Source organism: Tessaracoccus sp. MC1627 (assembly GCF_014164725.1).
In the GTDB taxonomy this organism is placed as follows: domain Bacteria; phylum Actinomycetota; class Actinomycetes; order Propionibacteriales; family Propionibacteriaceae; genus Arachnia.
This window is the reverse complement of the sequence record NZ_JACJGA010000005.1, coordinates 170,909-227,905: the sequence shown is the minus strand read 5'-3', so window position 1 is coordinate 227,905 and position 56,997 is coordinate 170,909. Positions and strand designations below refer to the sequence as shown.

Sequence of the window (56,997 nt, the reverse complement as noted above, 5' to 3'; positions counted from 1 at the left end):
CGGAGGCGCCGTCGATGGAGGCGGCCTCGTAGATGTACTTCGGGATGGTCTGCAGGCCGGCGAACACCAGCAGAGCGGTGTAGCCCATGTGCCGCCACACGTTGACGAAGGCGATGGTGGGGATGGCCCACGCCTCGTCGGCGAAGAAAGCGATCCGGGAGGCGCCCATCCACTCGATGATCTGGTTGAACAGGCCGATCTGGTAGTCCAGCAGCCAGAACCACAGCATGGCGGCGATGACGTTGGAGATCAGCCACGGCAGCAGGAGCGCACCGCGCAGCGCGATGGACTTGGTCAGCCGCTGCATCATCACGGCCAGCATGATCGCGATGACCGTCTGGAAGCCGATGTTGAGCAGCACGTAGCCGATGGTCACCCACATGGCGTTCCAGAACAGCGGATCAACCGCGATCTTCTCGAAGTTCTCGGTGCCGATCCAGGTGGGGGTGCCCAGGATGTTGTACTGCGTGAAGCTGAAGTAGACACCGCGGATGGCCGGCACGAGGTAGAAAACCACGAAGCCGACGGCGGCGGGGGCGATGAACATCAGCGCAGTGCGGAGGTCGCTCTTGCGCTTACGGTTCGTGTCGAGGCTGTGCTCGAGTGTTCGTGTACTCACCACGTTCCCCTCTTTGGGACTGCCCCGGCATCTCTGACGGGGGGTGTGCGGGTTTGCATGATGAAATCTACACGCGTCACATCGGTAGAGCAAGACCCTGTTACAGAATCGTTATCTCCCAAAATTGACGCTTGCGTTCGTCTACAGGGTGGTGCAACCATGTTATCTACATGCGTAGATGATCGACGGACAATGCAGTTCAAGCCACGCCGGTCACTCCCCACAGAACCCGCTCAGATCCAGGAGGATCCCCACCATGAGCCACCGCGTCCACGCGTTCGTCACCCTGTCCGCAGAGGGGGTCGGCGTCGTCGTCGACCTCACCGACGGCAGGCTCCCCGCGCTCCTGCACTGGGGCCCGGAGCTCGGCAGCCTCACCCTCGACGACGCGACCGCGCTGGCGCTCACCGCCGTCATGCCGGTGGCGCCCAGCATGGTCGACGACCCCACCCGCCTCTCGATCCTCCCCGAGCACTGGGCCGGCTGGATGGGTCGCCCCGGGCTCAGCGGGTCACGGGCCGACGGCGCCGCGTGGTCGCCGAGGTTCGTCACCCACACTCTCCTCATCGACGGCGTGGAGACCGATGCCGCGGCCGAACAGGCCACCCTCGTGGAGCTCGGGCACGGCAGCATGACCGTTCTCGCCGCCGACGACGTGGCCGGCCTCGAGCTGGCCCTCACCCTCGAGCTCACCCCCGGCGGCGTGCTGCGCAGCCAGGCTCGGCTCACCAACACCGGCGACGACGACTACCGCGTCGACGACCTGATCCTCGCCTACCCCGTCCCCACCGTCGCCTCGGAGCTGCAGGACCAGGCCGGCCGCTGGGCCAAGGAGCGGGTGCCGCAGCGCCGCGCCTTCACCGTCGGCGCACACGTCCGCGAGGGCCGCAAGGGCCGCACCGGAGCCGACGCCGCGACCGTCCTCCACGCCGGCGTCCCCGGTTTCGGCTTCGCCGAGGGCGAGGTATGGGGCGTGCACGTGGGCTGGTCCGGCAACCACACCCACATCGCCGAGCGCGGCTTCACCGGCGAGCAGTTCATCGGCGGCGGCGAGCTCCTGCTCCCCGGCGAGGTCACCCTCGCCCCCGGCGCTGCGTACGACTCCCCCTGGCTGTACGGCTCCTACGGCGTCGGCCTCGACGAGGTGGCGCGCCGCTTCCACCGCTACCTGCGGTCGCGGCCGCAGCACCCGTCGTCGACGCGCCCGGTCACCATCAACGTGTGGGAGGCGGTCTACTTCGACCACTCCCTCCAGCCGCTCCTCGAGCTCGCGGAGAAGGCGGCCGCCGTCGGCGTGGAGCGCTACGTGCTCGACGACGGCTGGTTCGGCGGCCGCCGCGACGACCACGCCGGCCTCGGCGACTGGGTGGTCTCCACCGACATGTGGCCCGACGGGCTTCACCCGTTGGTCAACCGCGTCAAGGAGCTCGGCATGCAGTTCGGGCTCTGGTTCGAGCCTGAGATGGTCAACGAGGACTCCGACGTGGCCCGCGCACACCCCGAGTGGATCATGGCCACAGGCTCACGGATGCCGGTGGAGACCCGCTTCCAGCAGGTGATCAACCTCGGCATCCCCGAGTGCTACGCCTACATCCGCGACCAGATGCTCGCGATCCTTGCCGAGTACGACATCAGCTACATCAAGTGGGACCACAACCGCGACCTCATCGACGCCGGGACCCACCCCCTCGGCCAGGCGGGCGTGCACGCCCAGACGCAGGCCGTCTACCGGCTGATCGACGAGCTGAAGGCCGCCCACCCCGGCCTGGAGATCGAGTCCTGCTCCTCCGGCGGCGCCCGCGTGGACCTCGGCATCCTGCAGCGCACGGACCGCGTGTGGGTCTCGGACTGCATCGACCCGCTGGAGCGCCAGCAGATGATGCGCTGGACCCAGCAGCTGTTGCCGCCAGAAATGCTGGGCTCGCACATCGCCTCAGGCACCTCGCACACCACCGGCCGTACGCACGAGCTCAACTTCCGGGCCGCCACCGCGATCTTCGGGCATCTGGGGATCGAGTGGGACCTGCGCCAGGCGTCGGAGTCCGAGCTGGAGGAGCTCACCGAATGGGTGGCCTTCCACAAGGAGCACCGCTCGCTGCTGCACGGCGGCGACCTGGTGCGGCTGGACTTCCCCGACGAGTCGCTGACCGCCACGGGAGTCGTCGCTCCTGACCGGTCCCGGGCCATCTACTCCTACGCGGCGGTCTCCACCCACGTCACCAGCCTCCGGGGGCGGCTGCGGATGCCGGGGCTGGATCCGAAGCGCCGCTACCGGGTGTCGCCGGCGCTGGTGGGCCGGGTTCCGTCGGGGCTGCGCCCGCCGTCGTGGTGGGGCGTGAAGCGCGACATGACCACGGAGACCGTGGACCTCACCCACGGCCGCCCGCCGAAGTTGGTGCCCGTGGCCGACGAGGCCGGCGTGGTGCTGCCTGGCAGCGTGCTGTCCTCGGCCGGGTTGATGGAGGCCTCCGTCCATCCGGATCACGCGCTCATCTACCTGGTGGAGGCCGTCGACTGACCCGTTTCCCGGCGGGGCCGGCGGCCAATACCCTGTGATCACACCGATCCGAAGGAGTGCGATGTCCAGCGAAGCGGCTCGCGTCACGCGTGGCGCCACCCGCGACGACGTCGCACGCCTCGCGGGGGTGAGCTCAGCGGTGGTGAGCTACGTGGTCAACAACGGTCCGCGTCCGGTGGCCCCCGCCACCCGGGCGCGGGTCCTTGACGCCATCGACAAGCTCGGATACCGCCCCAACGCGGCCGCGCGCTCGTTGATCATGGGTCGCTCAGACCTGGTGGGGCTGATCGTCCCCGACGTCCGGAACCCCTACTTCGCGGCGCTGGCGCAGGCCGTCGAGGTGGAGGCGCGAGCCAGGGGGGTCAACCTGGTGCTGGCGCAGGGGGCGACGGGGCACCTGGGAGCCCTGATCGAGTCGCTCAGCGGCCACCTCGTGGCCGGGATCATCACGGCCGCTGTTCCGGAACAGGCCGCCCTCGAGGTGATCCTGCGCAACAAGATCACCATGGTTCGGCTTTCCCTCGTGCCACCGGACATCGACGACACCTCGGTGCTTCCGGACTTCTACGCCGGCGCCCGCGATGCGGTGCGCCACCTCGTCGAGGTGCACGGTCATCGTCGGATCGCGCTGGTCGCGGGCTCGGACACGCCCACGGACCACCGCGTGGTGGACGACCGCGAGCGGGCCTGGCGCGACGTGCTGGGCGCCGCAGGGCTGCGCGCCGACGCGCTGATGCGCGTCAACTGGTCGCTCGCCGCCGGACGCGAGGCGGCGGCCCGGATGGTCGAAGAGTTCCCTGACTGCACGGCGGTGTTCACGATGTCGGACCAGCAGGCCATCGGGCTCATCTCGGGCCTCACGGCCGCGGGGCGCTCCATCCCGGGCGACGTGGCCATCGCATCGTTCGACGGATCACCGGAGGCGGAGTTCACCATCCCGCCGTTGACCACGGCCAGCGTCCCGATGGCGGACATGGCCAAGGCCGCGGTGGACGGGCTCCTGGACCCGAGGCGCAAAGGCGTAGTCCTGCAGCCAGAGTTGATTCTGCGTCAGTCCTGCGGCTGCTGACACGCAGGTCATCCGACGCCGAGCCGTGGGCGGTTCCAGCGATCCATCTCGTGAGGTCCCGCGTCCGTCTTCGGAGGTCGGTCCCCCGGGATAGGCTGACCCGACAATCGACCACCGGGGGTGCTCTGATGACACGAGGATGGATTGCCGCTCTGACGCTGTGCGCAGTGGCCACCGGGTGCAGCGCCTCCATCACGCTGGGAGCCTCGACGGCCCAGCCCCAACCGTCGCGAGCCGTTGACTCCACGCCCACCGTTGCTGCGAGTTCCGTTGCCGCGACACCTGACGAGCCAGACTGCACGCCGGACGCGGCCTTGGCCGGACACCTGAGCGCGCCGGACGGCACCCAGCTGCCGGTCGACACCACCTTCGACAAAAGCTGGCGGCTGGTCAACACCGGCTGTGGCAACTGGCCGGAGGGTACGGAACTCATCCACCTCGACGGAGACCTCAGCCCCGCCGGTCCAACTCCTACAGTTCGCCCGATCGTGCCCGGAGGGACTGCCGACATCACCGTGAGCGTGACGACGCCGGGCGAGCCCGGGGACCACCGGGGGGCGTGGCAGCTGCGAGCGCCGGACGGGAGACAGTTCGGGACGATCCTCACCTCTGAGATCGTGACCGTGGCGGACTCAACAGGGACGGGCACGGTACTTGTCCCACTCCAGCCCATACCTGTGTTCCCGAGCATCCTCGTACCGGAGGGCTTCCCGTCGGCTGGCGCAACCCCCACAGCCGACGCCTCAGGGCCTTCGCCTTCCGCCGATGCCGACGAGGTGCGGCGAGCCGTGTCGCTACGCGTGGACCTCAATGTCATCGACCGCAACATCGTCGCCTCCGACAAGACGAAGAAGCTCATCTTCATCGAGCCCGACATCGTGCTCACCTCCCTGCGTCCCACCGACACGTACACCCACGAGCTCTGCGCGGGAGGCGAGACGTCGGTGCGGGTGGTCACGGAGCTGTCCCTCGTCGATCACGTGGTCCACTCCAGGTCTGCCGCGACACTCTCCGTGGGGTCGAGCTGCGTCACCGGCACCCCACGGGACACGCGGGTGTACAACCTTGTCGCGGGCGATGGGCAGACCGTCGCGACCTCGGGGTGGGGCTCGGTGTCGGGCGGCGCCTACGACATCGCCCTCTCGTTGACCAACGAGCCGTGGCAGCGCTGATCAGTGGAGATGCCGGCCGATAGTTGCGCGGCACGACTTTTGGCCCGCCGTCATCTGTGCCCCGGCGCACCGTTCGACAGACACCGGTGGACGTACGAGCGCAACGCCCTACGCTGGATGGACGTCACCGAACCGGAGGTCTGGACATGTCCATCCGCTCGCAGTCCCGTCTGCTCGCCCTCACCGCCGCACTTGCGCTCGGCGTCACCGCCTGCGGAGGGGCCGACGATGCGCCCGCCGCCAGCGACATCGCGTCGGAGGTAGGCGCCGCGGCCTCGTCTGCGGCCGCCGATCCGGGCAGCGTATCGGTCGATGAGCTGGAGGAGAACGCCTCTGAGATGGCGGAGGACTTCTCCGACATGGCCGACAACCTCGAGGGGCAACAGACCGGCGGCTCCGCCTCCCTCACCATCGGCGATGAGACCTGGGACTTCGACGGCGTCCTGTGCGCGTTCGGCCCGGACGAAATCGGCCAGGAGGGAGCCGAGTTCGTGCTGTCCGCGATCGCCGACGGCGTCCAGTTCTACCTGTCCATCGACGAGTTCGGGCACTCCGCCAGCATCCACGACGTCGAGAACTTCGAGGATCCGACCGTCAGCTGGGACTCCGACACGAACGCGGACGAGTTCATTAACCTCAGCGGCAAGGAGGCCAGCGGAGAGGTGGGGTTCGTTGACTATGAGACCGACCTCATGGAAGCGGTCCCGGGAAGCTTTGAGGCGACCTGCCCGTGAGCCGTCTTCCATTGGCTGAGGTGCGGGGCGCCGGCCTGCCCCGTTGGCTGAGGAGCCGCGCAGCGGCCTCGAAGCCTCGAAAACGTAGGCCGACAAGGTCACCTTTCTGAGGCTTCGAGGCTCCTCGCTTCGCTCGTCGCGCCTCAGCCAGCGGGTGTGGCCTGCCCCGTTGGCTGAGGAGCCGCGCAGCGGCCTCGAAGCCTCAGAAACCTGAGCCGCCGGGCTGCGCGGTGGCGAGACAGGGTGCTCGCGGAGTGTGGCCTCAGCGTCGGTCTACCATCCCTGAATCCACACTCTGCGGAGGGGTGGCAGGTCAGAGGGCCGACAACCGCTCGTCGAGCCGGGCCCGGACGTGCGGAGGCACCCCGAACAGCACGTCGCTGAGCCGACTGCCCTCCGTCCACGAGGTCCGCGCGAAGAAGCCGTTCGCATACCCCGGCGCGAAGGAGGTCAGCTCCTCGCGGATCGCCGCGACCGCCGCCGGCCGGTCCACCAGATCCGCCAACGTCGAGCGCACCGACAGCAACCCCGCCGCCTCGCGGAACCGTGGGTACTGCGACTCGAAACGGTGCGCACCCGAGCCCACCTCGACGGGGTCGAGCCCAGGAAGCCGTACCTCCGCGGTCGCGTTCGCGGGCACCACGACGTCGACCACAAGGCTTTCCCCCGCACGCCGCCAGTGCACCGACGCGGAACCGTACGGCGTGTCGTGCTCCGCGCGGGCCCACTCGATCCCTGGCACCGGCGTCGGCTGCACCAGCAACACCGAACCGCCCGGCGCAAGCGGCGACAACCCCACCAGCGAGCGGTGCAGCCAATCCGCCACCGAGCCGAACGCGTAGTGGTTGAACGACGTCATCTCGCCGGGGTTGATGGAGCCGTCGGGCAGCATCGAGTCCCAGCGCTCCCAGATGGTGGTGGCGCCCATCGTGACCGGGTACAGCCAGGACGGGCACTGGGTCTGCAGCAGCAACCTGCCAGCGGCCTCGGCGTGGCCGGTGCCCGTGAGCGCCCCCAGGATGAGCGGCGTGCCGACGAATCCGGTCGCGATCGTGTACCCGGCGGCCCGGACCCGCTCGGCGAGCCGGTCCCCCAGCGCCTGCCTCAGCGTCGGCTCGGTCACCAGGTCGAACCCGATGGCCAGTGCGTAGGCGGTGGGGGCGTCGGACATCATCCGCCCGGCGGGCGTCACGTACGCGGCACGGAAGGCAGCGGCGACGGCGTCGGCGCGTTCGGCGTAGTGGGCGGCGTCGGCGTCCCGCCCGAGCACAGCCGCCGCGTCGGCGACCACCCGGCAGGAGCGCGCCACGTAGGCGGAGGCGACGATATCCCGCGACACCTTCGATTCCCCCGGCGCATCCGGGGGCGACGTCGGGTCCAGCCAGTCGCCGAACTGCATTGACCCCTCCCAGAGGAGGTCGTCGCCGGCCTGCTCGAGCAGCCGGTCGGCCCAGGTGCGCATCGAGTCGAACTGGTCGGCGAGTACCTGCGGGTCTCCGTAGCGCTCCCACAGCGCCCAGGGCACGAGGGTCGCCGCGTCGCCCCAGGCCGCCGTCGGCTTGACCTCGTCGGCGAGCGCGTCCGGGACGACGAACGGCACAAGGCCGCCGTGGGCTGCCTGCTCGACGGCGAGGTCGCGGAGCCAGTCGGCGAGGAATCCGCTGCAGTCGAACAGGGTGGTGGCGGTGGGCGAGAACACCTGAAGGTCGCCCGTCCAGCCCAGCCGCTCGTCACGCTGCGGGCAGTCCGTGGGCACGGAGAGGAAGTTGCCGCGCATGCCCCAGACCACGTTCTCGTGGAGGCGGTTGACCAGGGGTTCTGAGCACTGGAAGGTCGCGGTGGGGCGTAAGTCGCTGTGCAGCACGCGGGCGGTGACGGCGGACGGGTCCACCCCGCCGGGCCAGCCGGAGATCTCCGCGTAGCGGAAGCCGTGGAAGGTGAAGCGCGGCTCCAGGACGACCGGGCCCCCCGGAAGCGTGAAACTGTCGGTCTGCACTGCGTCACGCAACGGGCGGACGCCGAGTTCGCCGTCCTCAAGCACCTCCGCGTGGCGGAGTTTCAGCGTGGTGCCCGCGGGCAGGTCGACCGTCAGCCGCAGCCGGCCGACGAGGTTCTGCCCGAAGTCCAGCACGGTGGCCCCCGACGGCGTGGTGAGCACCTCGCGCACGGGCAGTTCCTCGGTGCAGCGGACCGGCGGGGCGAGTTTCGGTTCGGGGACCAGGCCGACGGCTTCGACGCGCACCGGCGCCCAACCGTCGGCACCGGAGCCGGGGAGGTTCCAGCCAGCGAGTGCGCGGCGAAGATCCACCGTCTCGCCCCGGTAGATGCCTGAGTCGACGATCTCCAGGTCTCCGCGCGCCAGCCACTCCGGTCCGGTGGCGATCACGCGCTCCGAGCCGTCAGCGAAGCGCAGGTGGAGTTGCGCCGCGAAGCTCGGCTGCTCGCCGTACACACGGCGCGGACGGCCGAAGAACCCGTAGGCCTCGGTGCGCCACGCCCCCGCCACCGCGGCCGCGACCGTGTTGGCGCCGGCGCGGAGCGAGGCCGTGACCTCGTGGGTGTCGAAGACCAGCCGCTTGTCGTAGGGGGTCCATCCTGGCGGGAGCACGTGGTCGCTGACGGGCTCGCCGTTCAGCGTGGTCTCGTGCGCGCCGAGAGCGGTGACGTAGAGGAAGGCGGCGACGGGCGCCTCGGCCAGGGTGAACTCGTGGCGGAGCCACACCGGCTGTGCGACGCGCTCCGGCTCGGCGAGCGCAACGAACTCCGCCACCCACTCGCCGTCGGCGAGGAGGCCCGCGGTGATCATCAGCTCGTCGCTCCACAGAGTCACGGACCCGTCGACCCCACCGCTGCGGACCTGAAGGGCTCGCACCTCGCGCGGGGAGAGCGGCTCGAAGGGCCACGCAACCGCGTGCGTACCAGATCCCTCGACACGCATCACAGCGCCGTCGGCCCTAAGCTCGGCCCAGGACTGCGACCATCCAGGCTCACCGCTCTCGACCGTCCAACTCAGCGCCGGGGTGGGCGTGGTGGATGTGGGGCCGGCATGCCGGGTGAGGGCGACGCGCGCGATTCTGGGCTGGGTCATGGTCTGCCTCTCACAGAGTGGACGGGCGTCTGCGCACCGTCGTCGATCACGCTACGACAAACCTTGAAATTATTCCAGTCATAAGATTTTGGAGTGGACTTCCGACAGGTTCAGAGCTCGACGGTCAGGAACCCCTGCATATGACGGCGCATGTCCTCGGCCATGTCGATGCCGGGGAGATCGTTGAGCCACAGCAGCTGCAACCCCTCGACCATCGACACACAGCTGATTGCGGCAGCGCGCGGGTCCACGCCCTCGCGCAGCTTGCCGAGCTCACGCAGGTCCTCGAAGGCCTGCATGGTCTCCTTCACGATGAGCTCGAAGCGCTCCTTGAATCGGGTGTGCGCAGGGTGGTCCGGGCTGGTCGCTTCGCCGGCAATCACGGTGTAGAACCTGATCAACTCGCGTTTGTCGTTGTTCCGGCGGGAGATTTCCACCAACCCGCGGAGGAACTCGATGTCGCGGCGGCCACCCAGGATGTCCTGTGCGGTCTGGTCGCGGCGCTCGAACACCGCCAGGAGCATGGCGAGCTTTGACTCGTAGTGATGCAGCAGCCCGGGCTGACTCATGCCCACCTCGCGCGCGATCTCGCTCACCGACGCGTTGGTGAAGCCCACCCGCGAGAACACGCGGAAGGCGGCGTCGAGCACCTCCTCGCGTCGCTGCGCGCTCTTGCGGTACTCACCCCGGACACTCGCCATGCCTGGACCCTAGCACCCGCCTCGCTAAAACCTTGACGCCTATAGATTTTCGATCTACAGTCGTCGCACGGCGCCGACGAAGGCGCCCACACCTTCACCGACGAAGACCCAACGAAGGGAAACCATCGATGTCCCGCATCATCAAGGCCCTGGCGCTGGGGGCAACCGCCTCCCTCGCGCTCACCGCCTGCTCCTCGGGTTCCAGCGATCCGAGCACCTCCACCGGCAGCACGGACGGCTCCTCATCCTCGGCCACGGCGGTGGAGCGCGGAGGCGAATTGCGCATCGGCGCCGTCGTCGACATCGGCACGTGGAAGGCGGCTGACGCCGACTGGGGCAACACCGCCACCTACTACATGGCGGTCTACGACACGCTCCTGCGCACCGCCGCCGACAACACCATCGAACCCGGCCTGGCCACTGAGTGGTCGTACAACGAGGACAACACCGAACTGACGCTCGAGCTCCGCGACGACGTCACGTTCACCGACGGAAGCGAGCTGACGGCCGAGCTCGCCGCGCAGAACCTGCTCCGGTTCCGCGACGGCGCCTCCCCCAACACCGCCAACCTGGCCTCGGTCCAGGACGCGACGGCGGCCGACGAGGACACCCTGGTCCTCACCCTGTCCAAGCAGGACCCGGCCCTGCTCACCTACCTCAGCCAGAACGCCGGCCTCGTCGCGGCCGCGTCCAGCTTCGACGCCGCCGACGCCCAGACCACCCCCGTGGGCTCGGGCCCGTACATCCTCGACGGCGCGGCCACCACCATCGGCTCCAGCTACAAGCTCACCGCGAACCCCGACTACTGGGACCCCGAGATCCAGCACTACGACTCGATCCTCATCAACTACTACTCGGACGCGTCCGCCCTGCTCAACGCGCTGCGCGACCAGCAGGTCGACATCGCCAACCTCAACACCCCCAGCCAGATCCCCGACGCCGAGGCCGCGGGCTACACGATCAACTCCATTCCGGTGAACTGGAAGGGCCTCATCATCGCCGACCGCACCGGCCAGGTGAACGAGGCGCTCGGCGACGTGCGTGTCCGTCAGGCCATCAACTACGCACTCGACCGTGAAGGCCTGCTGCAGGGCCTCGAGAGCGGGTACGGCGAGCCCACCACCCAGATCTTCGGCAAGGGGACAGAGGCCTACCTCCCCGAGCTCGAGGATGCCTACCCGTACGACCCGGAGAAGGCCAAGGCGCTGCTCGCCGAGGCGGGATACCCCGACGGTGTGACCATCGTGAGCCCGCAGACCGGCTTCGTCCCCCCGTCCGAGCCCGAACTCATCGCAGGTGTGCTCGCCGAGTCCGGCATCAACATCGAGTACGAACAGGCCGGCGAGAGCTTCATCGGCGACCTCCTGGGCGGGAAGTGGGCCATGTTCGGCTTCGGCCTGAACCAGGAACCCATCGCCTGGATGACCTACCTGCAGTCCATCGACCCGGGCTCCGCGTGGAATGTCTACCACCAGGGCGACGACACCATCGCAGCCCTCGCCGAGCGGCTCCGCGCCGGGGGCGAGGACGCCGACGCGGCGGCCAAGGAAATGAACGAGTACATCGTCGAGCAGGCCTGGTTCGCCCCGTTCTACCGTGTGCTGGGCTTCAACGTCACCGCCGAGGGCACCTCCGTGACCATGAAGGAAGGCCAGGCCGTTCCCAACCTCTGGGACATCGTCCCGGCCTGATCAACCACGATCCCTGGAGGGCACATCATGCTCAAGTTCATCGCCAAACGTCTGCTGACCGGCCTCGGGCTCGTCGCAACGCTCAGCGTGCTCACCTTCTTCCTGCTGCAGATCGGCAACTCCGACACCGCACGGCGCATCGCCGGGCAGACGGCTACCGACGAGGCCGTCGCACAGGTGGAGGCACGGCTCGGTATGGACCGGCCCGTGTGGGAGCAGTTCATGAACTGGGCGGGTGGCGCCCTCCAGGGGGACCTCGGCAGGTCCTGGTTCAACGGTCAGCCCGTGACGGAGGCGGTCCTGTCGAGGATCTCGGTTACGGTCTCGCTGGCGGTCGGGTCCGTCCTCTTGACCGCCCTGATCGGCATAGTCCTGGGCGCGCTCGCCGCCACCAGGCGCGGCTGGCTGGACCGGACTGTCCAGGTCCTGGCGGTCCTCGGTCAGGCCATCCCGGGCTTCCTCATGGCACTGTTCCTCGTCATCGTCTTCGCGATCAACCTGGGTTGGTTCCCGGCCACCGGGTACACACGTTTCGCGACGTCACCAACGCAATGGCTGCTCTCGCTCACGCTGCCGATCCTCGCTCTGACGATCGGCTCGATCGGCGGCGTGGCCCAACAGGTGCGGGGCTCGATGATCGACGTGCTGGGCCGCGACTACGTCCGCACCCTCCGCAGCCGGGGGCTTCCCGCCCGTCGGATCGTGTACCGCCACGTGCTGCGCAATGCCGCCGGACCCGCGCTCAGCATCCTCGGGCTGATGTTCGTCATCCTCCTGGGGGGAGCCGTGATCATCGAGCAACTGTTCTCGATCCCTGGTCTCGGCCCTCTCGCGCTCAGCAGCACCTCCAAGGGTGACCTGCCCATCGTTCTGGGAATCGTCATCGTGACCGGCATCATCGTCACCCTCGTGAACACCCTCGTCGACATCGCCCAGGCGTGGGTCAACCCCAAGGTTCGGCTGTCATGACAACCACCACCACTCCCCTGGACACCGGCATCGACGTTGACACCCGCGGGGTCCGTCGTCACCTGCTGCGTCGGCTGCTCGTCCACCCGCTGGGCAGCCCGGCCCTGATCTTCCTGCTGTTGATCGCGGTCATCGCGGTGCTCGGCCCGTTCATCGCGCCCAACGACCCGTCGACGACGTCGCTGCGGCACATCTTCGCCCCCGTTGGCGGCGAGTACCTGCTGGGCGGCGACAGCGCCGGCCGCGACGTGTTCTCGCGCCTGCTCGTCGCCACGACGTTCAGCATTGCGGGCGGCCTCCTGGTGGCCGCCGTCGCCTCCACCATCGGGGTCACGGCCGGCCTGATCGCCGGCTACTTCGGCGGATGGGTCGATTCGGTCGGTTCCTGGTTCACCGCCCTGACGATGTCCCTCCCCTCGATCATCGTCCTCATCGCCGCGAGAGCGGTGCTCGGCCCATCGATGTGGCTGACGATGGCCATCTTCGGCGCGTTCGTCTCCCCCGTCTATTACCGGGTGGTCTACAACTCGGTGAGGGCGGTCCGCAACGAGCTGTACGTCGACGCCGCGCGAACGTCCGGACTGTCCACTACCCGCATCATCGGGCGTCACATCCTGCTGGCCGTCCGCGCCCCCGTCATCCTGCTGACCTCGGGGATCATCGCCGCCGGCATCGGCATGCAGGCGGGATTCGACTTCCTGGGCCTCGGCGACCCCACCACCCCCACCTGGGGCCAGGTCCTCAACGAGGGCTTCTACAACATCAACAGATCCGCGCTTCTGGTGCTCTGGCCGTCGCTGGTCCTGGGATTGACCCTGGTGGCACTGACTCTCCTCGGGACCGCCATCAGGGACGAGCTGGAAGGCACCGGGGAACCGCGTCGCCGCCGAGCCGCGGCCTGGCAGGCCACGGAGCCGGCTCCCGAGCCGCTGGTCCACCGGGAGGACGCCGGCGACACGTTGTTGGAGGTCGACGGTCTCGCGATCGCCTACGAAGGTGAGCACGCCTGGACGACAGTGGTGCACGACGCACGCCTGAGCGTGGCTCGCGGCACCACCCATGGGTTGGTCGGCGAGTCCGGGTCCGGGAAGACGCAGACCGCGTTCGCGGTGCTGGGCCTGTTGCCCGCAGGCGGCCGTATCGTCGCGGGCTCCGTCACATTCGACGGTCAGGAGCTTGTGGGCATGTCGTACGACCAGCTGAACAGGCTGCGCGGCCACCGCATCGCCTACGTCCCCCAGGAGCCGATGACGAACCTGGACCCGTCGTTCACCGTCGGATCGCAACTCACCGATCCCCTGGTCATCGTCCTCGGCATGTCGCGCACAGACGCGAAGGAACGTGCACTGTCTCTCCTGGAGAAGGTGGGCATCCCCGACCCGCAGCGCACCTACGACTCCTACCCCCATCAGCTCTCGGGCGGCATGGCGCAGCGTGTGCTGATCGCCGGCGCGGTGGCGTCCCACCCGGATCTCCTCATCGCCGACGAGCCCACCACCGCGCTGGACGTCACCGTCCAGGCCGAGGTGCTGGACCTGCTGCGGGACCTGCAGGAGGAGCTCGGCATGGCGATCCTGCTGGTGACCCACAACTTCGGCGTCGTGGCCGACATCTGCGATCACGTCTCGGTCATGCGCCAGGGCGTCATCGTGGAGACCGGGCCCACAGTCGACGTGTTCCGCAACCCGCAGCACCCCTACACCCAGTCCTTGTTCGACGCCATCCCCGCCGGCGCGCCCCGGGCACCACTGCCCGGCGTCACCAGCTCCGGGGATCTCGGCACCGGGAGCACACGATGAACCAGCCCCTCCTCACCGTCGATGACCTGGTCGTCGAGTATCCCGGCCGAGGGTTCCGCTCCACGCCCTTCCGTGCCGTCCGGGGTGTGACCTTCGACATCCGTCCCGGCGAGACCGTGGGCCTGGTGGGCGAGTCCGGCTCCGGCAAGACCACCATCGGGCGGGCCATCCTGGGCCTGGCCCCCGTCTCCGGCGGAACGATCGGCTTCCGTGGCGAGGACATCAGCCACCCCACCACGGTTCGCCGCCGTGAACTCACCCGCGACATCCAGGTGGTCTACCAGGACCCCTACTCGTCGCTCAACCCGTCGCTGACCATCGGCGACTCGCTCACCGAGCCGATGATCGTGCGCAAGACGCCGAAGAAGGAGGCCGAGCGGCGTGTGCGCGAGCTGCTGGACCTCGTCCAGCTCCCGGCCGACGCCGCCCAGCGAATGCCGCGCGAGTTCTCCGGCGGCCAGCGGCAGCGGGTGGCGATCGCCCGGGCGCTGGCCCTGGATCCCACGCTCATCGTCTGTGACGAGCCCGTCTCGGCCCTCGACCTGTCGACCCAGGCCCGCGTGCTGGAACTGTTCCTGGAGATCCAGGAGCGCACAGGTGTCGCGTATCTGTTTATCTCCCACGACCTGGCTGTCGTGCGGGAGATGTCGCACCGGGTGGCCGTGCTGTTGCGCGGTGAGCTCGTCGAGTGGGGCGACGGCGCCACCGTCACCTCTGCCCCCGAGCACCCCTACACGCAGCGGCTGCTGCTGGCCTCCCCCGTCCCGGACCCGCTCCAGCAGGCCCAGCGCCGGGCTGACCGGCAGCGACTCAAGGCCATCCATGCCGAGCAGGACCTGCAGGCCGGCGCCCTCTGAGCCGTTCGGCTCCTCACTCTTCACCAGAAAGGCACCCCACCCCATGACGATGCAGCGTGCAATCACGCCGGGCGAGGAATGGCTCGACACCGAGGGCAAGCCCATCCAGGCCCACGGCGGCTCAGTCATGGCCGTCGGGGACGTCTACTACTGGTACGGGGAGAACAAGGAGCGCACCGACCCTGCGACCGGCATCTGGCACTGGGGCATGCGCTGCTACCGGTCGACCGACCTGGTCAACTGGGAGGATCTGGGACTCATCATCCCGCCGGACGTGGACGACACCGCCTCGCAGCTCCACCCCACCCAGATGGCGGACCGGCCACACATCCTCTACAACGAGGCGTCGGGGCTGTTCGTCTGCTGGATCAAGGTGATGCAGGCTGACGGCGGCCAGCTCTCCACCGTCCTCACCGCGTCCGAGATCACCGGGCCTTACACGCTGGCGCGGATGGGGTTCAAGCCGCTGGGTATGGACGCAGGGGACTTCGACCTCGTCGTCGACCCTGACAGCAAGCGGGGCTACTACATCTTCGAGAAGGTCCACACCGAGCTCATCGTCGCCGACCTCACAGACGACTACACGGATGTGACCGGACACTTCACGAGCCACTTCCACCGGGGGCATCCGCCCTTCGTGCGGGAGGCCCCGGCGCACTTCACCCGCGACGGGCGGCACTACCTCATCACCTCAGGCACCACCGGGTACGCCCCGAACCGGTCGGAGGTGGCGGTGGCCGACGACCTCCACGGGCCGTGGACCGTGCTGGGCGATCCGCACCCCGACGACGCCACTGGCCGGTCCTTCAGGACTCAGGTCAGCTCGGTGTTCAAGCATCCCCACAAGGATCTGTGGATCGCCGTGGCCGACCGATGGCTCCCTGACTTCGACGGGGATGCGGACGTTATTCACCGCCTCTTCGACGTTCTGTTCGATCCGGCATCCACCGACGAGGACAAGACGGCGGCGCTGGCCGCCGCCCCACCCCCGCCCGTGGAGAACACAGCGCAGGCGCGATATGTGTGGCTCCCGATCGAGTGGCGGGGCGAGGTGCCGACCATCAGCTGGCACGACTCCTGGAACCCGGGCACACACCTCTCACACTCTTCCCAAGAAAGGCACTCTCAACCATGAGCCAGATCAGCATGCCCACAACCTTCCTGTGGGGCGCGGCCACCGCCGGCCACCAGGTCGACGGCGGCGACGTCGACTCCGACACCACCTTCCTGGAGAACGTCACGCCGACGGTGTTCGTCGCCCCGGCCGGCGTTGCCTGCGGCGCCTGGGGGCGGTGGGAGACCGACCTGGACCTCGCCGCTGACATGGGCCTGAACGCCTTCCGCTTCTCCATCGAATGGTCGCGGATCGAGCCCCGCCAGGGCGAGATCGACGAGGCGGCCGTCGGGCACTACTCCGACCTGCTCGACGGCTGCCTGGCGCGTGGGCTCGCTCCCCTGGTGACGCTCAGCCACTTCACCCTGCCCCATTGGTTCGCGGCGCGCGGGGGCTGGTTCGCGCCGGGCTCGGCGGAGCTGTTCGCGGGATACTGCCGGCTGGTGACCGAGCGCCTCGGCGACAGGTTCGCGCTCGTGGTCACGCTCAACGAGCCCAACCTCCAGCACATCCTGGCCGACCTGCTGCCGGCGGAAATCTGGGAGCTGAGCGCCGCGACCCTCGACGCCGCGTCCGTGGCCGCAGGCGTGCCGCGGTACCGGGCGGGCAACGTCGCAAAGCTGGAGGAGATCGACGGCTTGGAGGACGGGTTCGAGGCGGCGCATGTCGCGGCAAGGGCCGCGATCAAGGCGGTGCGGCCGAATGTCCCGGTAGGCCTGTCCATCGCCGTGGCGGACGACGTGGCCCTGCCGGGCGGCGAGGCGCACCGCGACCGTGTGCGGGCCGCCTGCTACGGGCGCTGGCTCGAGCTGGCGAAGAGCGACGACTTCGTCGGGGTGCAGAACTACGAGCAGGCGCTCTACGACGCCTCCGGGCGGGTGGCTCATGGGCCCGAGGTGGAGCTGAACGGGATGGGATCACCGATCTCCCCCGGGTCGCTCGAGGGCGCGGTCCGCTACGTGGCCGCCGCGACGGGGGTCCCGGTGCTGGTCACCGAGCACGGCCTCTCCAGCGAGGACGACGCCCAGCGGTGCGCGTTCATTCCGGAGGCCCTGGCCGGTCTCGACCGCGCGATCGCCGACGGCGTGCCCGTGCTCGGCTACTGCCACTGGACGTTCCTGGACAACTTCGAGTGGGTCTCGGCCTACGGCCCGAAGTTCGGGCTCCACGCCGTGGACCGCGACACGTTGGAGCGCACGCCGAAGGAGTCGTCGAGGGTCTTCGCGGCCGAAATTGCGGCCCGCTCGGCGGTCTCCGTCTGAAGGCCTCCCAGAGTGGGGGATCGTGGACGGTAGACCGTCCACGATCCCCCACCGCAACTGGCCCCTCCGGGTGCCCCCTGACCTGAAACAGCTTCCTCCTCTGCCGAGGAGCCGCGCAGCGCCCCGCAAGCATCCCCGCTGGCTGAGGAGCCGCGCAGCGCCTCGCAAACATCCCCGCTGGCTGAGGAGCCGCGCAGCGCCTCGCAAACATCCCCGCTGGCTGAGGAGCCGCGCAGCGGCCTCGAAGCCTAAGGAACGCGACCTTGTCAGCCCACGTTTCCCAGGCTTCGAGGCGCGTCGCTGACGCGCCTCGCACCTCCGCCAGCGGGAAGGCTCGCTCAGCCAGCTGGAACTGGTGGACTGACCCGGTCCTTGGTCAGGGCCCACTTGCTCAGCCTCCATCAACTCGACCCCCAGCGGCCCCGGGTTGTAGGCGACCTCCCAGCGGACCCCGTCCGGGTCGGCGAAGTACCCGCTGTATCCGCCCCAGTCCCGGTACTGCCCGAGCGAGACCGCCGACGCTCCGGCCGCCTCGGCCTCGGCGAGCACCCGGTCCACCTCCTCGCGGCTCGGCACGTTGTGCGCCAGCGTGAACGGCACGAGCCCGTCGCCGCGGCTGATGGGGCCCACTTCTGCCTCGAACTGGTCCTCATCCCACAGCGACAGCACGAGCGTCGGCGACAGTCGCACCATCACGATGCCGTCGGCTTCGAAGGCGGGAGCCCACCCCAGTCCGTCGATGTAGAAGCGTCGGGCGGCCGCGACGTCGGTCACGGCGAGGGTGATGAAGTTCACACGGGCATCCATGCCCCGACGCTAGACCAGATTCGGTCGCTCCCTGGGTGGGTAGACCAACCCAAATAGCGACCGATTCTTCGGCAGCCCCCTAGCCTGGAGACATGAGCGCCGAGGCCGCCTGTCGCCGCATCTCCGTCAAACCCGGGGAGGCCGACTCCCCACGCGTCGAGCACGCCGACGGGGTGTGGCGGATCCGCTCCACCGAGGCCGTCCGGCAGATCCTCCGCGAGCGCGACGCCACCGCCCAGGCCGGGTTCAACTCCGAAGCCATCCCCGACGGCACCATGGCCAACGAGCCCATCCTGTTCATGGACGGCGCGCCCCACCGCCTCCAGCGCAGCAAGATCGCGCGCTACTTCGCGCCGAAGACGGTGGCGGCGAGGTACCGCGAGCTGATGGAGTCGCGGGCAGACGCCCTCGTCGCTGAGATGGTCGCCGCGGGTGAGGCACAACTCGACGACGTGTCGCTGCGGTACTCGACGGAGGTCGCGGCCAAGGTGATCGGCCTCACCAACTCGAACCTCACCCGCATGGCCCACCGCCTGGAGCGCCTGTTCGACCAGCCGTCCTTCGACCCGGCCTCGACGGTGCCGGAGGGGCGCCTCGCCAGTACGGTGCGCCAGCTCCGCGGGAGCATCCCGATGCTGTGGTTCTACCTCTGGGACGTGCGCCCCGCCATCCGCGAACGCCGCAAGGCGCCGCAGGAGGACGTGATCAGCCACCTCCTCAAGGAGGGCTACGCCGTCCCCGCCATCCTCATCGAGTGCGTCACATACGGTGCCGCCGGCATGGCCACCACCCGCGAGTTCATCTCCATGGCCGCCCTCCACCTGCTGCGCGACGACGCCCTCCGCGCCCGCTACGTCGTCGCCGGCGAGGCAGAGAGGTACGCCATCCTGCACGAGATCCTGCGGCTCGAGCCCATCGTCGGGCATCTGTACCGGCGCGCGCAGCACGAGTTCACGTTCACCGACGGGGACCAGACTCACACTGTGGCCGCGGGCGACCTGCTGGACCTGTTCGTCCGTCAGGCCAACGCCGATCCCGCCACCGTCGGCGAGGCGCCCCTCGACCTCTGCCCAGCCCGGCCGCTCCCCCGCGGCATCGGCCCGGAGGTGATGAGCTTCGGCGACGGCGCCCACAAGTGCCCGGGCAACGCCCTGGCCATCCAGGAGTCCGACATCCTGCTCACCCGGTTGTTCGCGCACCCGGTGCGGTTGGTTCGGGAGCCGCACCTCGGCTGGGATGACATCATCTCCGGCTACGCGCTGCGCGACGTGACGGTCGCCGTCGGCTGACCCGTCCGCCTCAGGGCTGCTCGGGCAACGACCGCGGGCTGCGGCTCCGCCACGCCCTCCAGGCGCCGGTGGACCACAGGGCCCAGACCACCAGCAGCGGCTGGAAGAACAGGCGCACCAGGCGGGCGTTGTCGCTGGTGAGGCCGAACGCGTCGGTGCCCGTCACGTACTGCGAGATATTGCCCGGGAAGATCGCGACGAAGAACGCAGCCGTCGTCCATCCCACCGCGGGCCGGAGGCGCCGTGGCGCCATGATCAGCGCGGCCCCGAGGCCCACCTCGACGACACCGGAGGCGACCACCACGAAGTCCGGGTCCATCGGGAGCCACGGCGGCACCTGGGCCTGAAACTCCTCCCGCAGGGTGGTGAGGTGACCGATCCCCGCACCGACCAGGGCGCCGCCGAGCAGGAGCCGGCCTGCGTTCCGAAGGAGGCCGGAACCGTGGCCGTTGGAGGGAACGGCTGCGCGCTTGGCTGTCATTTCTCGAGTATCCCGCACAACTAGAGTTGGCCCGTGACTACCCTCTACGAATTCTCCGCGTCGACTCTCTCGGGCCGGAAGCAGCCCCTGTCCGAATACCGGGGCAAACTCCTCCTCGTGGTGAACACAGCCTCCAAGTGCGGCTTCACCCCTCAGTTCGCCGGGTTGGAGACGCTCTACTCGACCCACTCCGCGGATGGGCTGGAGGTGCTGGGCTTCCCCTGCGACCAGTTCGCTGATCAGGAGTTCGACGACGACGCCCAGATCGCCGAGTTCTGCTCACTCAACTACGGAGTGACCTTCCCGATGTTCGGCAAGGTCGACGTCAACGGTGACGACGCGCACCCGCTCTTCGCATGGCTCCGCACGGAGGCCCCCGGCCCGCTCGGCGATGCCATCGAGTGGAACTTCACGAAGTTCCTGGTCGACCGAGAGGGTCGCGTCGTGCGTCGCTACGCCCCCAAGGTCGAGCCGTCATCCATCCAGGCCGACATCGCCGCCCTGCTGTGAGCCACTCCCCTGACCGGCAATCGCTCATCGCGCTGCCCCTCGTGGTCCTGATCGGGGCGCTCGTGGCGCTGGCGGGCAGCCAGGGCGGGGCCACCGTCGCTGGAATCCCTGTCTTCGCCATGGCGGTCGCGGCCGCGTTCGTGATCCAGTGGGTGGTGTTCATTCCGTCGTTCGCGGCGCAGACCGAGCGCTTCTTCGACCTGACCGGCAGCCTGACCTACATCTCGATCACCGTGGCGATCGTGCTCCTCACACCCGGGGTCGACGCCCGGGCCCTGCTGCTCGCCGCCCTGGTGCTCGTCTGGGCCGCGCGGCTCGGCACCTTCCTGTTTCGACGCGTCCACCGGGCCGGCAAGGACGACCGCTTCGACGAACTCAAGCCCTCGCTGATCCGGTTCCTCAACGTGTGGACGCTCCAGGGCCTGTGGGTGACGCTCACCGCAGCCGCCGCCTGGGTGTCCATCACCTCGGCCACGCGGGTTGGGCTGGACTGGTTCGCCCTCGTCGGTTTCGTCGTCTGGGCCGTCGGCTTCGGGATCGAGATCGTGGCGGATCAGCAGAAAGGCCGATTCAACGCCGACCCCGCCCGCAAGGGCGGATTCATCTCCACCGGCCTGTGGGCGCGGTCGCGGCACCCGAACTACTTCGGCGAGATCGTGCTCTGGACGGGTGTCGCGATCATCGCTCTGCCCACGCTCCAGGGCTGGCAGTGGGTGGCCCTGATCTCACCCCTCTTCGTGGCACTTCTACTCACCAAGGTGAGCGGCATCCCGCTGCTGGAGCGAAAGGCCGACGCCAAGTGGGGCGGACAACCCGACTACGAGGCGTACAAGGCGGGCACCCCCGTCCTCCTCCCCAAGCTCCGGTGAGCCCCACCACCCCGTGAACGGCGGCCACTACGGGCTGGAGTACTGTGCGCCCGTGATCACTGAGCGCCCGCCCCTCCCCGTCCTCGCCTGGTCAGTGCTGATTTCAGTCCTCGTCACCGTCGCCAGCGTCTCCGGACTACTCCTCCCGTGGGTGTATGCCCAGGAGACGGCCAACTGGGCACTCCAGGCCCAAGGTCAGGACTTCGGCAACCTGCTGGCCGTCGTGGCTCTGATCGCCTCGGCGGTCCGGTTCCGCGCGGGTTCGTTCCGCGCCGGGCTGGTCTGGCTCGGCACGCTGCTGTACCTCATCTACGCCTACATCGTCTACGCGATGGCGGTGCACCTGAACGCGTTGTTCCTCGTCTACGTGGCGGTTCTCGGCCTCAGCGCCTACGCCGTGGCGTTCAACGCGCCGGGCCTCCTCGCCCGCGACACGAGCTTCGCCGACGGTGGACGGCGCACGCTGGCCGCCTGGACCATGATCGGCACCGGCGCGCTCTTCGCCCTGCTGTGGCTCAGCGAGCTGGTGCCCGCACTGCTCACCGGCCAGGTGCCGGCGAGCCTCGCCGAGGCGGGCCTGTGGGTGAACCCCATCCACGTGATCGACCTCGCCGTGGTTCTGCCCGGCTTCATTCTCGCGGGCGTGGCAGCGCTGCAGGGCCGCAGGCACGGCCTGTTCTGGCTGGCCCCCTGGCTCGCGTTCTCCGTGCTGATGGGCGCCAGCATCGTCGCCGCGATGCTGCTGATCGCCGCGGCCGGATACCCCGGCACCCTGCCGCCCACCGTGATGGTGTCCGTCGTGGTGGTGGCCAGCGCGGTCGCGCTCTGGCGCTACCTGCGCGCCATCTGACGCAAAGTTGCACGGCGGACCGAATGTTCGCCTCTGACAGGCACGGATGAGCGCCATGCCTATCGGCGGCCCTGGTGCGCGTGCCAGACTCGGGCGATGACGCCGTCGGACGGGCGGCCCACATAGGAGGACAGGCATGCCGCACGGAGACATCACCCACATCGACATCCCGGTGACGGACCTCGACCAGGCTCAGCGCTTCTACAGCGAGCTGTTCGGCTGGCAGATCGCAGAGCTGCCCGGCTTTGAGGGCTATCCCATGTGGCAGGCCCCGAACAAGATCAGCGGCGGAGGCCTGGCGCCACGCGGTGAGGGTTTCACGCAACCGCGCTCCTACGTCGAGGTGGACTCGATCGACGAGGCCCTCGCCAAAGCCGAGGAGAACGGCGGCCGCGTGCTCATGGCCAAGGCGCCGATCAGCGAGACCAGCTGGTGGGCGATCTTCGAGGATCCCTTCGGCAACCACGTCGGGCTGTACGAGGGGACGACCGACACCCAGGCCCCGGAAGCCTAGGGGTCACCTCCGTTGGTCCACCAGCCCCAGGAGGTCGGGTGGGGCTGGCCGTTCGACGGCGGGCTGAGACGGAGTGCTCACGCACACGTGACCGCGGGCATGGTCACGCTTCTGAGTTTCCCCAGATTGCGGCGCTGCGGCGGATAAGTTCTTCGAGGTCAGGCATCGGGTGCTCTGGCCCTACCGGCGAGTCCGGATCAGGCGGGTCGAGGTCGGGTGGGCGTGGTGGTCCCCCGACGCCGGGTGTGAGTTGTTGGAGCCGGTGCCGTTGATGCTGCCTCGGCCTGCGCGCGGGGTCGATGTGGCGCGGTGGGGTGAACCACGGTGTCCCGGTGGCCGGATCCAGGTGCACCCGCCATTGGGATCCCTTCGATTGGAGGGGATCCGGTTCGACCAGGCGGTGGTGGAACGGACACAGCAGGATCCCGTTGGCTAGGCACGTTACGCCGCCGGCCCACCACGGAACGATGTGGTGCGCCTCACACGCCGCGGGGGTGGCGGTGCAGCCGGGGAACACGCAGCCCTGGTCCCGCTCGGTCAGCGCGGCCCGGATCGCGGGGGTGAACAGGCGATGCGTACGCCCCACGTCGAGTGGCCTCGATGGGGTGCCCAGCACCATCGGGATCAGGCGCGCGTCACAGGCCAGGCGGCGAGCATCCCCCGCCGAGAAACCATCGACCCCGCCCGCGCCGAGCAGGCAGACCTCACCCAAGCCTGATGTCAGAGTGTCGAAGTCGAGGGTGATGTGGACCTGCGGCCGGTCCACCCCATGCGAGGGCAGCGTCCCGTTGCCCGCGGCATGCTGGGTCAGCGCCACGAGGGCATCCGCGAGGCGGGCATCCCTTCCGGGGGTCTCGCCGGTGTGCTTGTACGTCGACGCCGCAGGCATCAACGCATCCAGCTGCGCCGACAACAACGCCGCATCCGCCACAGGAAGCTGCCCGGTGATCCTCATCGACCCGTGATAGTCCGGTGCGAGGCGCAGGAACCGGTCCCGATGCGCCGTCGTCTCTTCCCGCGCCAGGCGCTTGGCCTCATCCGCGTCCGACCGGTCCGGATCGATCACCTCGACCAGCCGCGATGCCAGTATCCTCAACTCTCCGGGGTCGAGAGTGTCGGCGTGGGCCAGGATCAGTTCCTGGCATTCGACCAACTCGGCGCGGGTCAGCCGCGAGGGGAGCTTCTTGAGCCCGGCCACGATCGCCTCCGCCTGCGCCAAAGACACCGTCCCGTCGTTGAGGGCGGCGCCGATCAGAGGGAACCGATCCCCCAGATCATCGGCAAGCTTCAGAGCAGCCGTCGCCTGCGCCGGGGTGGTGCGCACCGACAGGCGCACCCCCTCAACCACCGCGTCCGCGGCAGACAGCTTGGCTTCGTGCAGCAGATGCAGCCGCAGCCCGGCCAGCTGGGCCTCCGCCTCAGCCAACAATTCAACAAGCCGGCCAAGCCGTTGCATCGCCGACTCGTCCATACCGAGCGATCCTGCGGCGCCCCACAGGGCGGCGAGGTATCGCTGCCCCAGGTCCCCTACCGTCTCGCTCATGTGAACAATTCTGACACCCGCCACCGACAGAAGAGGGCCCAGAAAGCCGCCCCGACAGAAGAAAGTTCGGGCAGATTTCGACCTCTTTCGCGAGCTGGCCACGGGCGATCGAGGCGGCGGCTTCAGAGGAGTGAAAGTACTTGTCAACCCGAGTTGAGACCGTCCGGGCAGGATCCATTGTTCTCCGATGGAATCATCTCGGTCAGGTCCTGCTCGACGGTCGGGTTGGCTTCGACACGGGCTGCGCCGCTGCGCGGCTCGGCCCGGCTCACCAGCGGGATGGGGCGGGTCGGCCACGACGGAGGCTGCGCCCTCCGCGGGCACACAAGTCCGGTCACGGAGGTTCCCGCGCCTGACAGGTAAGGGTGGGGGACGGCAGGGCGGCGCCGCGTCGCGGTGCCCAACCCGACGATCACCCCACCGGCATCCCGCCCAAGCAGACCCAACCCCCACGCCGCCCTGCCGGCCGGCACCCGGAACAAGACAACGCCACAGGAGAACGAGTGCGGGGGGGGGGGGGGGGGGGGGGGGGGGGGCCCCCCCCCCCCCCCCCCCCCCCCCCCCCCCCCCCCCCCCCCCCCCCCCCCCCCCCCCCCCCCCCCCCCCCCCCCCCCCCCCCCCCCCCCCGCACCCGACCACAAGATCCGCGTGAAGGTGGTAGTCACAACCCTTCGAGACAGGCCACGCCGCTCCGCGGGCGGCCCGGCTCAGCCGGCGGGGTCGGGCGGCGTTACTGGCGCCGCGATGCGGGTGAGTTCGTCCCCCAGCGCGCGGGCAGCAACCGGCGCTCGGACGGCCTCGACGTCGGCATGGACGGCCACTCCGAGCCGGCCTGCGTATGACATCGCCGCCACCCCGAACCTGACGTTGCCCTGGATGACGGCCACGGGCCACATCCGCTCCAGCGGAGCGCCGGCCACCGTCAGCGGCTGGTCGGGTCCGCGGACGTTGGTGACGAAGAGTGCGATGAACCGCTGCCGCCGGGCCAGCCAGGCGAACAGTCGGGATCCCCACCTGGTGCGCGTCAGCTCGAACGTGCCCTGGGCGCGGGCTTCCGCCTTCGCGGCACGGGTGAGTGCCGCGATCCGGGTCAGCCGCGGCACCGAATCCGGCACGCCCATGGCGAGCGGCACCAGCATCACCCCCGCCGCGTTGCCCGACGTGCCGCGTCCCGGCAACGCCACCGGGACGCTCGCGGGCAGCACCGGCGGCACCGGATGACCGTCGGCGCGCAGCGCCGCCTCGGCCGCGACGGCGACCGCCGCGAGCAGCGCGTCGTTGACGGTGGCGCCGACTGCCTTGGCCGCGCGGGAGAGCGGTCCGAGCTTGACGTCGGCGAAGGCCACGCCGCGCTGAGGCCCTATCGGTCCCAGGAGCACGGTCGGCGGGACCGTGGCCCTGAAGATAGATGACACCCGCGTTACCCCGGTGGCGACCGTCTTCCAGTGCGGTCGACGCGGCTGCGGGGGCTCGACGGGGGACGCGGGGGCCGCGGGCGGCGCCCCAGAGGCGGTGCTCGGCGGGGCCCCGTCGCCGAACAGATGCTGCAACAGCCGGACCCCCGCGACACCGTCGGCCACGCAGTGGTGCGCGCGCAGGATGATCCCCGGACCCTCGGCCCCGGCGCCCGGGACGATCAGCAGCTCCCACAGGGGCCGTCGAGGGGAAGCGGGTGCGTCATCAGGGTTGCGGCCAGACTGGCCAGTCCGTCGAGCCCGTCGACCGGAGCAGCCAGCCGGACATGCCACGTCAGGTCGGGCCAGCAGTCCTCCCACACCAGGGAGCGTCCCTCGTCCTGGACGCGCTGGGCGAACCGGATCAGCTCCGAAGACGAGCTGACCCGGAGCCTGGCTGCGAGGTCGGCTCGGAGGAGGTCGAGGTCCGCCTCGCCGCCCGCGGACACGAAGCCGCCGACGCCGAGGACTCCGACCACGAGGGGCACGTTGACCTGGTCCGGCGAGTCCATCACCAGATTCGAGGCGTCCGAGGCACTCAACCGCTCCCGCTCAGCCGGCATGCGCCGTCGTCCCGAGCCGTATGAGCTTCCATCCCACCCAGCCGAACCAGATCGGCAGCAGGAGCCCGTAGATGAGGTAGGAGGGGCCGATCATCGGGCGGAACGCCTCGCTGACCAGGCCGATCACCCCCGTCATGATGCCGACCACCGCCAACGCCCGGCCGAACATGCCCTGCCACATCACCAGCGACAGCACGAGAATTCCGGCAGCGGTCAGGATCCCGGCCCAGGAGACGGCGTTGGTGGCCGCGATCAGCGCGTCCCCGGCGCTCACCAGGCCGGCGCGCTCGGCGTCGCTGCCGGCCGCCGCGTAGGAGTCGCTCAGGACCACCAGCCCGCCGTGCAGCGACTGCGGGCTGCTGCCCAACGCCAACGCGATGGTCTCCGATGCGATCCCGAACAGACCCCCGATGGCCGCCACACCCTTGTTGACCGTTGCGAGGGCCACCGCCAAGGCGCCGAACACCACCAGCGCCGGGACCGCCAGCCCCACGAAACTCACCAGCTCCACCAGGTAGACCGCCTTGTGCGCGGCGATGTACTCCAGAAGGGCGCGCCCTTCGGTGGGCGGGACCGGCGCGACGAAGACCAGGGTCACCGGCACCAGGACCAGCACCACGAACACCACAGCAGAGATTCCACCGATCCTGTACAGGGGCTGCCAGGACAGGTCGGGGCGGGCAGATGCCATACGACGATCGTGCTCCCGCACTCGGGGGCCGTCAAGGGCGTCGACGTCGCCTGCGTGGCGTGACACACTCAGCGTCACCAAGTCACTGGCGAAGGGGTGCTGAATGGAGGACTTCACGTTCACCGCAGAGCTGTGGCGCTGGTCTGGCGACGCGGCCTGGCGGTTCGTCACCGTCCCGTCGGATCTGGCCGACGAGATCCGGATCGTGTCGGGTCCGCCGCGCGGGTTCGGGTCGGTGCGGGTGGAGGTCACCGTCGGCGCAACCACCTGGCGCACCTCGGTGTTCCCGGATTCCACCGCCGGCACCTACTTCCTGCCGGTGAAGAAGGCTGTCCGCGTCGCAGAGGAGCTTGAGGACGGCGACGAGGTCGCGGTGACACTGCGGCTTGTGGACTGACCGGCGCCGCCCCCTGCACGAGGACTCCACGATGGGGCGCAGCCGCAGACGAGTGGGTACCCGTGCACATCGGTGACTCTCGGCTCCGCCGGGCGCCCCTGCGTCAGGACTCCTAGCCGTAGGCTGTAGCCATGGCTGGGCTCCAGGCGTTGGGCGAGGATCTGTTCGTGGTCGAGGGACCGGTCGTGCGCGACATGGGGATCGTCTTCAACACCCGGATGACGGTGATCCGGCTGGGCGACGGGTCGGTGTGGATCGCCTCCCCGGTCCCTGCGCCATTCGCCACGATCGCCGAGATCGCCGCGTTGGGCCCGGTCCGCCATCTCGTGTCGCCCACCCCCCGCCACTACTGGCGACTCCACGCCTGGCATGCGCTCTTCCCGGGAGCCGAGCTGTGGTCGAGCCCGATCACGGCGGTCACTCTCAAGAACGGTGACCTCCCCAAGGCCGAGATCCTCGGGCAGCATGCACCGGAGGCCTGGGCCGGCGACCTCGACCAGGCCATCGTCCGCGGCAGCGCGCTGGTGAGCGAGGTCTTCTTCTTCCACGCCGCGTCCCGCACCCTCCTGGTGGAGGACCTCATCCAGGTGCACGAGCGCCGCCCAGGACATCCCCTCCGCAACGCCCTGATCGCGCTGGGTGGCGTGGCGGCCCCGCGCGGCGGCGTCGCCCGCGACATCAGGCTGACGTTCCGGGATCGCGCCGCGGCACGCCACTCGATCCGCAGGATCCTGGAGTGGGACTTCGATCAACTCGTCGTGGCGCACGGGCCGGTGATCACCCGAGCAGCCAGACGAAGGGTCGAGGACGCATTCTCCTGGCTCGGCCTCGGTGACTGAGTCGGCGCTGGTCAGGAGAGATGATGGTGTTCACACACGACAAGGCCGGCCCCGTGGGCGCGAGGGACGGCGCGGCAGATCCACGGGAATCGACGGCGGCTGGAGGTCGGTCGGCGCTGACGCTGAGGTTTGACTCCGCGGCTGCCACGTTGGAGTCCTGCGGCGGGAAGGGCATCAACCTGGTGCGGCTGACCCGGGCAGGGTTCAAGGTGCCTCCGGGTTTTGTGGTGTCGGCCGATGCGTATCGCCTCTTCGTCAGCGCCAATGACCTGACGACTCGGCTCGGGGACCTCGTCGCGGGGGTGGACGCGGGCGACGTGGCCGCGCTGGAGGCGGCCTCGGACCGGATCCGGCGAGCCTTCGCCGACGGCGCGATCCCCGTCGAGGTGGAGGAGGCGGTCCGGGCGGCCTGGGAGCAGACGTTCGAGCCGGACTCCGCGTTGGCGGTGCGTTCGTCCGCGACGGCCGAAGACCTGCCGGACCTGTCGTTCGCGGGACAGCAGGACACCTTCCTCAACGTGGTCGGCCTCGACGCCGTGATGGAGGCCTTGGTGAGCTGCTGGTCGAGCCTGTGGACGGCGCGCGCCATCGGCTACCGGACCCGCAACGGCATCCCCCACGAGGGCGTGGCTCTGGCGGCGGTGGTTCAGCTGTTGGTTCCCGCGCGGGCGAGCGGCGTCCTGTTCACCGCCAACCCGCTGACCGGCGCACGCACCGAGACGGTGATCGACGCCACCTGGGGGCTGGGCGAGGCGCTGGTGTCGGGCCAGGTCGAGCCCGACCACTTCGTGGTCGACTCCGAGGCCGGCCGGATCAGCCGATCGGTGGGAGCGAAGACGGTGGTCACGACGGCTGTCCCTGGCGGCGGGGTGACCACCTCCGCCAGGGAGTCCGACCCCGAGCTGTCGTTGAGCGATGCCGAGGTGCGCGAGTTGGTGGCCCTGGGGCGATCGGTGGCCGACGAGTACGGGAGCCCTCAGGATCTGGAGTGGGCCATCGCCGACGCGACGATCTACCTGCTGCAGGCGCGTGCCATCACGTCGTTGTATCCGGTCCCCACCGGGGGAAGCGAGGCTCTGTGGTTCTCCTTCGGCGCGATCCAGGGGATGCTGCAGCCGATCACGCCTCTGGGGCGTGACGCGATCTCGATGATGCTGTCGGGGGTCACCGAGCTGGTGGGGCCCCGGGTCGACCTGGGGAGGTCCGGCTATCTGACGCCCGCGGGTGAGCGCCTCTGGATTCGGATCGACGGGATCGTCCACCACCGGCTGGGCGGCCGGATCCTGCCCAGGGTGTTGCCCATGCTTGAGCCGAGCTTCGGCGAGATCCTGGCCGGGTTGGCCCGGGAGTCCGGATGGGCCCCCGAGCACGGCCGCCCGAGTTGGGCAACGGTGCGGGGTGTGGCGAGGCTCGCGGCCCAGGTGGTGCCGCAGATCCCAGGTTCGGTCCTCGCTCCGGTGCGTCGACGCCGCGGCATGAATGACGCGATGGCCGCCCTGCTCGCCGATGCGCAGCGACGGGAGGTCGAGGCCGGCACAGACGCCGATCCGTGGGTGCGCCTGGCCGCCAGGGCACGGGCCATGAGGGCCACCTTGGAGGGGTTGTTCCCGGTTGTGGTGCGCGCCTTCGTCCCCATCATCGGGCCGGGCATGGCCATGATGGTCAGCGTGAAGGCGACGGCGGACGAAGCCGGCGATCAGGCACAGGTCCTGGCGATGGAGGTCCTCCGCGGGCTGCCCGGCAACGTGACGACCGAGATGGACCTGGCCCTGTGGCGCACGGCCGCCGACATCCAGGCGGAGCCGGCCTCGCTGCGCGCGTTCGGGGAGCTGGAGGCCGCCGAGCTGGCCGACCGCTATGCGGCCGGCCAGCTCCCCGCTCGGGCCCAGGGGGCAGTCGCGGCCTTCCTCGCGGAGTACGGGATGCGTGGGGTCGGAGAGATCGACCTCGGGGTCCCCCGCTGGCGGGAGAACCCGATCGACGTGATGCGCAGCCTGCAGAGCTACACCCAGATCCGTGACCCCGACCAGGCGCCCGACGCCGTGTTCGCGCGCGGCGCGGCGCGCGCCGCGAGGGCCACCGACGAGCTGGGCGCTCTGCTGACCTCCTCCGGCGGCGTGAGGGCCCGCGCAAGGGCGGGCCGCGTCCGGTTCATGATCGGCAGGATGCGTAACCTCCTGGGCGCGCGGGAGACGCCGAAGTTCACGATGATCCAGGCCCTCGGGCTGGTGCGGGAAGGGCTGCTGGCCAGCGGCGGGGACCTGGTGAGCGCCGGTGTGCTGGACCGTGCCGAGGATGTCTTCTTCCTCCACGTGGACGAGCTCGAACGGCTCCGGGCCGATCCGGCCGAGGTGTGGAGGACCGTGGTGGCCGCGCGCCGTGACCTCGCGGACCGCGAGCGCAGACGCCGGCAGGTCCCGCGGGTGATCGCCGGGGACGGCCGGGCGTTCTACGAAGGGCTGGGCAGCGTCGACGGGGCGATGAGCGGGAGCCCCGTGTCGCCCGGGACAGCGGAGGGCCTGGTCAGAGTGGTGTTCGACCCCCAGGCCACCCACCTGCTGCCCGGGGAGATCCTGGTCTGTCCCGGCACGGACCCCGCCTGGACGCCGCTGTTCCTGTCGGCCGGAGGCCTCATCACCGAAGTGGGCGGCATGATGACCCACGGCTCGGTGGTGGCCCGCGAATACGGCATCCCCGCCGTGGTCGGCGTCCACCAGGCCACGGCCAGGCTCCACACCGGCCAGCGGATCCGGCTGGACGGGATGACCGGGACGATCGAGATCCTCGACGAGACCCCGGGCCCCGCCGTCCCGGCGAGTGAGGTGGTCGACGGTGGCGCCGGGGCGCGATGAGACGGAGGCTGGGACCGGGGCGCGGGCCGGAGGGTCGCTGTTCGCCGACGCCGGCCTGACGGGCGTGACGGTCGGGGTGCTCGCCCTGCTGTCGGCCATCAACGCCCTGTCCACGAGCGCCTACCTGCCCGCGCTGCCCACCGTGGCCGCGGATCTGGGCGCGTCGACATCCTCCACGCAACTCACCCTGACCGCCTACCTGCTGGGCATCGCGGTGGGGCAGCTGACGTGGGGGCCCCTGTCGGATGCGGTGGGACGCCGCCGACCGCTCCTGGTGGGTCTGGTGTGCTACATCGCGGCCAGCCTGCTCTGCGCGGCCGCCCCGTCGATCGGGCTGCTCCTCGTGTTCCGGGCCGTGCAGGGATGGGCCGCGTGCTCCGGTCAGGTGCTGTCGCGGGCGGTCGTCGCCGACCACGCCAGCGGGACCCGCCTGGCTCAGCTGATCACCGTGTTGATGCTGATGGGGGTGATCGCGCCGGTGGCGGCCCCGCTGATCGGGTCCGGGCTGCTTCTGGTGGGCTCGTGGCGGACAGTCTTCATCTTCCTGGCCCTCATGGGCGTGCCGATGGTGGTGGGCGTGATCCTGACCGTGGACGAGTCGCTGCCCGAAGCTGAGCGCCGCCGCGGGGGGCTCGTCGAGCTCGGCCGCACGGTGGGTGGCCTGATCAGCAACCGACGGTTCGTCGGTTACGCGCTGGCGTTGTCGTCGGGGTTCTCGACGATGTTCGTGTTCATGGCCGCCGCCCCGTTCCTATTCCAGAGCCGGCTCGGCCTGTCCGCGCAGCAGTACGCGTGGGTCAACGCCGGCATCGCCACCGGACTCGGCGCGTCGATGGCGCTGGTCCACCGGCACCTCGGGCGCCAGGCGCGCGACGGCGTGTCGAATCCCGCCGGGACCGCCCGTTTCGGGATCGGGGCGTTGCTGGTCGGGACCTGCTGCACGTTGGCGGCGTCGGTTCTCGACGCGCCGCTGGCGGTATGGATCGTGGTGCTGCTGCTGACCGTGGGCAGCCTGGCGCCCATCATGGGAAGCACCATGTCGCTCGCTCTGGGCGAATCGTCGCACGCGATCGGGACCGGGACTGCGGTCGTCGGCGTGCTGCAGGCGCTCCTCGGGGCCCTGGCCGCTCCTTTGGTCGGGTTGGGCGGACCGGAGGCCACGCTCCCCATGGCGCTGACCATGGTGGGGGCGGCGTGCGTCTCCGGCACGGCGTTCCTCATGGCACGCCGAGCCCCGCTGAGCGGCCGGCCCGCGCCCGGCTAGCGGAACCCGCGACGCGAGGTCAGGACGAGGAGGAGTGGCGGACCTCGAGGATCCGGGTGACCGGGGTACCGGCCAGCGCGGGGCTGTTGGCCGGCACGCCCCACACCCGCGTGCGGAGGAACTCCTCGAACGACTGAGCCTGGCCCGCAGTGTCGAACTCCAGGTCGACGAGGACGTAGGCGGGATCGTCGACCGGCTGCCGGACGGTGTGGCTGCGGACGCCGGCCCGGGACCGGGCGTCCTCGAACCCGGCGAAGGCCGCACGCCAGGTGTCGAAATCGGAGATGGGGTGCTCGATGTGGAGTGTGATCATGCAGCCACCATGCCCCCGACCCTCGTCTGATCCCATCCCAGAAGCCTGGGGTCCTTGATGGCGGGATTGGTACCGTGGGACGGTGACGAGGGACACGTCAGCGGGCCAGGTTCGCAGTTCGATTCTCCGCCTCTGCGCGAAGGGGCTCGATGGGCGCGCGCTGCGGATCGCGGTGATCGGCGAGTTGCGGCGGGTGTTCAGCTTCGACTGCTACGTGTGGGTGTTGACGGACCCGGAGTCGTGCGTCGGCTCTGATCCGCTCGCGGAGGTCCCCGGGGTCCCGGACCTGGCATCGGCGATCCGCCTCAAGTACGCCACCTCCGTGAACCGGTGGACCACCCTCACCGACGTCGCTGGTCTGGCTGACCGGGCCTCGTCCAGTCGCCTGTGGCGGGAGGTGCAGCAGCCGATCGGCGTGCTCGACGTGGCCTCGGCCGTGTTCCGGGACGGGCATGGATGTTGGGGGTTCCTCGACCTGTGGCTCACGTCACCCCTCGAACCCGGCGATCTCCCGCTGCTCGCGTCCGTGCTGCCAGACCTCACCGCGGCGCTGCGCGGGGCACAGGCGGAGACCCTACGGAGGCTGCCCTCGGACGAGCCGGGCCCTCCCGGGCCCGCCAGCCTGCTGATGGACGACGCCCTGAGGATCCAGGGAATCACCCCAGGGATGGACGACCGGCTGCAGAGGCTGCTCCCCCACCCGGACGGACAGGCCCCCGTGCCCGCGGCTGCGATGAACGCCGCCGCGCAGCTCCTCGCATCGGAGGAGGGCATCGATGCGCACGAGCCGGTCGCCCGGACCCACCTCGGCGACGGGCGTTGGGTGGCGGTGCGCGCCGCACGGCTGCGTCCTTCTGGCCTGATCAGCGTGGCGGTCGAACCCACCACTGCCGCCGAGCGGCTCGGCCTGTGCGTCCGCGCGTTCGGACTCACCGCCCGGGAGGCAGAGATCGTGCGGAAGGTGGCGCGCGGCCTCGACACCGCGTCAATCGCCAGCGACCTCCACCTTGCCCCGTACACCGTCCAGGACCATCTCAAGTCGATCTTCCTCAAGACAGGCGTGGCCAGCCGTCGCGACCTCGTGCCGTTACTGTCCGCGTGAGCGCCGTCGCCACAGATCAGGAGGCCACCTCATGACCGATCCCGCCGATCACCCTCTCGTCCAGACCGCCGAGGGGACCGTCCGCGGGGTGTGGCGCGGCACCAGCGCCGCGTTCCTTGGGATCCCGTTCGCTGAGGCCCCCGTCGGGGATCTGCGGTTCCTGGCTCCCGTGGCGCGCGCACGATGGACCGGGGTCCGCGACGCGGTGGACTACGGCGCCACCGCGCAGCGGCGACCGTTCGGGGAGGTCACGGCGATCCCGGAGCCGAGCATCCCGGGCGAAGACATCCTGACCGTCAACGTCTTCACCCCCGCCCCCGGCGACACCGACGCCGCCCTGCCCGTGCTGTTCTGGATTCACGGGGGCGGGTACAAGGCCGGCTCGCCGGCCAGCCCCTGGTACGACGGCTTCGCCTTCAACCGCGACGGCGTGGTGACCGTGAGCGTGGGCTACCGGCTGGGCTTCGACGGGTTCGGCGCCATCGACGGCGCGCCCGCCAACCGGGGCCTGCTGGACCAGATCGAGGGCCTGCGCTGGGTGGAGCGGAATATCGCGGCGTTCGGCGGCGACCCTGCTCGGGTGACCATCGCGGGGCAGTCCGCGGGCGGTGGCTCCGTGCTGGCGCTGCTGGCATCCCCGCTCGCCACCGGCCTGTTCCATGCGGCGATCAGCCAATCCGGCTCGTTGTCACCCGTCCCCCCGGAACTGGCGGAGCGCCGCTCCGCACGGCTGGCCGAACTGGCGGGGGTCCCTGCCACGCTGGACGGGTTCCGCAGCCTCACCGAGGACCAGGTGCTGGACGCCGCCGCCCAGATGGAGGCCCCTCCCACAGATCCGCTCGGCTCGGCGCAGGACCTGGTCGACGGCCTGGTGGCGGGACCCGGGATCCTGGGGCTGCAGTTCCTCCCGCAGGCCGACCCCGCCTCACTCCCTGCCGACTGGGTGGCCGCCGTCGCCGCCGATCCGCGCCCGCTCCTCCTCGGCGCGGTGGCGCACGAGTTCACCCTGATCGGCACGGAGCTCGCCCCCGCGCTCGGTGACGCCGACCCGGTGGAGCTGATTCGCGCCAGCCCGCTCGGGGAGCTGACCGACGAGCTGGTCGCGGCCCACCCGGAGCTGAGCGGGCCGCTGCTGGTCGGTCAGCTCCTCTCGGTCTCAACCTTCCGTCGCTGGGTGCCGGAGGTGGCCACTGCCCGCGGCCGGGGAGCCCGGGGACCCACCTGGGCGTACGACTTCCGCCGGCCCAACCCGGCCCACGGCCTTGCCACCCACTGTTGCGAACTGCCGTTCGCCTGGGACAACCTGGAAGATCCTGCCGTGGCGTCGTCGTGCGGACCCGGCGCCCCCCAGGACCTGGCGGACGCCATGCACGCGGCCTGGGTGCGGTTCGTCACCACGCACGAGGCACCGTGGGCACAGTGGAGTCCCGAACGTCCCCGCACGATGGTCTTCGACGCCAACCCTGGCGAGCGGGACGGCTACGACTTCGAGACGCGTGTGGCTGGCGACAGAATCCGTGGCCACGACGTGGGACGACAGGGGTCCCAGCAGTACCTGCCACGGCGCCCTGACTCCGCGCGACACTCGTGACCAGAGCAGATCGAGGGCCAGGAGGCGGGATGACCATCACGGTGGTACGGGCAGGACGCATCTTCGACGGGGACCGCTTCCACACCGGACGCGACGTCGTCGTCGACGGGAAGCGCATTGTCGCCATCTCTGACGGCACCGCCTACGGGCAGGATGTCGTGCTCGTCGACTACGGCCCGGACTCCACGCTGCTTCCCGGCCTCATCGACACCCACCAGCATGTGACCTGGGACTGCAGCACTGATCCGGTCACGTGGTTGACGACGGCCACCGACGACGAACTGCTGGTGCGGGCCCGTGCGAACGCGCGGCAGGCGCTGGCCGGCGGGACCACGACGGTGCGCGACCTCGGCGACCGCGGGTACGTGTCGCTGCGACTGAGGGCCGAGACGGCCGCCGACCCGTCCGCCGGACCGAGGCTGCTCGCCTCCGGACCGCCGCTGACCAGCGTGGGAGGCCACTGCTGGTTCCTCGGGGGTGCTGTCGGTGGGGTGGACGCGATTCGGGCCGCGGTCACGGAGCGGGCGGAGCGTGGATGTGACGTCATCAAGGTGATGGCCACTGGCGGCAACGTGACGCCGGGCTCGCTACCTCACGAGGCGCAGTTCACTCGTGCGGAGCTGCGGGCCCTGGTGGAGACGGCCCACGGCTTCGGGCTCCCCGTCGCCGCACACGGGCACGGGGTGGAGGGGATCGAGTCGGCGCTCATCGCCGGGGTGGACACCGTCGAGCACGCCTCGTTCATGACGGCGGACTCCGTCGCCGACCGTCCGGACCTGGTCCGCCGGATGGTCGAGGCGGGGGTGTTCGCCGTCGGCACAGCGGGTTCGCTCCCAGGGGGGCAGCTGCCGCCCCGATTGGCGGCGGTGCTGCCGTTGGTCCTGGCTCATGCGCGCCGCATGCACGAGGCTGGGGTGCGGATCGCTGTGGCCACGGACGCGGGCATCGCGCCGTCCAAGCCGTTCAACGTCCAGCCGTACGCGGTTACGGAGGTGGCCCGACTCCTGGGTCTCACCCCGGCGCTCCGCGGGGCCACCTCCATCGCGGCCGACGCGATCGGCCTCGGGGACTCGATCGGCCGGCTCCGCCCCGGTCACACGGCCGACCTCCTCGTCGTCGACGGGAACCTGGAGGCCGGCGCGGAGGCACTGCACCACGTGAAGGCGGTCTACCGCTCGGGCGAGCTTGTCGGCCCCTGAGAAGTCCGAGGCGAGTCCTCCGCGAGGCTCCGGCGACGGCGCAGCAGGCTGATCACCACCGCCCCAGCCAACAGTGCGGCCGCCACCACGACGAGGCCGGGACCCGCGCCCGCGATCCACGCCCCCACGCGCGACGACGCCGCGCTGACCCAAGCGACCGGACCGCCCGTGATCAGGTCGCCCTGGAAGGCGCGGTACTCAACCCAGCCGTACCAGGTCACGTAGGCGCCCGCCAGAACCAGGAACGCCCCCGACAGCCTCTTGACGTGGGGCGCCAACGCGTGAAACCTCCCAGACGCTCCAGCGCCCAGGAGTGCGGTGACCAGAGCCAGCACCGACAGGACCGCACCCATGCCGAACGCGTACCCCAGCAGGGCGACCACACCCACCAGCGGCGAGTTCCCCGAGAGGGAAAAGGCGGAGACGACGGCGGCGAGAAACACCGGCAGGGTGCACGAGAGGGACACCGTCGCATAGATGACGCCGTAAGCGACCATCCCCCGCGGGCTTCCGTCCACCGAGAGCCGCGCCCGCGGAAGATGCAGGGCCAACTCCTTCCCGGCGAGCATGAACGTCCCCGCGACCATGAGGAGGAGCCCGGAGGCTGCGGTCACCACGCTCAGCCAGTCCCCCAGCCCCACCGACAGGATCGTGATCAGGAGCCCGGCCACTCCGAAGACAAGGACGAAGCCAACCGTGACCGCGACCCCGACACCCAGTGCGCGGGCGACGGCGGCCCGGCGGCCAGACTGCTCCCCGAGGAAGAGCGCAAGGTAGGCGGGCAGCATCGCGAACCCGCACGGGTTGAACGCGGCGATGGCCCCAGCTGAGACGGCAAGCGCCAGCGCGGGGAGCAGGTCGGCGGTCATGACGCGGCTTCGACGCACACTGGGGGGACACGCATGGGGCCTGCTCTCTCAGGGATGACCGACACCTCGTCCAACCCCCGTCCCACGCGAAAGATTCCGGCGATGGCGCGGAATCAGAACAGGGGGTGGTTCGTTGTTGTGACTAGACACCATTGGAGGTCTCCGTCGTGAACCGCTTCGCCCTCGTAGCCGCGCTCGTCCTCACGCTGTTCGCCGGCGCCTGCGCCGCTCAGACCACCGACGCAGGCACATCGTCGGCGGAGACCAGTCCGGCCTCGCCTGCTGTGAGCGCCCAATCCTCTCCAGCCGGGAGCACCGAGGAATCAGCGGGGACCGACAGCGAGGAGTCCCCGGTGGCCACCTCGAGCGCGCCGTCGGCCCCGGCGGCCTCGCTGGCGCACCTCGCCGTGACCACCCTCGACGGCGGCACCTTCGACCCCGCGACAATCGAAGGCCAGCCAGTCATCCTCTGGTTCTGGGCCCCGTGGTGCACCGTCTGCCGCGCTGAGGCACCGCACATCAATGAGGTGGTCGCTGAGCTTGACGCGGCGGGCTCCCCCGTGACCCTGATCGGGGTCCCCGGACGTGGCGAGGTGCCGGAGATGGAGGACTTCCTCGACGACACCGCGACCGGCGCACTGACACATCTCGTCGACTCCGACGGCGCACTCTGGCGCGAGTACGGCGTGGTCTACCAGCCGGCCTTCGCGCTGCTGAGCCCCGACGGCGAGGTCGAGGTCATCAACGGCGCCCTGGGCGCCGACGGATTGCGCGAGGCGGCCGCCAAGGTGGGGCAGGGCTGAATCTCCGACCCGTCCCGGTCCGTGAAACCAAGCCACCAGGCCAGACCCCCGCCAGGTTGGGGTATTGACCCCAGGCTCACGGGTGGCGACGCTGGAGGTATGAAGGGAGTGCTCCCCGTCGACGACGACGCGGGCCCCGCGGACAGCCTCAACCCGCCGTCGCCCACCACGACCAGGCGCCGGCCGGGCCTACTGGCTGGCGCGCTGATCGTCTGGCTTGGCATCGCCGCATTGGTCCTGGGCATGGTGCGGGTGGCCGTGGCGCAGGAACCGTTGACGCCCGCCCCCGCGTCGGCGGACCACTGGGCGAGCCCAAGCGAGATCGGAGACTTCGTCGAGCGCAGGGCTGACGAGTTGCGGCTGGCCGGGCTGGCCGTCGTCGTCGTCCGCGATGGGGACGTGTACCAGGAGAGCTACCTCGGCACCGCCGGGGACGGCCGCCCGGTGACCGGCGAAACCCCCTTCGTGCTGGGCTCCACCAGCAAGCAGTTCACGGCGCTCGCCATCCAGCGGCTGATCGCCGACGGGCACCTCAGCCTCGACACCCGAGTCTGCGACGTATTCCCCGACTGGCCCGACGCGGAGGGAACGCTCGGCGCCGTGACCATCGCTGACCTGCTCGGGCACACCTCAGGCCTCTCCACCACAGCCGGGCTGGGCCAGTGGGGGTGGTGGCCGGGGAGGCCGGCTTCGATCGCGGAGAACGCGGACGCCCTCGCGGGAACCCGGCCGGACCAGCCGCCCGGCACCTACGCGTACTCCAACAGCAACTACGACCTGCTCGGCGCCGTCGTCGAGGAGGTGACCGGCGAACCGTTCGAGCGCGCCATGGAGAGGCTGGTCTACGGACCGTTGGGCCTGGACCACACCAGCGCCACCGCGACACCCGGCGCCGTCGACGGGGTGGCGGCCGGGCACCATCCGTGGTTCGAGCTGCTCACCGCGCCGACGCCGTGCCCCTGCACGCCGGGAGCGGTGCCGTCGGCATTCCAGGTGTCAACGGCAGGCGATCTGACCCTGCTGGTGGGGGCCCACCTCGGCACGGTGACCTCCACCCTTCCCGACGGCGTGCTGGCCGCCGCCCGCGAGCCGCTCGCCACCGTCAGCGCCTACTCGCAGTACGGGTCGGGGTGGGTGGTCCGCCCTCTGTGGGAGCTGAGGGGCAACGTCGGGGATCCGCTCGACGCCAGCCTCGACGGCGAGTCCCTTCCCATCTGCGTCGACCATCTGGGCAGCACCTACCGGTCCCAGTCCTACCTGCTGGCATGCCCCACGCTCGGGTTCGGCGTTGTCGCGGTGACCAACACGGGGGCGGGCCTGGACACCACGCGCTGGGCGCGGTTCCAGTCCGAGCTCCTGCACCTCACGCTGGGGACGCCGGCTCCCCCGCCGTCGTTCAACCCCGTCGAGGCCAACGCGGCCCTACTGGTTCTGGGCTCACTGCTGGCGCAGAGCCTCTCGGTGGTTCCGCTGCTCGGACGACGGCGCAGTGTGGCGCGCTCGCTCGTCGCCGTGGTGGGGGCGGCGGCGGCAATGGCGCTGTGGTGGGGGTACGCGCCGGCGCGGCTGGGATGCCGGGTGCCGATCGCCTCGCTGTGGGCCGGCGCGCCGGAGCTTGGACTGGCAACGCTGGTAAGCACCGCCCTGGCAGCGGTGGTGGTCGCGGTGGTCATCGCCCGCCGACGTCGCGAGAGGCGGTCCTAGAACCGCAGCGCACGCTCGCAACAACGGCCCACACCTTGCACCTCTAGGCATTGCTGCGATACCTTGCAGTTCTAGGCTTCGAAGGAGTGCATTGTGAGGGTAGGCAAAGACCTGGTGGCGGCGGCGGCGACGCCGCTCGTGTTGGGGATCCTCGCCGAGGGCGAGTCGTACGGCTACGCGATCCTGAAACGCGTCGGCGAGCTGTCCGGCGGCGAACTCGCCTGGACCGAGGGCATGCTCTACCCACTCCTCCACCGCCTCGAGCGCCTCGGCTACGTCGAGGCGGGCTGGCACACCTCCAGCGAGGGGCGCCGGCGCAAGCACTACCGGATCACGGCCGACGGCAGGGCCGCGTTGGCCGAGCACGGGGAACAGTGGCGCGTGGTGAGCGAGGCGCTCCGGCAGGTGTGGACCGCCGCCGCCGCCCACCCCGGCACCCTCGTCGCGGGAGGTGCCCCCGCATGAGCGCCGAACACATCCCCTCCGACGTCGAGGCCCGCATCGAGTCCTGGCGCGGCTTCGTCGGACGCCGCGCGGCGATCAGTACGGCCGACGTCGACGAGTTGGAGTCGCACCTGCGCGATGAGATGGCAGACCTGCGTGGCGTCGGGCTGTCCGAGGACGAGGCGTTCCTCATCGCCGTCGGGCGCCTGGGAGAGGTGGACGCACTGTCGCGCGAGTACGCCCAGGAGCACTCGGACAGGTTGTGGAAGCAGCTGGTGGTGGGCTCGGCGGACTCCGCCACCGCCGGTCGACGGGGGCTCGGGGTGGCGCTGGGCCTGGGTGTCGCGGCGGCTGTCGCGGTCAAGGTCCCCGCACTGTTCGGGATCGGGCTGGAGGAGAACCCGGAGCACTACGTCAAGAACCTCCCGCTCCTGGTGTTGCCCTTCCTGGCCGGCTTCTTCGTGTGGCGCGCCGCCGTCGAGCCGCGGATGCGCGCCCGCCTCCTGGCGCTCGTGGGCGTGGCGGTGGTGGCATCCGCGCTGGTCCTGAACCTCTACCCGTTCGCGGCCGAGTCCGCGACCGAGATCCTGGCCGCACTCCACCTCCCCGTCGCCCTGTGGTTGCTGCTCGGCGTGGCCCATGCCGGCGGCGACTGGCGCTCGGACCGGGCCAGGATGGACTACGTCCGGTTCACGGGCGAATGGTTCATCTACTACGTGCTGATCGGGCTCGGGGGCGGCGTCCTGCTCGGGCTCACCGCCGGCGTGTTCAGCACCATCGGGGTGGACACCGAGACCGCCATCTTCTCGTGGGTCCTCCCGTGCGGCGCGGCCGGGGCCGTGCTGGTGGCGGCCTGGCTGGTGGGCGCCAAGCAGGGCGTCATCGAGAACATGGCACCGGTCCTGACAAGGGTGTTCACGCCCCTTTTCGCCGTGATGCTGCTGGCGTTCGGGGCGGCCGCGATCTGGCAGGGCGACCTACGCACCGTGGACCGCGAGCTGCTCATCGTCTTCGATCTGGTGCTCATCGTGGTGCTGGCACTGCTGCTCTACTCGGTGTCGGCCCGCGACCCGCTGACCCCGCCGGGCGCCTTCGAGTGGCTTCAGGTTGTGCTGCTCGGAAGCGCGATCGTCGTCGATGCCTACGTGCTGGTGGCGATGCTGGGCCGCATCGGCGCCTTCGGGTTCAGCCCCAACAAGGTGGCCTCGCTGGGCTTGAACGCACTGCTGCTGGTCAACCTCGTCGGGTCCGTGGTCCTGCTGGTCGGCTTCCTGCGGGGTCGTCGCCCCTACGCCGATCTCGAGCGTTGGCAGACGGGCTATCTGCCGGTGTATCTGGCCTGGGCGGTCGTGGTTGGCGTGGCGTTCGGGCCGGTGTTCGCCTGGGCGTGATCCAGGATGGCTCAATGGTTGTCGCGAGCCGCGACGACCAGGCCGCGCACCACTTCGACGAGCGTCCTGATGGGTTCGGGCTCGGTTCCCGAGCCTTGAGCCAGCGCCGCGAAGGCGCTGCAGCGGTATCTCACGTACTACGGGGGCGTCACCGACGGCGCCACCCTCATGACGATGATGGGCGACCATGTCGAGCTCTGGGAACGCGCCGCGGTGGACGGCACGCCGGTGCGCGCGATCGTGGGCGAGGACCCCGTCGAGTTCGCCGAGAGATTCGTTCAGGCCTACAGCGGCCGGCAGTGGATCGACAGGGAACGCGCCCGCCTGATCGAGGCGATCGACGGCGCGGAGCGTGGAGGATCGAAATGAACCTCCTGGGAGGTGCCCGTTCGATGGAATAATGGAGCCAGGCGTGCTCGTGTCGCCTCTTCCTCGCGGCCAGGCCGCGGGTCGAAGTGCCGCCGGGCCCCAGGACAGCGTCCGCCGTCCGCACTCGGTGGGGAGCGAGATGCCTTCTCAAGACCGGATCCAGCAGCGACGCCGGTACCTGATGTGCCGGCCGGACTACTTCACAGTCAACTACGAGATCAATCCCTGGATGAACCGCACGCGCGCGACCGACACGGCCAAGGCGGTGCGGCAGTGGCAGGCGCTCCACGACACGTACCTGGGCCTCGGTCACGAGGTCGACCTCATCGACCCGATCCCCGGCCTGGACGACATGGTCTACACGGCCAACGGGGGACTCGTCATCGACGGCGTGGCCCTGGGCGCCCGGTTCGCCGTCGGTGAGCGGCGGGGTGAGGAGCGCCCGTTCCGGGAGTGGTTCGCGGCCCACGGGTTCGACGTCGTCGAGCCGTTCGCCATCCAGGAGGGCGAGGGCGACCTCCTGCTGGTGGGCGAGACGATCCTCGCCGGCTACGGCTTCCGGTCCCAGCTGGACAGCCACGCCGAGGTCGCGGACGTGTTCGGACGCGAGGTCGTCTCGCTGCGGCTGGTCGACCCCACCTACTACCACCTCGACACCGCCGTCTGCGTCCTCGACCCGGTGCAGGGCCCAGGTGGTGTCGAGAAGGCGAACATCGCCTACCTGCCGTCGGCCTTCGACCAGCGCGGCCAGCGCGAGCTCCTCGAGCGGTTCCCAGACGCGATCCGCGTCCCCGCCGCCGATCCCGCGAGCCTCGAGCTCAACGCGGTTAGCGACGGCCGCAACGTCGTCCTGTCGCCGCCCGTCACCCGCCTCGACGCCCAGTTGCGCGAGCGCGGCTACCACCCGATCCACGTCGACGTGTCCGAGCTGCACCTCGGCGGCGGCGGGATCAAATGCTGCACCCTGACCCTGCGAGGAGGCAGACCATGAGCACCAAGACGAATCCCGACACAGCGACGACGCACTTGATCCACGAGGAAAGCGAGCATCTGGCACACAACTACGACCCACTCCCGGTGGTCGTCTCGACCGCCGAGGACGTCTGGGTGACCGATGTCGAGGGCAGGCGCTACCTCGACCTGCTGTCGGCCTACTCCGCCCTCAATTTCGGGCACCGCCACCCCGAGCTGGTGACAGCGGCCGTCGCGCAGATCGGTCGGGTCACCCTGACCAGCCGGGCGTTCCACAACGACCAGCTCGGGGCCTTCGCCACGGCCCTCGCCGAGCTGTGCGGCAAGGACCTCGTCCTACCGATGAACACCGGCGCGGAAGCCGTCGAGACCGGCATCAAAGCCGCCCGCGCCTGGGCCTACCGCGTCAAGGGGGTGCCCACCGACGCCGCACGGATCATCGTGGCCGCTGGCAACTTCCACGGCCGCACCACCACCATCGTCGGGTTCAGCGACGACCCCCTCGCCCGGGACGGGTTCGGGCCGCCCACCCCCGGTTTCGACATCGTGGCGTACGGCGACTCTGCGGCGATCGAGGCGGCCATCGACGACCACACCGCAGCCGTGCTCATCGAGCCCATCCAGGGCGAGGCCGGCGTCATCATCCCGCCCGAGGGCTACCTGCGTGAAGTCCGCGAGCTCTGCACGCAGCACAACGTGCTCCTCATCGCCGACGAGATCCAGTCCGGCCTCGGCCGCGTCGGGACCACCTTCGCGTGCGACCGCGAAGGCGTCGTCCCCGACCTCTACCTGCTGGGCAAGGCACTCGGCGGCGGCATCCTGCCCGTCTCGGCCGTCGTCGGCAACCGCGACATCCTCGGCGTGTTCCGGCCCGGCGAGCACGGGTCGACTTTCGGCGGGAACCCGCTCGCCGCGGCCGTTGGGCTGCGCGTGGTCGAACTGCTCCGCACCGGCGAGTTCCAGGAGCACGCGACGGCCCTCGGGCATCACCTCAAGGCCCTCCTCGACGACCTGCTGGGCCACGGCCTGACCGAGGTCCGGGTGGCCGGCCTCTGGGCGGGCGTCGACGTCGAGGCGTCGCGCGGCACGGGCCGCGACGTGGCGCTGAGGCTGCTGGAGCGCGGCGTGCTGGTCAAAGACACCCACGGCCAGACCGTGCGCATCGCACCGCCCTTGACGATCGAGGCGGCCGACCTGGACTGGGCGGTCGAACAGCTCAAGCTCGCCCTGGGGTCGAGCCGACCGCCCCGAACGTGAGGCCGGAGAGCTAGCTGGCAGGTCTGATACCGACTACGTGACCAGACCTGCCAATGAGCCGCCGGGTTGTGGTCAGAGGCCCACACTCGTGCGGTACTGCCAGACGGTGAGCACCGCGGATGCGCCCTCGCCGACGGCCGTCGCAACCCTCTTTGCGGACCCGTGACGGACGTCGCCGACCGCGAAGACGCCTGGGACGCTCGTCTCGAGCAGGAACGGGTCCCGTTCGAGGGGCCAGGCGCAATCGTCCTGTCCTGCCACGTCCGGGCCGGTCAGGACGAACCCGCGGTCATCACTGGCGATCACACCCGTGAGCCACTGGGTGCGTGGCCGTGCGCCGATGAAGACGAAGAGCGCGGAGGCGGGCACGCTCCCGGTCTCGCCGGTGGCGCCGTCGCGGATGAGGAGCTGCTCGAGGTGATCCCCACCGCTGGCCCCCACCACGCTGGCGCCCAGCCGGACGGTGATGTTGGGGGTGTGCGCGATCTGTTCGACGAGGTAATGCGACATCCCGGCCGCGAGGCTCTGCCCGCGGACGAGCATCGTGACGCTGCGCGCCACGGTCGACAGGTGCATCGCGGCTTGTCCGGCAGAGTTCGCCCCACCGGCGACGAAGACGTCCTCCCCGGCGGTCGCGGACACCTCGGACAGTCCGGCACCGTAGTAGACGCCCCTGCCCACGAGCTCGTCCAGGCCGGGCGCGTCGAGCCTCACGTAGGACACGCCAGTGGCGAGAACGATCGAATGGGCGCCGAGCTCGGTCCCGTCCGAGAGGCTCACTCCCAGGGACCCGGGGGTGGTCCGCAGCGCTGAGACCTCCTGCGTCAGCAACAGCTCGACGCCGAAACGCTTGGCCTGTGTCGTCGCCCTGCGGGCCAGGTCGCCGCCGGACAGCCCAGACGGGAAGCCGAGATAGTTCTCGATGCGCGAGCTCATCCCCGCCTGTCCACCGGTGGCCTCCCGTTCGACGAGGACGGTGCGCAATCCCTCGGACGCGCCGTAGACCGCAGCCGCCAGGCCGGCGGGGCCACCGCCGACGACGCGGCGGGCCAGAGGCGATTGGACCGACTCAGGGGTGGCGGTGCGCACGTGGGCTCCTGTCGACTGATGAGTGCACTTGCCCGTCCAGCTCAGGCCAGTGAGATGAGGGTACTGCCGCCGCCCCTGGCCCGAGTAGGACACCAGGGTCAGTTTCGCGGACCCATCCGAACCCCCTCGGGGCGGACAGCTTCGTTGTCAACAGCGGGCGTGCCCGGCACTCCCCTTCACCCGCAGCGCGACGAGGTCGTCGTCACTCTCAGTTCCTTCGTTTCTCGCGTTGTGGACGTCGACAGGTAAGGCCTTCCGCCATGGCAACACGTCATCCGAGACTCCCGCAACGGCAACGCCAGCAGCGTGACCGACTAGTCCGGGAAAACGCTTGCCAAAGCTCGTGGATCCAGCAACAATGGCGAACATGAATCGTGTCGCCGTGGTCACGGGAGGTAGCAGAGGCATCGGCCTCGGCATCTCGCAGGCCCTCATCAGCCAGAACTTCCGTGTGTCGGTGGTCGCCACCCGCCCCGAACCCGATGGCCTCATCGAAGGGCTTGGCGGGCAGGACAAGGCGGCCTACTTTCAGGGCCGCGTCGACGACGTCGACTCCCACGCGGGCCTGGTCGCAAGCATCGTCGCCCGGTTCGGCCGGATCGACGTCCTGGTCAACAACGCCGGCGTCGCACCGGAGGAACGCCGCGACCTGCTGGAGGCCACCCCTGAGAGCTACGACCGGGTGATGGGGATCAACCTTCGCGGACCCTACTTCCTGACCCAGGCCGTCGCCCGGCAGATGCTGGCTCAGGCCGTGGAGGCCGACGCCCCCGTGCGGGGCACCATCATCAACGTCTCCTCGATCTCGGCCACGACGGTGTCCATCAACCGCGGCGAGTACTGCCTCTCCAAGGCCGGCGTCTCCATGGCCACCCGGCTGTGGGCGGCGCGGCTCGCACCCGAGGCGATCCCCGTCTACGAGGTCCGCCCCGGCGTCATCGCCACCGACATGACCGCCGGCGTGACGGAACGCTACGACGCCCTGTTCGCCCAGGGCCTCGCGCCCATGCCCCGGTGGGGCCAGGCCTCGGATGTGGGCAGCGCCGTCGCCGCCCTCTCCACGGGCGCCATGCCCTACAGCACCGGAGACGTCATCCACGTCGACGGTGGCATGCACCTCCCCCGACTCTGAAGGACCTGCCGTGACCGCCCCCACCCTGACCCACGTGACCCTCGGCGCAGAGCGCGTGCCTGTCATCACCACCACCAGTCTGGTCATCGGCACCGGCTCGGCCGGGTACTGCGCCGCGGAGCGGCTGGCCGGGTTCGGCGCCCCCGACGTGGTGATGGTGGCTGACAAGATCCGCGCCGGGGCGTCGCGCAACGCGGGCTCCGACAAGCAGACCTACTACAAGCTGACCCTGTCCGGGAGTGAACCGGACTCGGTGCGCTCGATGGCGGAGACGCTGTTCAGCGGCGGGTCCATGGACGGTGACAACGCACTGGCCGAGGCGGCCCTCAGCGCACGCTGCTTCTACCACCTCATCGAGGCGGGGGTCCCGTTCCCGGCCAACCACTCCGGCGAGTTCGTCGGCTACAAAACCGACCACGACCCGCGCCAGCGTGCCACCTCCGTCGGGCCGTTCACCAGCAAGTCGATGGTGGAGTCCCTCGAGGCACGCATCCGCTCCCTCGACATCCCGGTCATCGGGAACTGCCGGCTCATCGACCTCCTCGCCGAGGACGGCGAGATCCGCGGGGCACTGTTCCTGCGCACCGACGTCGGCACCAGCCGCAATCCGGCCCAGGAGGAGGAGACCGTCGAAACCAACCTCGGCGAGACACCAGCCCCGGAGCCGAGGGGCACCTTCGTCCAGCAGCTGGCGAGGGAAACCTCGCGCTTCCTGCTGATCCGCGCCACCAACGTCGTCCAGGCCACCGGCGGCCCCGCCGGCATGTACGCAGACTCCGTCTTCCCGCACGGCCAGTGGGGTGGCGCGGGCGCCGCTCTGCGCAACGGCGCCAGGGGGCACAACCTCACCGAGTGGCAGTTCGGCATGGCGTCGATCAAGCCGCGCTGGAACGTGTCCGGGACGTACATGCAGGTGGTGCCGCGGTTCGTGTCCACGGACGCCGACGGCGGCGACGAGCGCGAATTCCTCTCCGACGTCATCGCCGACCCGAACCTGCTGGCCAGCCTCGTGTTCCTCAAGGGCTACCAGTGGCCCTTCGACATCCGCAAGGCGCGTGACGGGTCCAGCATCATCGACCTGCTCGTCTACCGCGAGACGGCCATGCGCGGCCGACGCGTCTTCCTCGACTTCCGCAGCAATCCGGCGGGCGACCTGGACGCTGCGCAGCTCGACGAGCAGGCCCGCGTCTACCTCGAGCGCGCAGGCGCGGCAGATCTCGCCGGCACCACGCCAATCCAGCGGCTGCGGCACATGAATGACCCGTCCTACCAGTTCTACCTGGGCCGCAACCCGGGCGTCGACCTGGGGAAGGACATGCTGGAGATCGCGGTGTGCGCCCAGCACAACAACGGTGGCATCGCCGTGGATGACTGGTGGCACTCCGCCGTCATCGACGGCCTGTTCCCCGTCGGCGAGGCCGCGGGCGCCCACGGCGTCTACCGTCCGGGCGGGGCGGCGCTCAACTCCGGCCAGGTCGGCGCCACCCGAGCCGCCCAGTTCATCGCCGCGCACCGGGCGGATCCCCCCGGCGGTGACGGCTTCGATGCCGTGGCCATCCCGAGCATGGAGAGGGCGACGCGGCTGCTGGCCGACGCCGTCGAACGCTTCCGGTCAGGAGCCGAGGACAACACGGGCAGCCTGATCACCGAGGTCACCGAGCTGATGAGCCTGAACGCCGGCCTCGTGCGCTCCCGCGCGTCCGTGTTGGCGGCGCTGGAGCAGGTCACCCAGTGGCTGGCCGGCTACGAGCAGCTCATGGTCATCGACGAGTCCTCGAGGCGCAGCGTCAACCGGTTGTTCCTCATCCATGACATCCTCACGAGTCAGTACGTCTACCTTCACGCCATGAAGGACTACCTGGATCACGGCGGGAACTCCCGTGGCTCCGTGCTCTACACCGACCCCGAGGGTGAACTGCCGTGGCCGGACCAGGATCTCGGCCTGCCTGAGGAGTTCCGGTTCGTCCTCGACGCCGGAGCGCTCGACGGCGTGACCCAGGAGGTGGACTGGTCCGGCGAGGGCGTGCCGGAGTTCACCTGGCGCGACGTCCGCCCCATCCCCAGCGACGACGACTTCTTCGAAAACGTGTGGCGCAGCTTCCGCACCGACCACGGGGTCCCGACGCGGGGATAGGCTCGACGGGTGGATCATGCCGTGAACCGCGAGGCGAGGGAGCCTCTCTTCACGCCCGCGTTCATCCTTCTGGGGGTCGCGGATCTGGTCTACTTCACCGCGGTTGGGGTTTCCATCCACTCCCTCCCGCTCTTCGTGACGGGGCCTGTCGGCTCAGACGAGGCCGGGGCGGGTCTGGCGTTCGGAGCCTTCGCGCTCATGGCGCTCCTGCTCCGGCCTTTCGCCGGACGGCTGGCCGACCAGATTGGCAGGCGGCCGCTGCTGGTCGCGGGCGCGCTGGTGGGCGCTGCAGGCCTCGCGTTGATGCCCTTGGCGGAGACGCTGGCGCTGGTGGTCGCGTTTCGTCTCCTCCAGGGAGTCGGCGAGGCGGCGTTCTTCGTCGCCGGTTTCGCGATGCTGGCGGACCTTGCACCTCGCGCCCGGACCGGGGAGGCGCTCAGCTACAACTCGCTGGGGCTCTACCTCGGGCTCGCCATGGGCCCTCCCCTGGGAGCGATGGTCCTGGCTGCATCCGGATTCACCATGACCTGGGTGGTGGCAGCCATTCTGATGGTCCTCGCCGCAGGCATGGCGCTGCTGCTCTCCGAGACCCACACGCCCGATCCGGCAACGGCCGACGGAGCCCGTCACCTGATCCATCTGCCGGCAGTTCCGCCAGCCTTGGGACTGATGGCCTCGATTCTCGCGGCCGGGGGCTTCATGGCGTTCGCCTCGCTGCACAGCACACGCATCGGCATGGCCAACACCAGCGCGGCCCTCACGATCTACGGTCTCGTGGTGGTGATCTGCCGTCTCACGCTGGCACGCGTTCCCGACCGGCTTCCAGCCCTGCCACTCGGGGCGGCGTCCCTGGCCGCGATCGCCGGCGGCCTTGCCCTGGTCGCGGCCTGGACCACGCCGGCGGGGCTTCTCCTCGGCACGGCAGTCATGGCCGTGGGTGTGGCGTTCAGTACCCCAGCGTTCTTCACCGCCGTCTTCTCAACCGCCGCCCCCCACCAACGTGGTGCCGCCGCCGGGACGGCCAGCGCCGCTCTCGACCTGGGCCTCGGCCTCGGCCCGTTGCTGCTCGGTCTCATCGCCCGCGACCATGGCGTCGCTGCCGCACTGGCCGTCGCAGCGTTCCTGGCGCTGGTCGGGGCAGTCTGGACCTGGTCACTGGTACTGCGGCGTGGAGGTGCGACCCCCGGCTGACCAGGCCGAGCGTGCTGGGACGACGCCGGCCACTTCACGTCGGTGGGCCCGCCCGACCTCAGCCCGACGTCTGTGCTGACCGTGATCCGGTATCGCCGTCCCCGGTCCCCTCACGCCGGATCGAGCGTGACCACACCGCCGCCGCGAGGAGGACGGCCGCAAAGACCCAAAGGTTGATCTCGCCCCAGATCCAGCCCGGATCCGCGGGCTGGATCCACTCCACCAGGGCAACAACCGCGGCGCTGAACGCGACGCCGGCGATAATGCTGGCAAGGGCCGCCAGCACCCGGACGCCCACACGGCGCCCGGTGCTGAGCGCCAGGCCCAGGAAGAGCGCCGCCGTGAGGGATGCCACGAGACCGACCAGGAAGAGTGCGTCCTCCAGGGGGCTGAGGTTGGGGCCTCCAGCGAGGCTGACGGTGATTGCCTTGAGCGTCCAGGCACCGATGCAGAGCAGAGCGGTGACGACTGCGATACGTGATGTGTTCATGCCATCAAGAGTCCGGCCGGCCGCGCACCGGCGTCATCCCTCTCCCGGGTGATGTGCGGTGATCCGTCTTGGCCTAGCCTCGGAGTGTGACCGGGTGGGATCGAAGTGTCGCCAGGCCGGCCGGCGCGATCGCACTGATGTCGCTGGTCGTTTCCTGTGCGCTTCTCGACGCCTGGCTCGGGGAGGGCTGGTTCATCGGAGGGCCGTGGGCGCTCCTGGGCGCCGCGGCAGCCGGATACCTCCTCGGCGCCTGGTACCCGCCGCGATGGTGCGCGCTCGCCGTCGCAGGTGCCGCGGTCGGCCTGACAGTGGCCAACCAGCGTCTCCAGTCGGACGAGTTCCCCCTCGCCGACGACCTGGTGTTCTTCCTTCTCGCTGTGGGGGCGCCTGCCGTCGCCGGTGCAGCGTTGTCCCGACGGCGGGCCCAGATCGCGGATCTGGCCGAGCTCGGACGAAGGCTCCAGGAACAACGTCTGGCCGACCTTGAGGCAGCGAGACTTGAGGAGCGGGAACGGGTGGAGACGGGGGTCCACCGGCGCCTCATCGAGCAGGTCGGGGCCGTGGTGCTGCTCGCCGAAGGGGCCCGCAGCCACCCGGGGGCCCCGACGATCTCGAACGCCCTGTCGGCCATCGAGGACGCGGCGCGCGCTGCCCTGATGGAGCTGCGCGGGGCGGTGGGGACTCTCCGCACCACCCCGGAGCCGAGCTCCTCATCCGCCCCGGAGCCACCCTCCGGAGCAGCCGGCCTGACCCAGGCACCGCCCGGGCTTCGCGACGTGGCATTGACGGTGGGGATCGGCGCCGCGATCGCCATCGAGAGCGTCGTGCGTCACCCCGGTGCTCTACCGGCCTGGGTCGGTGTGGTGGCCGCCGTGATGGCGGCAGCGCCGGTGTTGTGGCGGCGCACCAGACCGTTCGTGGTCCTGGCGTCGACGGGGGGCCTGTCTGCCACCATCACCGCGACGCTGACGCCACTGCCGCTGTACGTGACCACGCTGGCCCTGCTCGTCGTGACGGCGTATGCCGCCGGCGCCTACGGCCGCCGCATGTCCGTGGCCCTCGGGCTGGCGTGGGCGGTGCCAGCCGCCCAGGTGTTGGCCCTTCCCTCCGACCAGCGCGACCTGGAGGGCCTGCTCCCGACGCTGGTTCTGGCGACCCTGGCGGTTCTGGCCGGCCGGGTTGCGGCGGGCGCCGCGCGTCGAGCCGCCACGCTCGAGTACCAGGTGGCAGCGCTTGAGCGGGGCCGAGAGATCGAGCACCGAGCTGCCGTCGCGGCGACGCGGCTGGAGTTGGCGCGAGCCCTGCACGACTGCGTCGCCCAGGCCATGACCATCGCCTGTCTGCAGTCGTCCGCTGCGCGCCTCCCTGGCGCGGATCCGGACGCGGCACTCGTCGCGGTGCTCGCGACCGCTCGAGAGTGCATGGCGGAGCTGCGTGACCGCCTCGACGAGCTCGACGATCCGGCGTCGGCCTTCGACAGGCCAGCCCTCGACCGCCTGGCCGCCAGCGGAGGGCTGGACGTCGCGTGGTCGGTGGACCCCGCCCTGGAGCCGACCGGTCCGGTGGCCGTACTCCTGCGGCAGGTTCTTCGCGAAGCACTGACCAACGCCGCCCGCCACGCCACGGGCAGCAGGGTGCGCGTCCGGATCGAGCGGTTGCCCGGCGACCGGATCGAGGTGGAGGTCGTCGACGACGGCACCGGCCACACCCAGTTCGACCTCGGATCCCGGACCGGACTTGCAGGCCTGCGAGAGTCACTGGCCGCTCACGGCGGCACGCTGACGGCCGGACCACGGCCGGAGGGTGGCTTCCGACTGACCGCCTCCCTCCCGGCACGTGAGGAGTGCACGCATGACCACCGTCCTTGTCGCCGACGACCAGGAATTGGTCCGCGCCGGGCTGAGGATGATCCTCGGCGCCGAGGAGGACATCGATGTGGTGGGAGAAGCGCCCGACGGCGAACAGGCCGTACGCGCGGCCCAACTGTTGCGGCCGGACGTCGTCCTCATGGACATCCGCATGCCCGGCATCGACGGGATCGCCGCCACCCGCCGCATCACGCACGACCTCCCCGGCACGAAAGTGGTGATGCTCACGACCTTCGACCGCTCCCAGATGGTGTACGACTCGCTCCTGGCCGGGGCCACGGGATTCCTGCTGAAGGACCTGCCTCGAGAGCAGCTGGTCGCGGGGGTGAGGGCGGCCGCCCGTGGAGAGGAGTTGCTGGCGCCCCGAATCACGCGCCGCCTGATCGAGGAGTTCACCCGGGCCGGGCGGCAGGGACCGCCGCCGGGCTACGACCAGCTGACCGAGCGGGAGGCGGAGGTGCTGATCGAGGTCGCTCGGGGCCGTTCGAACCACGAGATCGCCCAGCATCTGTTCATCAGCGTCGAGACAGTGAAGACCCATGTGGCCCGCGTGCTGTCGAAGCTCGGCGTCCGCGACCGGGTGCAGGCGGTGGTCGTCGCCTACGAGTCCGGCCTCATCCGACCCGGATCCGATTGAGCCCCTCCCCCACTGCGGATCCAGACCTGCGCACTGCGGAGACGACGCCACAGGACGGACGCCGCCGGCGCCTGGACAGCGCATCACCAGCCGAGGGGAAACCCGTCCGCGCGAGGCTCGGACCCGACGACCAGGACACTGCCGTCGTTCTCCGGGTCAAGCCTCCAGATCGCCTGGCCGCGGCCGAAGACCGCCGCGTGCGGCGCCACCACCGCGTCGTGCCCCCGCGCGCGCAGCTTCCCGACGGTGCCCGTGCCCGCAGACGCCTCAACCTGGACCCGGCCCGTCGCCGGATCCCAGAACCAGCGCGGGCGACCGAGCGCGGTCTGCGGGTCGTCGCGGCCATCAACGGTGTGGAGCACCAACTGCACGTGCCCCTGGGCCTGCATGTGCCCGCCCATGACCCCGAACGGGCCCACGGTGGCCCCGTCGCGCGTGAGGAAGCCGGGGATGATCGTGTGGAAGGGGCGCTTGCCGGGCGCGAGCTCGTTGGGGTGCCCCGGTTCCAGGGAGAAGCCGGCGCCTCTGTTCTGCAGCGAGATGCCCGTGCCGGGCACGACGACCTGTGCCCCGAAGCCGTGGAAGTTGCTCTGAATGAAGCTCACCATCATCCCGCCGCCGTCCGCGGCGCACAGGTAGACCGTGTCTGAGGCGCGCGGGTCCACCGCAACGGGGGCCAGTGCGCGGGCGCCGATGGCGGCGCGGCGCCGCGCCGCGTGGGCGGACGACAACAGGGCCTCGACAGGCACGTCGACGAGCGCAGGGTCGCCGACTAGCGCGTAGGCGTCGGCCAAGGCCAGTTTGACCGCCTCAACCTGGCGGTGCCAGTCGGCGGCTTCGGCGGGAGAGAAGCCGTCAAGCACGTTGAGGGCGATGAGCGCGGCGATCCCCTGACCGTTCGGCGGCACCTCCCAGACCTCGTGGTCGCGGAAGCGCGCGCTGATCGGCTGCACCCACTCGCTCGTGTGCCCAGCCAGATCGTCGGCCGCCAGCCCGCCGCCGCTGGTGCGTGCGAACGACACGATCCGCGCGGCGAGTTCGCCTGTGTAGAAGTCCTCGCCGCGGCTGGCCGCGATGGCGGTGAGTGTCGCGGCCATCTCGGGGCTGCGCCACACCTCGCCAACGGCGGGCGCGCGCCCGCCCGGCGCGAACAGTGGGGCGAACCCGGACGCGCTGGGCTCATACTGTTGCTCGGCCGCGGCCGCCACGCCCCGTTGCCACCCCCATGCGACCACGCCAGACACCGCGAATCCTTCGGCGGCGAGCGCGATTGCCGGCTGTAGTACGTCGGAGAAGGGCAGCCGCCCGAACCGGGCGTGCAGGTCCGCCCACGCGCGCACGGCGCCCGGGACAGTCACGGCCTCCCAGCCAAGTAAAGGCATCGTGGCCCGCCCTTGGCCGCGGAGGCGTGCGGCCGAGGCCGACGCCGGCGCCCGGCCGGACCCATTGAGGCCGTGCAGACGGTCTCCGTCCCAGACAAGGGCGAAGGCGTCTGAGCCGAGACCGTTGCTGCAGGGCTCGACTACCGGCAGGCAGGCGGCCATCGCCACGGCGGCATCCACCGCGTTTCCGCCGGCGCGCAGGATCGTGAGACCGGCTTCGGCGGCCAGGGGCTGCGAGGTGGCGACGGCACCCCGGCGAGCGAACAGGGGCTGGCGGCGTCCAGGTTCCGCGAGGACTGATAGGCGCATGGTCAGTGACCTCCCGCAGTCGTGCTGGTGGTGTGGTCTATCGGCCGACACTAGCCCACCCCACCGACGGGATGTATCGCCCAGTTTGCGGGCATTTGCCAGTGCCCTTGCCCTCTCCATTGGGCGAGGGCGGAACCTCTCGCCAGACCCGCATCGAGAGGTCTGCAAAAATGACATCAGCATGCCTGCTGATGTGACATCAGATGGCCGGAAGGGTGAATGTCCTGAATGTCCATGAGCGTTGAAGACGTCTACACGCCGCGCTACGTCGACGGGACGCTCGACGCGCTCCTCGCGGAACTGCCAGCATTGATGCTGACCGGACCGCGCGGCTGCGGCAAAATCAACCACCGCGTTGCGCAGGGCGGCGTCCGTGATGCGCCTGGACCGCCCCGATGAGGCGGCCGCATTCCGGGCAGCCCCGGACGCCGTGCTCGCCGCCCAACCCACGCCGGTCCTGATTGACGAGTGGCAGGTCGTCCCTGAGTCGATGGGTGCTGTGAAACGCGCGGTCGACGCCCGCCCAGGCGCGGGCCGATTCATCCTGACCGGCAGCATCCGGGCCAGGCTGGACTCCGCCTGCTGGCCCGGCACCGGCCGCGTCGTCCCGTTGTCCATGTTTGGGCTCACCGTCGGCGAACTCCATGACCGGCACCGGGCCAAGGTCGCTCCCGAAAGGTGGTTCAGCGACGAGGACCCACCCGTGGGCACCCTCGAGGCGGCCCCCACCCTCGTCGACTATCTCGACCACGCCCTCCGCGGCGGCTTCCCCAGCGCCGTCGGCCTCAGCGAGTTCGCACGCTCGACGTGGTACGAGGGCTACATCGACCAGCTCGTCCGCCATGATGTTGCCAACCTCGCCGAGGTCCGCTCACCGGCTGGTCTCGGCGCCCTCCTGCGGGCCGTCGCCTTGAACACCGCCGGGTTGCCGTCCCTGACCACGCTCGCCGGAGCTGCCCGAATCGACCATCGGACCGCCAATGCCTACCTGGATCTGCTTGAGGACCTGCGGATCATCGAGCGCCTCCCTGCCTGGACCGCCAACCGCTTCAACCGCATGGTCAAGACCCCGAAGTATCACATCATCGACACCGGACTAGCCGCACATCTCGCAGGAGACACCCGAACCGGCATCCTGAAGAGCGGCGACCGGATCGGCCGACTGATCGACACCTTCGTCCTGGCCCAACTCCGGCCTCTGCTCAGGCTGGCCACCCCCGCAGTTACCGCACACCACGTTCGAGACGGAAACCAGACCCGCGAGATCGACCTCCTTCTCGAATCCGCCGCCGGCCAGATCGTCGGGATCGAGATCAAAGCCGCAAGCACCCTGGAGCTCCGCGACGCCAGACATCTCGCGTGGCTTCGCGACCATATTGGAGACACGTTCCATCGCGGCATCGTCCTGCACACTGGAGCCACCAGTTACCCGCTCGGCGAACGCATTTGGGCCCTCCCCATCGCCAGCCTCTGGCAGTAACCAACTAGTGATGCCTCAAGCTCCGGCCTTGTTCCCACCGAGACCATGCCGGGTCCGGTGCGCTGGTCGCCCGGAACCGCTGCCCAGGTTTCGTCACTCGCCGGCGCCCCCTATGCCGTTCGGCTTGAGTATGTGACGCTGGCGACATGACCGAGCAACAGCCCTTCGACGTCCTTCAGCGGTTTCCGGGCTTCGAGTTGCGCCGCTACCCGTCGCATCTGGTGGCCGAGGTCGAGGTGACCAGCTCGTTCACCGACGCCGGCAACGACGCTTTCCGGGTTCTCGTGGCCTTCATATCGGGCCGCACCTGGAGGAACTCCGCAGTGCTGTGACGAACGCCGGGCTCCAGGCCAGCGGGCCACCTCGGTTCGCCCGCTTCAACCCGCCCTGGACGCCATGGTTCATGCGACACAACGAGGTCGTGCTGCCGGTGATCGGGGATCATACTTGACCCATGTACGACCTGCTGTATCGCGGGGGGCTGACACCGTGGGTGGTCGCGGGTCGAGCCCAGGCTGACCTCGTGGCGCGCCTGCTGAGTTCCCCGACTGGCAGGTCGAGCCGGGGCAGTCCTTCGCGCTGGGGACCGGGGCCTTGCTGCGACGGGCCCGGTTCCGGGTGTTCCGCCTCACGAAGGAGGCGTGAGTCCAGGGGGATTGGGTTCTCGACCGACAATCAGCACGGCCGAGCAGGCGCACCCGACGCTCGATCGGTCCTCGACCGGTGACGTCGCAGCGGGCGCCGGCACCCCACGG

Annotated in this window: 50 protein-coding genes and 3 pseudogenes (1 of these 53 running past the window's edge); 38 read left to right on the top strand and 15 right to left on the bottom strand. The window is 70.1% G+C overall.

Going from position 1 to position 56,997, the window contains the following annotated elements; all coding sequences use genetic code 11:
- Window positions 1-619, bottom strand: partial view of a carbohydrate ABC transporter permease gene (locus H5399_RS12145; RefSeq protein ID WP_370585765.1) — the 5' portion only. The gene continues 293 nt to the left of window position 1, outside the view; the window shows 619 of its 912 coding nt (coding positions 1-619); its start codon is at window positions 617-619; its stop codon lies beyond the left edge, outside the window.
- 256 nt (window positions 620-875) lie between these two features.
- Between H5399_RS12145 and H5399_RS12140 the strand changes: the two genes are divergently transcribed.
- The 4 genes from H5399_RS12140 (at window position 876) to H5399_RS12125 (ending at window position 6,112) form a co-directional block, all read left to right on the top strand.
- On the top strand, window positions 876-3,137 hold the full coding sequence (locus H5399_RS12140; protein ID WP_182783304.1) for an alpha-galactosidase: 2,262 nt from the start codon (window positions 876-878) through the stop codon (window positions 3,135-3,137).
- 61 nt (window positions 3,138-3,198) lie between these two features.
- The gene (locus H5399_RS12135) at window positions 3,199-4,206 is read left to right on the top strand and encodes a LacI family DNA-binding transcriptional regulator (protein ID WP_182783303.1); all 1,008 of its coding nucleotides are present in this window, start codon (window positions 3,199-3,201) and stop codon (window positions 4,204-4,206) included.
- A gap of 128 nt (window positions 4,207-4,334) precedes the next feature.
- Window positions 4,335-5,378 (top strand): NBR1-Ig-like domain-containing protein, encoded by a 1,044-nt coding sequence (locus H5399_RS12130; protein WP_182783302.1) that lies wholly within the window; start codon window positions 4,335-4,337, stop codon window positions 5,376-5,378.
- A gap of 146 nt (window positions 5,379-5,524) precedes the next feature.
- Entirely contained in the window at window positions 5,525-6,112 is a 588-nt protein-coding gene (locus H5399_RS12125) for a hypothetical protein (protein WP_182783301.1), read from the top strand.
- 313 nt (window positions 6,113-6,425) lie between these two features.
- Here the strand turns inward: H5399_RS12125 and H5399_RS12120 are convergent, their stop codons facing one another.
- A complete protein-coding gene (locus tag H5399_RS12120) occupies window positions 6,426-9,200 on the bottom strand; it encodes a family 78 glycoside hydrolase catalytic domain (RefSeq protein ID WP_182783300.1) in 2,775 nt (924 codons plus the stop codon).
- A gap of 110 nt (window positions 9,201-9,310) precedes the next feature.
- A complete protein-coding gene (locus H5399_RS12115; protein WP_182783299.1) occupies window positions 9,311-9,901 on the bottom strand; it encodes a TetR/AcrR family transcriptional regulator in 591 nt (196 codons plus the stop codon).
- 128 nt (window positions 9,902-10,029) lie between these two features.
- On the opposite strand from H5399_RS12115, the gene H5399_RS12110 reads away from it, so the two are divergent.
- From H5399_RS12110 to H5399_RS12085, 6 genes are read left to right on the top strand one after another with little or no spacing between them, the layout of a single operon-like run.
- A complete protein-coding gene (locus H5399_RS12110) occupies window positions 10,030-11,592 on the top strand; it encodes an ABC transporter substrate-binding protein (protein ID WP_182783298.1) in 1,563 nt (520 codons plus the stop codon).
- A 27-nt stretch (window positions 11,593-11,619) separates the two neighbouring features.
- Window positions 11,620-12,561, top strand: a complete 942-nt coding sequence (locus tag H5399_RS12105; protein WP_182783297.1) for an ABC transporter permease — start codon at window positions 11,620-11,622, stop codon at window positions 12,559-12,561.
- Complete coding sequence (locus H5399_RS12100; RefSeq protein WP_182783296.1) at window positions 12,558-14,360, top strand: dipeptide/oligopeptide/nickel ABC transporter permease/ATP-binding protein; 1,803 nt, start codon at window positions 12,558-12,560, stop codon at window positions 14,358-14,360. Before H5399_RS12105 ends, H5399_RS12100 begins: the two co-directional genes overlap by 4 nt.
- Complete coding sequence (locus H5399_RS12095) at window positions 14,357-15,217, top strand: ATP-binding cassette domain-containing protein (RefSeq protein ID WP_182783295.1); 861 nt, start codon at window positions 14,357-14,359, stop codon at window positions 15,215-15,217. The genes H5399_RS12100 and H5399_RS12095 overlap by 4 nt, the downstream gene beginning before the upstream one ends.
- A gap of 43 nt (window positions 15,218-15,260) precedes the next feature.
- Window positions 15,261-16,352, top strand: coding sequence for a family 43 glycosylhydrolase (locus H5399_RS12090; protein WP_220490984.1), 1,092 nt, complete (start codon window positions 15,261-15,263; stop codon window positions 16,350-16,352).
- Window positions 16,349-17,593 (top strand): glycoside hydrolase family 1 protein, encoded by a 1,245-nt coding sequence (locus H5399_RS12085; RefSeq protein WP_182783294.1) that lies wholly within the window; start codon window positions 16,349-16,351, stop codon window positions 17,591-17,593. The genes H5399_RS12090 and H5399_RS12085 overlap by 4 nt, the downstream gene beginning before the upstream one ends.
- Before the next feature lie 447 nt (window positions 17,594-18,040).
- Here H5399_RS12085 and H5399_RS12080 read toward each other — a convergent pair.
- Window positions 18,041-18,400: pseudogene (locus H5399_RS12080) on the bottom strand (VOC family protein); the annotation flags it as partial.
- 92 nt (window positions 18,401-18,492) lie between these two features.
- Here H5399_RS12080 and H5399_RS12075 point away from each other — a divergent pair.
- The gene (locus H5399_RS12075) at window positions 18,493-19,689 is read left to right on the top strand and encodes a cytochrome P450 (protein ID WP_182783293.1); all 1,197 of its coding nucleotides are present in this window, start codon (window positions 18,493-18,495) and stop codon (window positions 19,687-19,689) included.
- A 10-nt stretch (window positions 19,690-19,699) separates the two neighbouring features.
- Here the strand turns inward: H5399_RS12075 and H5399_RS12070 are convergent, their stop codons facing one another.
- Window positions 19,700-20,170: a DoxX family membrane protein gene (locus tag H5399_RS12070; protein ID WP_182783292.1), complete on the bottom strand. Its 471-nt coding sequence runs from the start codon at window positions 20,168-20,170 to the stop codon at window positions 19,700-19,702.
- Between the two features lie 33 nt (window positions 20,171-20,203).
- On the opposite strand from H5399_RS12070, the gene H5399_RS12065 reads away from it, so the two are divergent.
- The 4 genes from H5399_RS12065 (at window position 20,204) to H5399_RS12050 (ending at window position 22,913) form a co-directional block, all read left to right on the top strand.
- Window positions 20,204-20,680, top strand: a complete 477-nt coding sequence (locus H5399_RS12065) for a glutathione peroxidase (RefSeq protein WP_182783291.1) — start codon at window positions 20,204-20,206, stop codon at window positions 20,678-20,680.
- A complete protein-coding gene (locus tag H5399_RS12060; RefSeq protein WP_182783290.1) occupies window positions 20,677-21,549 on the top strand; it encodes a DUF1295 domain-containing protein in 873 nt (290 codons plus the stop codon). The genes H5399_RS12065 and H5399_RS12060 overlap by 4 nt, the downstream gene beginning before the upstream one ends.
- A 52-nt stretch (window positions 21,550-21,601) precedes the next feature.
- The gene (locus H5399_RS12055; RefSeq protein ID WP_182783289.1) at window positions 21,602-22,399 is read left to right on the top strand and encodes a hypothetical protein; all 798 of its coding nucleotides are present in this window, start codon (window positions 21,602-21,604) and stop codon (window positions 22,397-22,399) included.
- A gap of 136 nt (window positions 22,400-22,535) precedes the next feature.
- Window positions 22,536-22,913, top strand: coding sequence for a VOC family protein (locus tag H5399_RS12050; protein WP_182783288.1), 378 nt, complete (start codon window positions 22,536-22,538; stop codon window positions 22,911-22,913).
- 103 nt (window positions 22,914-23,016) lie between these two features.
- Here H5399_RS12050 and H5399_RS12045 read toward each other — a convergent pair whose 3' ends face one another.
- The 5 genes and pseudogenes from H5399_RS12045 to H5399_RS12030 form a co-directional block, all read right to left on the bottom strand.
- Window positions 23,017-24,456, bottom strand: a complete 1,440-nt coding sequence (locus tag H5399_RS12045; RefSeq protein WP_182783287.1) for an HNH endonuclease signature motif containing protein — start codon at window positions 24,454-24,456, stop codon at window positions 23,017-23,019.
- A 707-nt stretch (window positions 24,457-25,163) separates the two neighbouring features.
- Window positions 25,164-25,802 carry a WS/DGAT domain-containing protein gene (locus tag H5399_RS18115; protein WP_370585767.1) on the bottom strand — a complete coding sequence of 213 codons (639 nt, stop codon included), beginning with the start codon at window positions 25,800-25,802 and terminating at the stop codon, window positions 25,164-25,166.
- A gap of 105 nt (window positions 25,803-25,907) precedes the next feature.
- Window positions 25,908-26,204: pseudogene (locus H5399_RS18585) on the bottom strand (wax ester/triacylglycerol synthase domain-containing protein); the annotation flags it as partial.
- Window positions 26,093-26,473, bottom strand: coding sequence for a hypothetical protein (locus H5399_RS12035; RefSeq protein ID WP_182783285.1), 381 nt, complete (start codon window positions 26,471-26,473; stop codon window positions 26,093-26,095). The gene H5399_RS12035 and the pseudogene H5399_RS18585, both read right to left, overlap by 112 nt.
- Complete coding sequence (locus H5399_RS12030) at window positions 26,463-27,164, bottom strand: DUF4386 family protein (RefSeq protein ID WP_182783284.1); 702 nt, start codon at window positions 27,162-27,164, stop codon at window positions 26,463-26,465. The genes H5399_RS12035 and H5399_RS12030 overlap by 11 nt, the downstream gene beginning before the upstream one ends.
- Window positions 27,165-27,267: 103 nt before the next feature.
- Between H5399_RS12030 and H5399_RS12025 the strand changes: the two genes are divergently transcribed.
- The 4 genes from H5399_RS12025 (at window position 27,268) to H5399_RS12010 (ending at window position 32,516) form a co-directional block, all read left to right on the top strand.
- Complete coding sequence (locus H5399_RS12025) at window positions 27,268-27,561, top strand: DUF1905 domain-containing protein (RefSeq protein WP_182783283.1); 294 nt, start codon at window positions 27,268-27,270, stop codon at window positions 27,559-27,561.
- Window positions 27,562-27,692: 131 nt separating this feature from the next.
- A complete protein-coding gene (locus H5399_RS12020; protein WP_182783282.1) occupies window positions 27,693-28,400 on the top strand; it encodes a DUF4336 domain-containing protein in 708 nt (235 codons plus the stop codon).
- 20 nt (window positions 28,401-28,420) lie between these two features.
- Window positions 28,421-31,252: a PEP/pyruvate-binding domain-containing protein gene (locus H5399_RS12015; protein WP_182783281.1), complete on the top strand. Its 2,832-nt coding sequence runs from the start codon at window positions 28,421-28,423 to the stop codon at window positions 31,250-31,252.
- Window positions 31,233-32,516 (top strand): multidrug effflux MFS transporter, encoded by a 1,284-nt coding sequence (locus H5399_RS12010; protein WP_182783280.1) that lies wholly within the window; start codon window positions 31,233-31,235, stop codon window positions 32,514-32,516. Before H5399_RS12015 ends, H5399_RS12010 begins: the two co-directional genes overlap by 20 nt.
- Before the next feature lie 19 nt (window positions 32,517-32,535).
- Here H5399_RS12010 and H5399_RS12005 read toward each other — a convergent pair whose 3' ends face one another.
- The gene (locus tag H5399_RS12005; RefSeq protein ID WP_182783279.1) at window positions 32,536-32,829 is read right to left on the bottom strand and encodes a hypothetical protein; all 294 of its coding nucleotides are present in this window, start codon (window positions 32,827-32,829) and stop codon (window positions 32,536-32,538) included.
- A gap of 82 nt (window positions 32,830-32,911) precedes the next feature.
- On the opposite strand from H5399_RS12005, the gene H5399_RS18580 reads away from it, so the two are divergent.
- Genes H5399_RS18580 through H5399_RS11990 form a run of 3 tightly spaced genes read left to right on the top strand, consistent with a single transcriptional unit; the run spans window position 32,912 to window position 36,721 of the window.
- Window positions 32,912-33,931 (top strand): helix-turn-helix transcriptional regulator, encoded by a 1,020-nt coding sequence (locus H5399_RS18580; RefSeq protein WP_220490983.1) that lies wholly within the window; start codon window positions 32,912-32,914, stop codon window positions 33,929-33,931.
- Window positions 33,932-33,962: 31 nt separating this feature from the next.
- Window positions 33,963-35,522 carry a carboxylesterase/lipase family protein gene (locus tag H5399_RS11995; protein WP_182783278.1) on the top strand — a complete coding sequence of 520 codons (1,560 nt, stop codon included), beginning with the start codon at window positions 33,963-33,965 and terminating at the stop codon, window positions 35,520-35,522.
- 29 nt (window positions 35,523-35,551) lie between these two features.
- Window positions 35,552-36,721 (top strand): amidohydrolase family protein, encoded by a 1,170-nt coding sequence (locus H5399_RS11990; RefSeq protein WP_220490982.1) that lies wholly within the window; start codon window positions 35,552-35,554, stop codon window positions 36,719-36,721.
- Here the strand turns inward: H5399_RS11990 and H5399_RS11985 are convergent.
- A complete protein-coding gene (locus H5399_RS11985; protein WP_182783277.1) occupies window positions 36,691-37,590 on the bottom strand; it encodes a cytochrome c biogenesis CcdA family protein in 900 nt (299 codons plus the stop codon). The genes H5399_RS11990 and H5399_RS11985 overlap by 31 nt on opposite strands.
- Before the next feature lie 167 nt (window positions 37,591-37,757).
- Between H5399_RS11985 and H5399_RS11980 the strand changes: the two genes are divergently transcribed.
- From H5399_RS11980 to rocD, 7 genes are all read left to right on the top strand, one after another.
- Window positions 37,758-38,393 (top strand): redoxin domain-containing protein, encoded by a 636-nt coding sequence (locus H5399_RS11980; protein WP_182783276.1) that lies wholly within the window; start codon window positions 37,758-37,760, stop codon window positions 38,391-38,393.
- A 99-nt stretch (window positions 38,394-38,492) separates the two neighbouring features.
- Window positions 38,493-40,097 (top strand): serine hydrolase, encoded by a 1,605-nt coding sequence (locus H5399_RS11975; RefSeq protein ID WP_182783275.1) that lies wholly within the window; start codon window positions 38,493-38,495, stop codon window positions 40,095-40,097.
- 93 nt (window positions 40,098-40,190) lie between these two features.
- Window positions 40,191-40,562, top strand: a complete 372-nt coding sequence (locus H5399_RS11970) for a PadR family transcriptional regulator (RefSeq protein WP_182783274.1) — start codon at window positions 40,191-40,193, stop codon at window positions 40,560-40,562.
- On the top strand, window positions 40,559-41,932 hold the full coding sequence (locus tag H5399_RS11965; RefSeq protein ID WP_182783273.1) for a permease prefix domain 1-containing protein: 1,374 nt from the start codon (window positions 40,559-40,561) through the stop codon (window positions 41,930-41,932). Before H5399_RS11970 ends, H5399_RS11965 begins: the two co-directional genes overlap by 4 nt.
- Before the next feature lie 117 nt (window positions 41,933-42,049).
- Window positions 42,050-42,301 carry a DUF1048 domain-containing protein gene (locus H5399_RS11960; protein WP_220490993.1) on the top strand — a complete coding sequence of 84 codons (252 nt, stop codon included), beginning with the start codon at window positions 42,050-42,052 and terminating at the stop codon, window positions 42,299-42,301.
- A 139-nt stretch (window positions 42,302-42,440) separates the two neighbouring features.
- Entirely contained in the window at window positions 42,441-43,292 is an 852-nt protein-coding gene (gene ddaH, locus H5399_RS11955; RefSeq protein ID WP_182783272.1) for a dimethylargininase, read from the top strand.
- Window positions 43,289-44,530, top strand: a complete 1,242-nt coding sequence (rocD, locus tag H5399_RS11950; protein ID WP_182783271.1) for an ornithine--oxo-acid transaminase — start codon at window positions 43,289-43,291, stop codon at window positions 44,528-44,530. Before ddaH ends, rocD begins: the two co-directional genes overlap by 4 nt.
- A gap of 72 nt (window positions 44,531-44,602) precedes the next feature.
- Here rocD and H5399_RS11945 read toward each other — a convergent pair whose 3' ends face one another.
- Window positions 44,603-45,619: an FAD-dependent oxidoreductase gene (locus tag H5399_RS11945; protein ID WP_220490981.1), complete on the bottom strand. Its 1,017-nt coding sequence runs from the start codon at window positions 45,617-45,619 to the stop codon at window positions 44,603-44,605.
- 367 nt (window positions 45,620-45,986) lie between these two features.
- Here H5399_RS11945 and H5399_RS11940 point away from each other — a divergent pair, with 367 nt between their 5' ends.
- The 3 genes from H5399_RS11940 to H5399_RS11930 are packed head-to-tail and all read left to right on the top strand — an operon-like array spanning window position 45,987 to window position 50,076.
- Window positions 45,987-46,751: a 3-ketoacyl-ACP reductase gene (locus H5399_RS11940; RefSeq protein WP_182783270.1), complete on the top strand. Its 765-nt coding sequence runs from the start codon at window positions 45,987-45,989 to the stop codon at window positions 46,749-46,751.
- Between the two features lie 10 nt (window positions 46,752-46,761).
- Window positions 46,762-48,885: an FAD-binding protein gene (locus H5399_RS11935; RefSeq protein WP_220490980.1), complete on the top strand. Its 2,124-nt coding sequence runs from the start codon at window positions 46,762-46,764 to the stop codon at window positions 48,883-48,885.
- 9 nt (window positions 48,886-48,894) lie between these two features.
- The gene (locus H5399_RS11930; RefSeq protein WP_182783268.1) at window positions 48,895-50,076 is read left to right on the top strand and encodes an MFS transporter; all 1,182 of its coding nucleotides are present in this window, start codon (window positions 48,895-48,897) and stop codon (window positions 50,074-50,076) included.
- A 58-nt stretch (window positions 50,077-50,134) separates the two neighbouring features.
- On the opposite strand, the gene H5399_RS11925 is transcribed toward H5399_RS11930, so the two are convergent.
- A complete protein-coding gene (locus H5399_RS11925) occupies window positions 50,135-50,566 on the bottom strand; it encodes a hypothetical protein (protein WP_182783267.1) in 432 nt (143 codons plus the stop codon).
- Window positions 50,567-50,703: 137 nt separating this feature from the next.
- Between H5399_RS11925 and H5399_RS18575 the strand changes: the two are divergent.
- Both H5399_RS18575 and H5399_RS11915 read left to right on the top strand, forming a co-directional pair.
- Window positions 50,704-52,344, top strand: a pseudogene (locus H5399_RS18575) (ATP-binding protein); the annotation flags it as partial.
- Between the two features lie 73 nt (window positions 52,345-52,417).
- Complete coding sequence (locus H5399_RS11915) at window positions 52,418-53,071, top strand: response regulator transcription factor (RefSeq protein ID WP_182783266.1); 654 nt, start codon at window positions 52,418-52,420, stop codon at window positions 53,069-53,071.
- Between the two features lie 83 nt (window positions 53,072-53,154).
- Here the strand turns inward: H5399_RS11915 and H5399_RS11910 are convergent, their stop codons facing one another.
- The gene (locus H5399_RS11910) at window positions 53,155-54,762 is read right to left on the bottom strand and encodes a gamma-glutamyltransferase family protein (RefSeq protein WP_182783265.1); all 1,608 of its coding nucleotides are present in this window, start codon (window positions 54,760-54,762) and stop codon (window positions 53,155-53,157) included.
- A gap of 228 nt (window positions 54,763-54,990) precedes the next feature.
- Here H5399_RS11910 and H5399_RS11905 point away from each other — a divergent pair, with 228 nt between their 5' ends.
- The 4 genes from H5399_RS11905 (at window position 54,991) to H5399_RS18570 (ending at window position 56,693) form a co-directional block, all read left to right on the top strand.
- Window positions 54,991-55,161, top strand: a complete 171-nt coding sequence (locus H5399_RS11905) for a hypothetical protein (protein WP_182783264.1) — start codon at window positions 54,991-54,993, stop codon at window positions 55,159-55,161.
- Window positions 55,139-56,242, top strand: a complete 1,104-nt coding sequence (locus H5399_RS11900; RefSeq protein WP_255422301.1) for an ATP-binding protein — start codon at window positions 55,139-55,141, stop codon at window positions 56,240-56,242. Before H5399_RS11905 ends, H5399_RS11900 begins: the two co-directional genes overlap by 23 nt.
- Before the next feature lie 146 nt (window positions 56,243-56,388).
- Entirely contained in the window at window positions 56,389-56,574 is a 186-nt protein-coding gene (locus tag H5399_RS17605; RefSeq protein ID WP_220489467.1) for a heme-binding protein, read from the top strand.
- A complete protein-coding gene (locus H5399_RS18570) occupies window positions 56,571-56,693 on the top strand; it encodes a hypothetical protein (RefSeq protein WP_370585764.1) in 123 nt (40 codons plus the stop codon). Before H5399_RS17605 ends, H5399_RS18570 begins: the two co-directional genes overlap by 4 nt.
- The last annotated feature ends 304 nt before the right edge of the window (window positions 56,694-56,997 follow it).

Excerpts from the sequence above, each read along its gene's own strand:
- H5399_RS12140 (WP_182783304.1), top strand. The coding sequence starts at position 876 with ATGAGCCACCGCGTCCACGCGTTCGTCACCCTGTCCGCAGAGGGGGTC.
- H5399_RS12135 (WP_182783303.1), top strand. The coding sequence starts at position 3,199 with ATGTCCAGCGAAGCGGCTCGCGTCACGCGTGGCGCCACCCGCGACGAC.
- H5399_RS12130 (WP_182783302.1), top strand. The coding sequence starts at position 4,335 with ATGACACGAGGATGGATTGCCGCTCTGACGCTGTGCGCAGTGGCCACC.
- H5399_RS12125 (WP_182783301.1), top strand. The coding sequence starts at position 5,525 with ATGTCCATCCGCTCGCAGTCCCGTCTGCTCGCCCTCACCGCCGCACTT.
- H5399_RS12120 (WP_182783300.1), bottom strand. The coding sequence starts at position 9,200 with ATGACCCAGCCCAGAATCGCGCGCGTCGCCCTCACCCGGCATGCCGGC.
- H5399_RS12115 (WP_182783299.1), bottom strand. The coding sequence starts at position 9,901 with ATGGCGAGTGTCCGGGGTGAGTACCGCAAGAGCGCGCAGCGACGCGAG.
- H5399_RS12110 (WP_182783298.1), top strand. The coding sequence starts at position 10,030 with ATGTCCCGCATCATCAAGGCCCTGGCGCTGGGGGCAACCGCCTCCCTC.
- H5399_RS12105 (WP_182783297.1), top strand. The coding sequence starts at position 11,620 with ATGCTCAAGTTCATCGCCAAACGTCTGCTGACCGGCCTCGGGCTCGTC.
- H5399_RS12100 (WP_182783296.1), top strand. The coding sequence starts at position 12,558 with ATGACAACCACCACCACTCCCCTGGACACCGGCATCGACGTTGACACC.
- H5399_RS12095 (WP_182783295.1), top strand. The coding sequence starts at position 14,357 with ATGAACCAGCCCCTCCTCACCGTCGATGACCTGGTCGTCGAGTATCCC.
- H5399_RS12090 (WP_220490984.1), top strand. The coding sequence starts at position 15,261 with ATGACGATGCAGCGTGCAATCACGCCGGGCGAGGAATGGCTCGACACC.
- H5399_RS12085 (WP_182783294.1), top strand. The coding sequence starts at position 16,349 with ATGAGCCAGATCAGCATGCCCACAACCTTCCTGTGGGGCGCGGCCACC.
- H5399_RS12075 (WP_182783293.1), top strand. The coding sequence starts at position 18,493 with ATGAGCGCCGAGGCCGCCTGTCGCCGCATCTCCGTCAAACCCGGGGAG.
- H5399_RS12070 (WP_182783292.1), bottom strand. The coding sequence starts at position 20,170 with ATGACAGCCAAGCGCGCAGCCGTTCCCTCCAACGGCCACGGTTCCGGC.
- H5399_RS12050 (WP_182783288.1), top strand. The coding sequence starts at position 22,536 with ATGCCGCACGGAGACATCACCCACATCGACATCCCGGTGACGGACCTC.
- H5399_RS12045 (WP_182783287.1), bottom strand. The coding sequence starts at position 24,456 with ATGAGCGAGACGGTAGGGGACCTGGGGCAGCGATACCTCGCCGCCCTG.
- H5399_RS12035 (WP_182783285.1), bottom strand. The coding sequence starts at position 26,473 with ATGCCGGCTGAGCGGGAGCGGTTGAGTGCCTCGGACGCCTCGAATCTG.
- H5399_RS12030 (WP_182783284.1), bottom strand. The coding sequence starts at position 27,164 with ATGGCATCTGCCCGCCCCGACCTGTCCTGGCAGCCCCTGTACAGGATC.
- H5399_RS12025 (WP_182783283.1), top strand. The coding sequence starts at position 27,268 with ATGGAGGACTTCACGTTCACCGCAGAGCTGTGGCGCTGGTCTGGCGAC.
- H5399_RS12020 (WP_182783282.1), top strand. The coding sequence starts at position 27,693 with ATGGCTGGGCTCCAGGCGTTGGGCGAGGATCTGTTCGTGGTCGAGGGA.
- H5399_RS12015 (WP_182783281.1), top strand. The coding sequence starts at position 28,421 with ATGATGGTGTTCACACACGACAAGGCCGGCCCCGTGGGCGCGAGGGAC.
- H5399_RS12005 (WP_182783279.1), bottom strand. The coding sequence starts at position 32,829 with ATGATCACACTCCACATCGAGCACCCCATCTCCGATTTCGACACCTGG.
- H5399_RS11995 (WP_182783278.1), top strand. The coding sequence starts at position 33,963 with ATGACCGATCCCGCCGATCACCCTCTCGTCCAGACCGCCGAGGGGACC.
- H5399_RS11990 (WP_220490982.1), top strand. The coding sequence starts at position 35,552 with ATGACCATCACGGTGGTACGGGCAGGACGCATCTTCGACGGGGACCGC.
- H5399_RS11985 (WP_182783277.1), bottom strand. The coding sequence starts at position 37,590 with ATGACCGCCGACCTGCTCCCCGCGCTGGCGCTTGCCGTCTCAGCTGGG.
- H5399_RS11975 (WP_182783275.1), top strand. The coding sequence starts at position 38,493 with ATGAAGGGAGTGCTCCCCGTCGACGACGACGCGGGCCCCGCGGACAGC.
- H5399_RS11965 (WP_182783273.1), top strand. The coding sequence starts at position 40,559 with ATGAGCGCCGAACACATCCCCTCCGACGTCGAGGCCCGCATCGAGTCC.
- ddaH (WP_182783272.1), top strand. The coding sequence starts at position 42,441 with ATGCCTTCTCAAGACCGGATCCAGCAGCGACGCCGGTACCTGATGTGC.
- rocD (WP_182783271.1), top strand. The coding sequence starts at position 43,289 with ATGAGCACCAAGACGAATCCCGACACAGCGACGACGCACTTGATCCAC.
- H5399_RS11940 (WP_182783270.1), top strand. The coding sequence starts at position 45,987 with ATGAATCGTGTCGCCGTGGTCACGGGAGGTAGCAGAGGCATCGGCCTC.
- H5399_RS11925 (WP_182783267.1), bottom strand. The coding sequence starts at position 50,566 with ATGAACACATCACGTATCGCAGTCGTCACCGCTCTGCTCTGCATCGGT.
- H5399_RS11915 (WP_182783266.1), top strand. The coding sequence starts at position 52,418 with ATGACCACCGTCCTTGTCGCCGACGACCAGGAATTGGTCCGCGCCGGG.
- H5399_RS11910 (WP_182783265.1), bottom strand. The coding sequence starts at position 54,762 with ATGCGCCTATCAGTCCTCGCGGAACCTGGACGCCGCCAGCCCCTGTTC.
- H5399_RS11905 (WP_182783264.1), top strand. The coding sequence starts at position 54,991 with ATGTCCATGAGCGTTGAAGACGTCTACACGCCGCGCTACGTCGACGGG.
- H5399_RS11900 (WP_255422301.1), top strand. The coding sequence starts at position 55,139 with ATGCGCCTGGACCGCCCCGATGAGGCGGCCGCATTCCGGGCAGCCCCG.
- H5399_RS17605 (WP_220489467.1), top strand. The coding sequence starts at position 56,389 with ATGACCGAGCAACAGCCCTTCGACGTCCTTCAGCGGTTTCCGGGCTTC.